The organism is uncultured Clostridium sp. (assembly GCF_934754915.1).
Classification (GTDB): Bacteria; Bacillota; Clostridia; order Clostridiales; family Clostridiaceae; genus Clostridium.
Map to the genome: position 1 here is coordinate 1 of NZ_CAKVKB010000006.1, position 57,671 is coordinate 57,671.

Consider the following 57,671-nt stretch of genomic DNA (forward strand, 5'->3'; position numbering starts at 1 on the left):
AAAAAATCTTTTTGTTTTGATAAAAATCAGAACAAAAAGACTTTTAAAATATCCAATAGAATTGGATGTTTATGTTCATTTAAGAAAGGGAATAAATGAACATTGTGGGGTTTATTAAACTTTATGACAGTGTCATAAAGTGTATGGGCTAAATAACTTCATTGTATAACTTAATTATACAATAAACAAAATAAAAAACAATAATTTTTTACAATACGACAATTAAATATATATTATACCTAATAAAGAAAAGGCATAGATGAAAATATGAAAAAATTTTGTGCTTTAAAGCAAACTATTATAAAATTTAATAACTCTTTGTTTGATAATATTCATAAAGAAATATAGTGTAATTTGGGAGTGATTATATAGAATGATAGAAATAAAGAGAGAAGAATTGTTAAAAAATACAATAGACTATGAAGAATATTCAGAAAATATATGTAATCCTACTTTTGAAGAATTAAAAGAGGCAGGACTTATTCAATGCGGAAGTAATTGCAGTTTGTGCAGTTGCAGAAAAAATGGAAACTGTTCTGGATGTAAAGGTAAAAAATGTAGCAGATAAAATTAAAAATATATAGATTTAATAATCATAATAATATATAATTAAGTTTGTTCAAAAATGAAATTATAATTTAGATGTGGAGGGGTTATCCTTGGGAAAGCCAAGTATCTTCAGCAGAGAATATGAGCGAAAGATGAAAAGAAGAAAAAGAAATTTTATATTCTTTTCATTAATAATAGTCTTGCTAGCATGTGCAGCGGTGTTAAAATTTGTATATAATCCTGTTAATTTTGGAAATATAAAAGCCAATATGCAAGCATGGATTGATAGTGATAATACATCAGAAGAAATTGCTTCAGAAGAAAGTACAGTAAAAGAAAATGAAGCAGAGGATATACAAAGTGAAGAAGAGGAAGTAAAAACACCTATTGAGGAGTATATAGATATACCTTTGAGTAGCGGGAAAACTGCTCAAGCCGTATATGTAGAAGAAAATGGAGAAAAAGTCTTTACATCGGTTAAAAATCTAGATGAAGGAGTTTATTTTGACATAAGCCCATTAAAAAAGCAGGTTTTGGTATGTGATGTGAATTCAGTTATAACAGTATATAATATAGATGGAACAAGTAAAACTGTTTCAAAAGATCAGTATGTATCATCAAAGGGAACTGTATTTACAAAAGATAATACTCTTCAGACAAATCCAGGATATTTATGGAATAGCAATCCTAAATTTGTAAGTGAACAAAGCATAGTATTTGTCACAAACAGACCCTATTTTGGAAGTGCTGCTGTAAAGCAATATTTATGGATGACTGATATTCAAACTGGCGATGATAAAATTTACTGGGATCTAGCAGCTGAAAATATTACAGTAGGTGACAGAGAAGAAAAAGGATTGAAGATAACTGTTAATAATAGAGATTATTTTATAGCACAAGATGGCAATTATCTTCAATAAAAATAAATATTTGATATAATTTAGAGGTTTATGGTATAATAACCTAGTTAAATTAGATGTACACTATTTTAGGAGGAAAGAATAAAATGAAAGCTAAAGTGGAAAAAATAGAAACAAATGTTGTTAAATTAGAAATAAGGGTTGAAGCAGATAAATTTGATGCTGCACTTGCTAAGGCATATAACAAAAATAAAAACAGATATAATATACCAGGATTCAGAAAAGGTAAAGTTCCAATGAATATGGTTAAGAAGTTCTATGGAGTAGAAGTATTCTATGATGATGCTGTTAATTTTGCAATAGACGCATCATATGGTGAAGCATTAACAGAAGAAAATATTAGACCAGTTGATTACCCACAAATTGATATTGTTGAAATAGGAGAAGGAAAAGACTTAGTTTATACTGCAACTGTTACAACATATCCAGAAGTTGAATTAGGAGAATATAAAGGTTTAGACATAAAGAAACCTTCATATGAAGTTGATGAAGCTGAAGTAGAAAAACAAATAAAAGATATGCAAGAAAAAAATGCAAGAATGGAAGTTAAAACTGAAGGAACAGTAGAAAAAGGAAATATTGCTGTTATAGATTTTAAAGGATACATAGATGGAACTGCTTTTGAAGGTGGAGAAGGTCATGATTATCCATTAGAAATTGGTTCAGGTACTTTTATAGATAATTTTGAAGATCAATTAGTAGGATTAGCAGTTGGGGATAAGAAAGATGTTAATGTAACATTCCCAGAATCTTATGGTAAAGAAGAATTAAATGGTAAAGCTGCTAAATTTGAAGTAGAAGTAAAAGAAATAAAAGTTAAAGAATTACCAGAATTAGATGATGAATTTGCTAAAGAAGTAGCAGCAGTTGATTCATTTGCTGAATTAAAAGAAAACTTAAAGAAGACTTTAGAAAAGAACAATGATGAAAAAGCTGAAAGAGAATTTGAAGAAGCTGTAATAACTGCTGTAATTGAAAATGCAAAGATGGATGTTCCGGAAGTTATGATTGATAAAGAAATCGATGCTATGATGAAAGATCTTGAAGGAAGATTAAAATATCAAGGATTAAGCTTAGATCAATATATGCAGTTTACTGGTAACACAACTGAAAAAATGAGAGAATTCATGAAAGAAAATGCTGAAAGAAAAGTTAAAGCTGATTTAGTTCTTGAAGCAGTAGCTAAAGCTGAAGATATCAAAGCTTCTGATGAAGAAATAAATGCAAGAGCTTTAGAATTAGGTAAGATTTATGGACCAAAAGATCCAGAAAAGATGGCTAAAATCTTAGCTAAAACTCAAAAAGTTATGATAGAAAAAGATATCGTAATTGAAAATACTCTTAAATTCATAAAAGAAAATTGCAAATAATTTTATTTGAGTTATAATATAAAATAAGTTATTGAATAGTAAATTGCCAGAAAAATAATTTTTTCTGGCAATTATTTCAAATAATAATTAACAAAAGTACAAAAAAAATATATAATATATAAATAGACTTATATTTTTTATAACGGTGAAAAGGGAGGATTCAGATGAGTTTAGTACCAATGGTCGTTGAACAAACAAGTAGAGGAGAACGTTCTTACGACATATTTTCAAGATTATTAAAAGAAAGAATAGTTATGCTAAGTGGAGAAGTTACTGATGAAAGTGCTCAATTAATAGTTGCTCAGCTGTTATTCTTAGACAGTGAAGATCCTGATAAAGATATTTCATTATATATAAATAGTCCAGGAGGTTCTGTTACTGCAGGTATGGCAATATATGATACAATGCAGTTAATAAATGCAGATGTATCAACAATATGTGTTGGAATGGCTGCTTCAATGGGAGCATTTTTACTTTCTTGTGGAGCAAAAGGAAAGAGATATGCACTTCCACATTCTGAAATTATGATACATCAGCCATTAGGTGGATTTAAAGGTCAGGTAACTGATATTGAAATACATGCTAACAGAATGTCTAAGATTAAAGAAATACTTAACAAGACTTTAAGCATGAATACAGGAAAACCTTTAGAAGTTATTCAAAGAGATACTGAAAGAGATAATTTCTTAGATGCTGAAGAAGCTAAAGCATATGGTTTGGTTGATGATGTAATAGTAAAAAAACCAAATAAAGAAAAATCTGAATAGAAAATAAAAAGTATTTAAAAACTTTTTAGCGAGGTGAATGTATGGCTAAATATGATGATAAGAAGCAGTTAAAGTGTTCATTTTGTGGAAAGACTCAGGAACAAGTTAAGAGACTTATTGCTGGACCAGGAGTATATATATGCGATGAGTGTATAGATTTATGCTCTGAAATAATAGCTGATGAATTTCAAGAAACTGTAGATTTTGATACAAAGAGTGTTCCAAAGCCAAATGAAATAAAAGAATATTTAGATTCTTATGTAGTAGGTCAGGAAAGAGCTAAAAAATCTTTAGCTGTTGCAGTGTATAATCACTACAAGAGAATAAATACTAATAAAGAAGATATTGATGTTGAATTAACTAAGAGTAATATATTATTGCTTGGACCAACAGGTTCTGGTAAAACATTATTAGCTCAAACATTAGCTAGATTCTTAAATGTACCATTTGCTATTGCTGATGCTACAACATTAACAGAAGCTGGTTATGTTGGTGAAGATGTTGAAAATATTTTATTAAAATTAATTCAAAACGCAGATTATGATGTTGAAAAAGCTGAAAGAGGTATAATTTATATTGATGAGATTGATAAGATTGCAAGAAAATCAGAAAATCCATCAATTACAAGAGATGTATCTGGAGAAGGTGTTCAACAGGCATTATTAAAAATATTAGAAGGTACTGTAGCATCTGTACCTCCTCAAGGTGGAAGAAAACATCCACATCAAGAATTTATTCAAATTAATACTTCAAACATATTATTTATCTGTGGTGGAGCATTTGATGGTGTAGATAAGATAATAGAAGGAAGAACAAGAAAGAGTTCTATGGGATTTGGTGCAGACATTCAATCCAAACAAGAAAAAGACGTTGGACAGCTATTAAAGGAAATCATGCCAGCAGATCTATTGAAGTTTGGATTAATTCCTGAATTTGTAGGAAGACTTCCAATACTTGTAACATTAGAATCTTTAAATAAGGAAGCTTTAATAGAAATATTAACAAAACCTAAAAATGCTCTTGTAAAACAATACAAGAAGTTGTTTGAATTAGATGATGTTAAACTAGAGTTTGAAGAAAGTGCATTAAATGCAATTGCTCAGGAAGCTATAAGCAGACAGACTGGAGCAAGAGGACTTAGAGCTATCATAGAAGATATAATGAATGAAGTAATGTATGAAATTCCTTCAGATGACAGAATAACTAAGGTTACAATTACTGAAAATACAATAAAAAATAAGGAATATCCTATAGTTGAACGTGTTGAAGAAGGTAAAAGCAGACCAGCTTTAATAAAAGGAAAAGTAAAAAAAGATATAGAATCAGCTTAGTCTTGAGTTTACTCCCTGTTTTGATAGAAATATCAGAACAGGGATTTTATTTTGCTTTTTTTGTAAAAAGTCTAATTTTATATGAAATCTAGGAATATATTTGTAAAGAGGAGTAAATAATAGTAATAGTATTTATGGAAGGAGGAAATATATTTTACTAGTGAATGAAAAATTTATTGGTAGAGTATATTTATTAATATGAATAGTATATTAATGATTTTACAAATAATTGTCTTAGTTATGATCGTTTATTTATTGTCAACCTCAGGAAATAAAAACCAGAAAAATAGAAATATAGTTATTGATAGAGAAAACACTAAAGAAATGATGAATTTAAAAAAGCTGAGAGAAATTTCATTGGCAGTCCCATTGACAGAAAAGAGCCGACCATCAACATTTGAAGAAGTTATAGGTCAAGAAAAGGGAATAAAAGCACTAAAAGCAGCTTTATGCGGTTCGAATCCACAGCATGTAATTATATATGGACCTCCAGGAGTGGGAAAAACTGCAGCAGCAAGACTTGTTTTGGAAGAAGCAAAGAAGGCAGCAGTTTCTCCATTTAAAGATAATGCTAAATTTGTAGAACTAGATGCAACAACTTTAAGATTTGATGAGAGAGGAATAGCAGATCCACTAATTGGATCAGTGCACGATCCAATTTATCAGGGTGCAGGAAATTTTGGGGTGGCAGGAATACCACAGCCGAAACCAGGAGCTGTGACTAAAGCTCATGGAGGAATATTATTTTTAGATGAAATTGGTGAACTGCATCCAATAGAGTTGAATAAACTTCTTAAAGTACTTGAAGATAGAAAAGTATTTTTTGATAGTTCCTATTATAATTCAGAAGATCCTAATATGCCTAAATATATTAAGGAGGTCTTTGATAATGGACTTCCAGCCGATTTTAGATTGATAGGAGCGACAACACGTTCACCAAGTGAGATAATTCCAGCAATAAGATCAAGATGTGTTGAGATATTTTTCAGAGCATTGTTACCTGAAGAAATAAAGATGATAGCAAAAAATTCTTCACAAAAAGTAGGATTGAAAATAGAGGAAAATGCAGTAGATGAAGTTAGTAAATATTGTACAAATGGAAGAGAAGTAATAAATCTTATACAACTTGCGTCTGGAATTGTAATAAATGAAGAAAGAAAAAATATAACTATTGATGATATAAAATGGGTATTGGAAAATGGGCAGTACACAAAAATAATAAGTAATACAATTCCTCATGAATCAAGAGTGGGTGTTGTTAATGGTTTGGCGGTTTATGGCGCGAATATAGGTATGCTTATGCCTCTTGAAGTAAGTTGTAAAAAAATATATGATAGGCGGGGAGAAATAAAAGTAACTGGAATTGTAGAAGAAGAAGAAATTACTAACAATAATAAAAAGATGAAGATGAAAAGTACTGCATATTCTTCTGTTCAAAATGTAATGACAGTTCTTGATAATCTATTTAACTTAAATACAGAAAAATATGATATTCATATCAATATACCAGGGGGGATGCCTGTAGATGGTCCGTCTGCAGGTATAACAATAGCTACTGCAATATATAGTGCAATAACAGAAAGAAAGGTCAATAGATTCGTTGCAATGACTGGAGAAATAAGCATACTTGGAATGGTTAAACCTATAGGAGGAGTAAGAGCTAAGATATCAGCAGCTGTTAAGGGGGGAGCGCAAAAAGTTATAATTCCAAAAGATAATTATGATAAATCTTTAGAGGACATTGAAGGAGTTGAAATTTTTCCGGTGTATAGTTTTAAAGAAGTGATAAAAATTGCATTGGAGGAATCTGTTGATGTATCTATAAATAGTACAGAGATATTATCTGCAAAGGGAAAATAATACAAACAAAACATAGAATAAACTTTAATTACAAAAAAATTAGTTTGTAAAAATGTAATAATTAGTTTAATATAATGTAAAGGTCGTGAATATTTAAGAAAATAGTTCTTAAAATTCACACCTTTTCTATTTAAGAGTTTTTATTAGAGTAATTGAAAAAATGTTGGATTATGTGTATACTAGATAGGTCATAATAAATAATATAATGTGATTGATGTGGGGGGGAAATAGTATCATGAAAAAGTTATATACAATTCCGCTAATTCCATTGAGAGGATTGACTGTTTTTCCTAAAGTGGTAGTACATTTTGATGTAGGCAGAAAGAAGTCTACTGCAGCTATTGAACAAGCTATGTTAGATAATCAAGAAATTTTTCTTGTTGGACAGAAGGATTTATTAATTGAAGAGCCAACCAGGGATGAAATATATTCTGTTGGTGTAATATGTAAAATAAAGCAAATTCTTAAAATGTCTGAAAATACTATAAGAGTTCTTGTTGAAGGTATAGAGAGAGCAAAGATAGTTGAATATATAGAAGATGATGAATATATAAAAGCTTCAGTTGAAAAAATTCGTTCAAAAAAGACAAAAAATGCTGAACTAGAAGCATATATCAAAATTATAGACAAAGAATTTATGAAACTTTTAAAATTTACTGATGATGGATATAGTGAAGTAGCAAAATCTATAGAACCATTAGAAAATCCTGTTGAATATCTAGATATGGTTGCTTCTTATGCAATTACAGAAGAATCTATAAAGCAAGAAGTTCTAGAATGTCTTGATATTGTTGGAAGAGCCGAAATAATTCTAGGAAGACTAAAAAGAGAAATTTCTATAGCTAAAATACAAAAGGATATTTCTGAAAAAGTTAAAGATAAGGTATCAAAAGAGCAAAAAGAATATTATTTAAGAGAGCAGCTTAAAGTAATTCAAGAAGAATTAGGAGAAGATGATGCTGAAAAGAATGAGATATCTAAATATGAAGAAAAAATTGAAAAAACAAAACTTTCAAAAGAAGTTAAAGAAAAGCTTTCTTATGAACTTGGTAGATTAAAAAACATGAGTTCAGCATCGGCAGAAGCTAATGTTATAAAAACATACTTAGACTGGGCATTAGATATTCCTTGGGGAAAATATTCCAAGGAAAGTATAGATATAATAAAAGCAAGAGAAATATTAAATAGGGAACATTATGGACTTGATGATGTTAAAGATAGAATAATTGAATATTTAGCTGTAAAACAATTAAGCAAATCTCAAAAAGGACCAATATTATGTTTAGTAGGGCCTCCAGGAGTAGGAAAAACATCTATAGCTAGATCTATTGCTCATGCTATGAATAGAAAATATTCAAGGATTTCATTAGGCGGAATGAAAGATGAATCTGAAATAAGAGGTCATAGAAGGACTTATGTAGGAGCAATTCCAGGAAGGATAACTTATGCATTGAAAGATGCAAAAACAATGAATCCTCTTATACTATTTGACGAAATAGATAAAATAAGTTCAAGTTATAAAGGTGATCCATCAGATGCTTTATTAGAAATATTAGATAGTGAACAGAACAAAGACTTTAGAGACAGTTATTTGGAATTACCATTAAATTTATCAAAAGTTATGTTTATTGCAACTGCTAATACTTTAGAAACTATTCCAAGACCATTACTTGACAGAATGGAAGTTATAGAAGTCTCAGGTTATACTTATGAAGAAAAATTTAATATTGCAAAAGAACATTTAATTCCAAAGATATTTAAAAATTTGGATATTCCTATGGATAACATAACTATAGAAGATGATTCAATAAGAAATGTTATTGAAGGTTATACCAGAGAATCAGGTGTGCGTGGACTTGAGAGAAAGCTTATGTCTCTTGTGAGAAAAGTATTGGCAGATATGATTAAAGAAAAGAAAAAGGAATATGTTGTTGATACAGATTCTGTTGAAAAACTTCTTGGAAAGAAAATATTCAGTATAGATGAGATTGATAAATTAGATAAAGTTGGAGTTGTTAATGGAATGGCATGGACTGCATATGGAGGAGACACACTTCCAATAGAAGCAACTGCAATGAGTGGAAGTGGAAAACTTCAATTGACAGGAAAGCTTGGAGAAGTTATGCAGGAATCTGCAAAGACTGCATATAGTTATGTAAGAGCTAATGCAAGCAAATTTGGAATTGATGAATCATTTTATAAAGAAAAAGATATTCATATACATGCTCCAGAAGGAGCTGTGCCTAAAGATGGACCTTCTGCCGGAGTAACAATGGTAACAGCACTTGTTTCAGCCTTATCAGGCAAAAAAGTAAGACACAATGTTGCTATGACTGGAGAAGTAACATTGACAGGAAGAGTGCTTCCAATAGGAGGATTGAAAGAAAAATCATTAGCAGCATTCAGAGCAGGGGTAGATACTATAATAATTCCAAAAGAAAATGAGAAAGATATAGATAAGATACCAGACTCAATAAGAAGCAGTCTGAACATTATTTCTGCAAAAGAAGTAAATGAAGTATTAAAGAATGCATTAATTGGAGAGGATACTAATGAGAATTAAACAATCAGAATTTATCATATCAGCAGTGAAAAGAAATCAATATCCTACAGATAACAGAGTAGAAATAGCGTTTGTAGGAAGATCTAATGTGGGTAAAAGCTCAATAATAAATTCTATAACAAATAGAAAAAAATTAGCTAAAGTAAGTTCCACTCCTGGAAAAACAAGATTAGTAAATTTTTTCTTAATAAATAATGATTTTTATCTTGTTGATTTACCAGGGTATGGATATGCAAAAGTTTCTAAGTCTGAAAAGGAAAGCTGGGGTAAGACTATTGAGATGTATCTCACTGGACGAGATGTTCTTAAAAGAATAGTACTTCTTGTTGATTCAAGACATAAGCCTACAGCAGATGATGTGATGATGTATGACTGGGCTAAGCATTTTGGATATGATGTAGTTGTTGTAGCAACTAAAAGTGATAAACTGAAAAATTCTGAATTTAAGAAAAATGAAAAGATTATAAAAGAAACTTTAAAATTAAAAGATGAAGATAAATTCTATTTCTTTTCATCTCTTAATAAAAAAGGAATTGATCAATTAATAGATAATTTATTCTTAGAATTTGCAACAAATATAGACTAGATATATTGTTGAAAACAGCAGAAAACTAAAAGGTTTTTCTGCTGTTTTTTATATGTATAAAATAAAAAAGTTTATTATATAAAATTTTAGAAATTATTGCTGTAAAAATGTATCAAAATTCTATGTGGGGAATAGTATGTAGTATGAAAAAGAAAAAAATATTTCCAAGGAGGAATAAATATGGAGATGAATGATATCCTTAACGGCTTAAGTTCATGTGAAGAAACTACTAGTAGTGATACTTCTTCTTGTGCATCAGATAACTGTTGTTGTGGAGGCCAAAATAATAATATGGCAGCAGGAATCGGAGCTAATCCATTAGGTGGTTATGGTGGATTAGGTTGTGGATTCGGAAGTTGGATCTGGATTTTGTTGATATTATTTTATTGTGGATGTGGTGGAAATGGATTCCTAGGTGGATGTGGAAATAATTCTAATAATGGATGTAATTGCGGATGTAATTGTGGATGCAATTCATGCTGTAACAATAATGGATGCAATAATAATGGTGGATTATTCGGCGGAATGTTAGGAGGAAGCTGCACTGCTTATCTATTCTTATTAGTTATCCTATTCCTCTGCAATAACAACTTTAATAATGGCTTCGGTGGATTAGGATGCGGAGGCTGTGGAGGATATGGAAATTATCTTGGCAGTTTAGCAGGGTTAGGTGGTAATTTAAATGTTAATAGCAACTGTGGTTGCTAGAGTTCTGATTTTTTAGGAAGGAGAGATAAATTATGTCTAAAAAGAAGAATAAATGTTGTTGCGAAAAGAAAAGCTGCTGTTGCTCATCACCATGCTGCTGTCAAGAGAACTCATGCTGCTGTGGATCAAACAACAATAATAATTATGGAATATTTGGAGGCACTGGATGTGCTGTAGCACCTATAATTTTCTTATTAATAGCATGTGGATCAGGATTATTGAACTGTAGTTCATCATACTTGATTATCTTACTATTTATATTATTTGGCGGTTGCTTCACAGGAGGCAATTATTCAACAGGAAATAGCTGTTGTTGCTAGAATAGTGGATGGAGGGTTTTATACCCTCCAAAAAAATAATCAAAAACATAAACAATTATTATAGATTGTACATATAGTGGTAATAAGTAATAATATTTGGAGGAAGACTTATGGCTAAGCATAGGCGGAGGGATCAGGAAAGTTCAGTTAATAATGAAAATAATAATACAAACCGCAATATGATGAATTCAAATAATAATCCATTTGGAATCGATCCGATGCAGCTTTTAGGATTATTAGGTGGAAATTTTGATATGAGAAATATGAACAATATGCTGGCTTCAATGAATACTAATGGTTTTAATTTGAATAATTTAGGACCGTTAGCACAGATGGCAGGATTGAATTTAGATAATAATTTTCCAAATTCCAATTCAAATAATAACTTGAATAAAAATAATAATTCAAATTCTGTTTCGCAGAATATGTCAACAAATAATATGATTAGAAAAAATGATCCCAATATACAAAAAAATGATATTACAGCAGATAAAAGAAATAATATAAATACATCTAATAATAAGAATATAAAAAATAATGATAAAAACAACACAGTAGATGAAAATCTAGAATTTCTTATAGCATTGAGAAGTTTTGTTCATCAAAGTAAGGTGCCATTTGTCGATAGAATAATAGACGGATATAAAAAAGGATTGATTAAATAAAAATATTTAAAATAATGTATATAAATTTTATTATTGTCAATACTATAAATGTAATGGAGAAAGCATTCTCCTACAAACTTAATAAAACTATTTTTATTAAGTAACCCCCCATCCCCCTTTTAGGCCGCATTTTTGCGGCCTTTGTTTTTGTAGAAAAAATTATAGAATTTTTAAAACTTATTTGGTGATATTAATAGATTAAGACGTATGAAGTTATTAAAATGTTATCTATTTATATAATTATTTAGATTTTTGTATATCTGAAATTTTGAATAAGGAATCTTTCTTAGTTACATTTAAAAATATGTTTAATTCTTCTTTGTCACTATCTTTTCCAGCAAGTTTACTTTTTTCAAAGGATAGCAGCCATTTTAAAGTGATAGGTTCATTATAATCATTCCACTCATAATCATAGAAAAAGCCGTTTTGAAAGGAATATGAGTAGTCATTTTTATTTAAAGTCCAGCATATTGAGAGTTCTTCTTTATTTATATCAGTGGTAAATATATCAGGAAGTTCATCAAGATCATAAGAAAGTTCGATTAAATTTATGAATTTTAATACAGTATCAAGTGATGGAATGGTGAAATTACTGCATTTAGTATTTAATTGTTCATGATTGATAATCATAAAACTGTCAAGTGATGTCCCAGCAGAAGATGAAGAAAGAGAAAAGCATTGTGGTGTTTTTGAATTTTTGCAGTTAAGAATTCCTAATATATTATTGTTTCCAGAAGCTACAAGATTAAAATTATTAGAATCCCAACTAAAAATATAGTATATACTTTTATTATTTTTACAACCTGTCATTATTATTTCAGGAATATTATCTCTTGATAAATCATGCATAAATATTCTAGGTGTCCAATGTATTGATTTTGTAAACAATATTTTATCATCTATTTCTTTAGAAAGATAAAATTCTTCCCCTGAAGACTTTATATTAAAATCCAATTTGTTTTCATTACTTAGTAATTGAAAGGAATCCTTGCTGCCATCACCTGTAAGGTCATAGTTTTGATTTTTTGAAGGGGTTACAGAATAAATCACATTTTGAGATACTGGATATTTTGATTTAAGAAAGAAGAATGTTATAACACAAATTAAAAAAATGCATCCTATAAATAAAACAGGTATTATAGTTTTTTTGTTTATTAGTAGAATTTTCATTATGTATCACCTCATTTAAGTATATGAAAAGGTAATTATAGAGATACATAATAAAATAAAAAAGACCAAAACTCTAAAGAAAATTAAAGTTTTGATCTAAAAACTTACTGGCAATCTTTGCAGTATCCATAAAAATAAACTTTATTAGATATTATTTTGTAATCTGTATTTTTTTGAGCTATAGAATTTAAATTTTCTAAATCAAGATACTTGAAATCATCAACTTTACCACATTTTATGCATTGAATGTGTGGGTGAGGATTTGAATTGGCATCATATCTGAAATTTCCCTCGCCAACATTAATTTCTTGAATAAGACCTACTTCTGCCAGTGTTTTTAAAGCTTTGTATACTGTTGCAAGACTCATAGTTGGGTATTGGACATGTATGTCATTGTAAATAACATCAGCAGAAGGATGAGAAGTTGTATTCATAAGGTAATTATATACTGCGAGTCTTTGAGGTGTTAGTTTTAATTTTTTTTCTTTAAAAATAGCAGTAATTTCATCCATAGTAATTATGCCTCGTTTCATTTTAATATATACAAATTATAACATAAGAAAATATATCTGGTCAATTTAATTTAGAATAATTATCAATAAATAATAATTATAGATTAAAGACAAGGGACTTGTATTTACTTAAATTCTATAATTTGTATCTGATAATAAAAATTACATAAAAGACAAAAAAATGTTGTATATTTAATTAAAGTCTGCTATTATATAAATAAGGGTATGTTAATTAATTAACAAAGACAAGAAGATGTTTTTTATAACTTTTTATAATTATAGCCTGTAACAAAATGCAGTATTTGATTTAACTAAGGAGGCGTATTTTATGGCTAAATACAAAGTTGGGGATGAATTAATAATTGTTAATGATCCAAGTAAGGATAATGAAAAGTTAAAGGAATTGACTCAATTGACAGTTGATGGGGATTTTGCGCAGATATCCTGGGGAATTAAGATTTTAGAAGTTGAATATGATAAACCAAATGTAACATTAACATATAAAAATTGTAATGGACATAAGAATAAAGTCTTTGCAGTATGCAATGATATAGATAATTTTGATAAGGAAAAAGTATTAGAAAAAGCATTACTTAAAGCATTCCAAAATGAAATTATAAATATCTCAACAGTAAAAAATAACGTATAAAATAATTTATATACGAAAGCAGTTCAAATTTAACTGCTTTTTTTGTTTGCAGCGAAATATATAAATTGTAATTAGTAATTTATAATGAAATAAGAAAACTTTGCAATATTTTTGTATGTGCAGATAAATTTTAATTATCATATTTATATGCTTGGTGTATTTTTATATAAAAAATGTAAAAACTTTACTTTAAATCTATTATGTAATATAATGTATCTATGAATTGTGACAGAATGATTCAAGAGAGTAGTAAAGGGTGAGAGATTATGGGTAAATGTCCGTTTTGGTCAAATAAAAAACAAAAGGTTCAATGTTATGAAGAATGTCCTATGCTAATCAATGCAAGTGGGGAAAAATCTGATGAATGTATTTTTTATGAGTGTTCATCATCAACAGATATGAGTTTCAAAGATATAATTAAGGAAGATTATGATTTTTTAAACTTATCTGTATATGACGATGATAAGCATGTAAATATAGGGTTTTAGATAATAAAAAGAGTGGATTTGAATTTTTTATCAAATCCACTCTTTTTTAAGATTCATAAGAATCTGTATATTTATGAAGTAAGGACTGCTTTAAGGACCATAGATTCTGAGATAAATCAACATAATAAGTGTGAGGATTTTCGAATCTTAAAACTTCTGTCCATAACTTATCTGTTTCATTCTTAGCAAAATCTCTTATTTCCAGTACAGAAGGTGATTCATATACACATTTACCTTTTTCAAATATAGGAACTTGAAGTTCTCTTATATAGTAGTTTGTGAATTTTTTTCTTTTCCATGTGTGTACAGGATTAAATAACACTAAAGGTTTAGATTCATCTATTTCTTCATTTCTTAAAGCAATAAGGTCAGCTAATGCTTTATGAGTTTTCTTATCAAAAAGTCTTATTATTTTTTTGAATCCAGGATTGGTTATTTTCTCATCATTTTCACTGATTTTTATTTTTGGAATTATATCATTTTCAGATTCCAATGCAACCAATTTATAAACTCCTCCAAATACTGGTTCGGATTTTGCTGTTATCAATCTTTCACCAACACCAAAAGAATTTATACATGCACCTTGATCAAGAACGTCTTTTATTATGTGTTCATCAAGTGAGTTTGAAATTACAATGCTGCAATCTTCATATCCTGCCTCATCAAGAAGCTGCCTGCATTTTTTTGTTAGATATGTAATGTCACCAGAATCAATTCTTATTCCTTTTGGTCTCTTCCCTAATGGTTTTAATACTTCATCAAATACTTTTATTGCATTAGGAATACCAGATTTAATAACATTATAGGTATCAATCAATAATACGCAATCATCAGGATATATTTCAGCCCATGCTTTAAATGCATCATATTCAGTATCATATAACTGTACCCAGCTGTGAGCCATAGTTCCTACAGCAGGAATGTTAAACATTCTATCCGATATAGTACAAGCGGTAGAACCACATCCGCCAATTATTGCAGCTCTTGCACCGTATATAGCTCCATCATATCCTTGAGCTCTTCTTGAACCAAATTCCATTACAGGACGTCCTTCAGCAGCTCTGCATATTCTGTTTGCTTTTGTAGCTATAAGAGTCTGATGGTTTACAGTTAGCAGTATCATAGTTTCAAGAAATTGAGCTTGAATTACAGGTCCTCTTACAGTTACAAGAGGTTCACCTGGAAATACTGGATTTCCTTCTGGAACTGCCCATACATCACAACAGAATTCAAAGTCTCTTAAATAATCAAGGAATTCTTCAGAGAACATATTCTTATTTTTTAAATAAGTAATATCATCGTCTGTAAATTTTAGATTTTCCATATATTCAATAAGCTGCTCAACACCAGCCATTATACAATAGCCGCCTTCATCAGGAACTCTTCTGAAAAACATGTCGAAGTAAGCAATTTTGTCTTTGAGACCTTTATTGAAATAACCATTTCCCATAGTCAATTCATAAAAGTCTACAAGCATTGTAAGGTTTCTGTCATCTCTTACATTGAATTTAGATTTATTATTCATAATAATCTCCTTTAATAATACATAAAAATAATATTTGCCAAGAAATAACTTGAAAATAAAATATATAATTTTATTGTACAACTATAAGCTTTACATTACAATATATCTGAAACTTAGTAAATAACTACTGATTAATGATATAATTGATGAGAATTTCCATTATAATATAATTTATAGATTGTGTGCAAAAAAATTTATAATTTAGTGTTTGACAAGTATTTAATTGGAGTTCTTAAATGTGAGTGTCATTATTTATTATCACATATATTTATGATTATAATACAATTTGAAAGATAAATGAATTTTGATTTTTATTATTTTGATAGTATTAATTTAGAAATCAATAAATATATGGATCTGAAAAGTTTTTAATAATAATTGAATTGGGAATATAAAAATATATTGTTTAACTTATATAAAACATAAAATGTGTCTATACTTTTAATCATACTTTATGTTTATGGACGAATATATGTGAAAAAATGAAAGGAATGTATATAGTGAAGTATAGTTTAGATAAATATCAAATGGAAGCTGTTGAAACATGTGATAAAAATGCACTGATTGTAGCAGCACCTGGATCAGGTAAAACAACTGTAATAATAAACAGGGTAAATTATCTTGTAGATGATTTAAAAGTTCAAAATAAAAACATAATTGTAATAACTTTTACTAAAGCTGCAGCTGTAAATATGAAGAAAAGATATGAAGAAACGTTTAATACAAATTTATCTCCTTTTTTTGGAACATTTCATGGGTTGTTTTATAAAATGCTTTTAAGAAGTGGAAAGCAAATAGATATAGTTGATAGTGGAGTGGTACATAAAATAGTCAGCAGCATATTGAACAAATATTTTGATGAAGTCAGTGATGATAAAGTGAAGGAAATGATAAATAATATTTCTTTATTTAAAACATCAAGACAGTCATTAGAAGAATTTAAGCCATCCATTTCAAAGGAGATATTTGAGGAGGCATATAATAGTTACGAAGAGTATAAAGAAAAAAATAACAAATGGGATTTTGACGATCTTGCAATAAAAACTCTTGAAATGCTTCAAAATGATAGAAGGCTTCTTGAAGGATATAAAAAGCTTTTTAAATATGTTCTTGTTGATGAATTTCAAGATTGTGATGAGATGCAGATAGATTTCTTAAAATTGATAAATACAGATAGTGATAATTCTTTGTTTGCTGTAGGAGATGAAGATCAATGCATTTATTCATTTAGAGGTTCAAAACCAGAATATATGGTGAGCTTTGATAAGATGTTTAAAAATGGGAAAAAACACTATTTATCAATAAATTACAGAAGCAGAAAAAATATAGTAGAGAAATCTAAAGAAGTTATACGATTTAATAAGGAGAGAAATAGTAAAGAAATTAAATGGAATAGAGGAGAAGATGGACTTATAAAGTGGTTTAATTCTTATAATGAAAAAAATCAAGGAGAAGCAGTTGCAGATATAATACAGGAAAATAAGAAATTAAATGTATCATATGAAGATAATGCTGTTCTATATCGAACTAATATGGAATCAATGAGTATAATTGATGTTTTTACAAAAAGAAAAATTCCATTTACACTTATAGATAGAGAGTATAACTTTTTTGAACATTTTATATGCAGAGACATAATTGCCTATTTGAAGCTTTCAGTAAATCAATATGACAGAGAAAGCTTTTTAAAAATAATAAATAAACCATTCAGATATGTAAGTAAAACTAATCTGGCTTATGTAAGAACTTATACAAAAGAGGAAAATCCATTTGATATATTGATAGAAAAACAGGATACACCTCCTTTTCAGAAAAGAAAACTGGATGAATTAAAAAAAGATATAAATTATTTAAATAAAATTTCATTATCTTCAGCTATATCTTATATTATTATGGATCTTGGTTATATTGAACATTTAAAGGATTATGCAAAGAGGATTAATCAGAGTTTTGAGGATTTGGAAGATATAATAGAAGAATTCAAATTGTCAGCAGAAGGGTATAAAACAATTTTTGAATTTTTAGCACATATAGAAGAAGTAAGGGAAAGCATTGAGGAAAGTAAAAAGAAAAAAGACAGAGAAGGTGTTATTTTAAGCACTGTCCATGGCGTTAAAGGTATGGAATTTAAAAATGTGTATATTATTAATGCATGTGAAGATACAATGCCTCATTCGTCCAGCAAGGAAAACAATCTTGAAGAAGAAAGGAGATTATTTTACGTTGGAATTACAAGAGCAATAGATAACTTATACTTATTTTCTCCAAGAAACAGAAAAGGTCAGTTTAAGGATGTATCGAGATTTATAAAGGAAGGTAGATTTGATAAACTTCCACCAGACACGTACGGATATAAGGTTGGAAGTGAACTTATTCATAAAACTTATGGAAAAGGTGAGATTCTTGAGTTTGATGGTGACAGGGCTAAGATAAGATTTAGTGATAATGCTGAAAGAAGCTTTTCCTTAAAAGTTCTTGTTGATAATAATCTTGTTAAAAAGAATGTGTGATTATATAGATTATGAAATTAATATAGATGCTTATATTAAAAATATTTAAATATAAGCAGTATACTTTATTATTGTATGAAGTTTGGGAATATTATATAATTTAAAGTAGATTTAATATGGAAAATAGCAATAGAAGGTTGTGTAAACATGGAATTAAAAGGATTTAATCAAAAAGATATAATTTTTTCATTAGATATAGGGACAAGGTCAATAATAGGAACAGTTGGAATAATCAAAGATAAAAAATTTCAGGTTGTATGTGAAAAATACATGGAACATGAAGAAAGAGCAATGGTTGATGGACAGATACATGACATAACATTAGTCGCATCTGTTGTACAGAAGGTTAAAACTGCTATTGAAGAAGAAACTGGAATTGTATTAAATGAAGTTTCAATCGCAGCAGCAGGAAGATTTTTAAGAACAGTAAATGCAAGCTCTGAATTGGAGATAGAATCAGAAGAAGAAATCGATAAGGATGTTGTGAGAAGTCTTGAATTAAGTGCTGTAAAAAATGCTGAAGAGGACATAAATTCTACAACTGAAGGTAGACTTTACTGTGTTGGATATTCAGTTAAAAGTTTTTATTTAAATGGATTCCTCATATCAAATCTTATAGGTCATAAGGGAGAAAAGGTAGGAGCAGAAGTTATTGCAACATTTCTTCCAAGATCAGTTGTAGATTCGTTGTATTCAGTGATGAATAAAGTCAATTTAAAAGTTGTAAACCTTACATTAGAACCTATTGCAGCAATGGAAGCAGCAATACCTAAAAACTTGAGACTTTTAAATATTGCATTAATAGATATTGGTGCTGGTACATCAGATATTGCTATAAGCTCAAATCAGAGTATTTCAGCTTATGGAATGGTACCTATGGCTGGAGATGAAGTGACAGAAGCATTAGTACAGGAATATCTTGTTGACTTTAATACAGCAGAAAAGATAAAGAGAGATTTGGAAAATAATTTAGAAATAACATATACGGATGTACTGGGACTTGAAAATACAATATCATCAGAAGAAGCATTAAAAGTTATAGAGAATATTGTAAATAAGACAGCAGAAGAAATATCTAAGAAAATACTTGAATTAAATGGAGATAAGTCTCCAAGTGCAGTATTTCTTGTAGGGGGAGGAGCACATACTCCAGGTATACTAGATGCTATAGCTGAAAAGCTTAATCTTCCATCTAAAAGAATTGCAATAAAAGACAGGAAAGCTGTGACTGAATGTGTATCAGATAATGAACTTGGATCAGCAGGTGTTACAGTTTTAGGAATAGCCTTAGTTGCATTAAGAAGTCTTGGAAATGACTTTATTGATGTTCAACTTAATGGAGAACCAATAAGTCTATTTAATTCTCATAACCACACTACAATGGATGTATTATTACAGGCGGGAATAAATCCAGCACTATTAATAAGCAGAAATGGAAAAAGTGTCAGATTTACATATAATGGATGCAAGAGAATTGTATTTGGAGAATATGGTACAAATGCAAAGATATTTATAAATTCGGAAGAAGCAACTCTTGAGACTGAGATACATAGAAACGATAAAATTGAACTTGTTTATGCACAAAATGGTAAGAATGCAGAACCTAAGTTGAGTGAAAATATAAGAAATATAAACTCAATATCATTGTTTATAGATGATGACATTGTAAATATCGAGCCAGTAATACTTGTGAATGGAGAAATTGAAGATCTTGAGTATATAATTCAGAATGGAGATGAAGTAAGGGTATTTCTGCCAGTAAAGGTAAGAGATTTAAAAAAATATGTATTAAAAGAAGATGTCAAACTTATGAGCAGAGATGTTATTCTAGATGATTCTTATGAAGTTACAGAAGGTGAAAAAATAGTAAGATATTTTGGAAATGAAATTCAGGAATTTTTAGATACAGCACAACCTGAAGATGAAAAAGAAGAGATTTCAGAATCAATACCTTCTGAAGAAGAAAGTAAAGTTTTAGAAGAACAAAATAAACTAGAAGAAAGTAATAAAATATATAAAGAAGATTTTAAAACAATAAATGTAATTGCTAATGATGATGAGATAACAATGACAGGTAAAAAAGAATATGTAGTAGTAGATGTATTTGATTATATCGATTTTGATCTTACAATACCTAAAGGTAATATTAATATTACTTTAAATGGAGAAGATGCTCAATATACAGCAAAGCTGAAAGAAGGAGATGTTATCAAGGTATTCTGGTCAAAACTCTAATACATCAAAATAGTATGGAGGTAATATATCAATGATAGATTTTAAAAAAGAAGCAGAAAATATAAAAGAACAGTTAATAAATATAAGAAGAGATTTACATGAGCATCCTGAACTTGGTTTTGAACTTCCAAGAACAACAGGAATTGTAAAGAACTTTTTAAAAGAAAATAATATACCATATATTGAAACATCAAAAATGGGTATATGTGGAATTATAAAAGGAACAAAGGAAGGCAATAATAAAACTATAGGGTTAAGAGCTGATATGGATGCTCTTCCAATTCAAGATATGAAAACATGTGAATATAAATCTAAAGAACCAGGGAAAATGCATGCCTGTGGTCATGATTCACATACAACAATATTAATGGGTGTTGGAAAACTGCTTAATGAACACAAAGATGAATTTTCAGGAACTGTAAAACTTTTATTTGAACCAGCAGAAGAAACAACAGGAGGAGCACCTCATATGATAAAAGAAGGGGTATTGGATAATCCTAATGTTGACTGTGTATTAGGGCTTCACGTAGACGAAAATACAGAATGTGGAACAATAAAAATAAAAAAAGGAGTAGTTAATGCTGCATCTAATCCTTATACAATTAAAATAACAGGTCAGGGTGGCCATGGAGCATCACCACATGCTACAGTTGATCCAGTGGTTATAGCAAGTCACATAGTTATAGCACTTCAAACAATTGTAAGCAGAGAAATAGCTCCTGTTAACCCAGCAGTAGTTACAGTTGGAACAATTCATGCTGGGACAGCACAAAATATAATACCTGGTGAAGCTGAAATAAGTGGAATGATAAGAACAATGACTAAAGAAGATAGAGCTTTTGCAATACAAAGACTTACTGAAATTGCAGAAGGAATAGCGTCTGTATCAAGAGCAAAGGCAGAAGTTGTAGTTGAAGAAAGTTATCCATGCCTTTATAATGAAGATAATTGTGTTGACTTAGTATTAGAAAGTGCAGAAAAAGTTTTAGGAAAGGAAAATGTGTTAGATCAGAAAGATCCTAAAATGGGTGTGGAAAGTTTTGCTTATTTTGCAATGGAAAGACCAGCAGCATTTTATTTCTTGGGGTCAGGAAATAAAGCTAAACATACAGATGAACCAGCTCACAGCAATTTGTTTAATATAGATGAAGACTGTATTCCAATAGGAGTTGCAATTCAGGCAACTGCTGCATATAATTATCTAGTTAAATAATTATAATTGACAATATCATAAAAAAACTAGATAATGCTAAGAGGAAAATGCACAATAAGTTATTGTGAAAGCTGCTTATTGTGCATTAAAAAATTTAGGAGTGATTATATTTGAAAATAGAAATAGGACCAAATGAAGCTGGGCAGAGACTTGATAAGTTTTTAAGAAAATTGTTAAAGGATGTTCCATTAAGTGCTATATTTAAAGCATTGAGAAAAAAGGATATAAGAGTAAATGGAAAGAAACAGAATGAAAAATATTTTTTAGAAGAAGGCGACATAGTAGAAATTAAGTACATACAAAGCAAAAAAGAAGATAAGACTCAGAAATTCATGAGAGTAGATCCAAAGCGTATGAAGATATGTTTTGAAGATGAAAACTTGGTTATAGTTGAAAAATGGCCTGGAATACTTGTACATTCAGATACAAATGAAGGTAGAGAGGCTACATTGACTGATTATGTTTTATGTTACTTAAATGATAAGGGAGATTATCTTCCAGAAAATGAAGTTACATTTACACCAGCTTCGTGTAACAGGCTTGATAGAAACACGTCTGGAATGATTATGTTTGGAAAAACTTTTGAAGGATTAAAATGTATAAATGAAGCTATAAGAGATGATGAAGTAAAAAAATATTATTATACTCTTGCAAAAGGAAAAGTAAAACCTGGCCTTTATGAAGGATACATTGTTAAAGACTCTGAAAATAATATTTCAAAAGTTTATGATAAAGATGTTAAGAACTCTAAAAAAATATCAATGGATGTAAAAGTAGTAGAGACTAATGGAGCATATTCTTTTCTTGAAATAAATCTGATAACAGGAAGAAGTCATCAGATAAGAGCGCATCTTGCTCATGTTGGAAATCCTATAATAGGAGATAATAAGTACGGAGATAAGAAACTTAATTCATTTTTTGAAAGTAAATATGGTTTGAATTATCAATATTTATATGCATATAAATTGAATTTCCGAAAGATAAAAGGTAAGCTTGAATATCTTGATAACAAGACTATAGCAGTAGCGTTGCCTCCATTATTCAAAAAAATAAAACAAGATGTATTTAAAGTTTCATTTAGATAGGAGGTAATTATGGAAGAGAAATCAGCCAATAGAGGCTTTTTAATTCTTTCAATAGCTGGAATAGCGAGTAAAATTATATCGGTATTTTATATTCCTCTTCTTCAAAGAATTCTTGGATTAAGTGGATATGGAATATATCAAAACTGTTATGAAGTGTTCTTATTTGCATATGCTATAACCAATCTTGGAACTCAGCCTGCAATTGCAAAAGTTGTAGCTGAACTTACAGCCTTGGATAAGCATGAAGATGCAATAAGAACTCTAAAGATATCAAGAACGTTGTTAGCACTTGTTGGAGGAATTATTTCTATATTATTAATGCTATTTGCATTTCCTATAGGAGATATGATAGGAAATCCAGAAGCTTCTTATGGAATACTTCTTCTTGCACCAAGTATATTCATTACATCAATTTTATCTTCATATAGAGGTTTTTTTCAAGGAAAGAGCAGTATGAATGCAATAGCAATTTCTCAGGTTGTTGAGCAGGTAATAAATATACTTGTAAGTTTAACATGTGCGTTTCTTCTTGTTAAGATAAGTATTGCTTATGGTAGTGCTGGAGGAACTATTGGTACTTCAATTGGTGCACTCGTAGCATGTCTTTATATGGTATATGTGTATGGTAAAAATAAGTTTGAAGAAGAAGCTTTTGAATTACAGGAAAAACTTCATAAAAAAAGGATACGAACTAAGTCAATTATAAGAAAACTTATAAGATATGGTCTTCCAATAACATTAACAGCTGGTCTTCAGAATTTTGGAAGTCTTGTAGATATGGTTAATGTTAATAGCAGGCTTGCTTATGCTGGATTTGATCTTCAGAAATCACAAGAGCTTTATGGTGTTTTGGGAAGATATAAAACATTATTATCTGTACCTCTTATAATTGTTACAGCTCTTGGAACTACTGTACTTCCTGCAATATCAGCTGCAATGGCATTAAAGAATAAAAAAGATGTAAGAAAGAAAACAGGATTTGCTTTCAGAGTTACCTTTATAATTACAATTCCAGCAGCTGTAGGGCTTTCATGTCTTGCAAGCGAAGTATTTGAACTGCTTTATGGAACAAGTCAGGGATTTGAACTTATGATGATAGGATCAATTGTATTAGTGGTGCAATCAGTTGTTCAGATACAGACTACAATACTTCAAAGTATGAATAAGCTTTATTTTGTTCTATTTACATTTATAATAGGTATAGTAGCAAAGGTCATAGCTAATTACATTTTAGTAGGAATTCCGAGCATAAATATTTTAGGGGTAGTAGGGGGTAATTTCTTGTGGTTCTTTATCCCTATGATTTTAAATACCTTTGCATTGAATAAAATGCTGAGAGTAAAAGTCAGATTTTTCAGGAATATGATTAAACCTATTATTTCATCTCTTGCAATGGCAGGTGTGATTTTTGCATTAAAATATCCAGCAGAAATAGTTATGTCAATATTAAATGGAGGCAAATTAGTCAGTGGAGTTATAACATTAATTCTCATATCTCTAGGCGGCTTTGTATATTTATATATAATGATTGTCCTTGGGGGATTAAATAAAGAAGATCTTGATAGTATATCAGGAAGGATATATAGGGTGCTTCCAAGATTTTTAAGAAAAAAAATGAAGTAGAATTAAATTCATATTTTTATAAAATTAATGGCGGATATATTCCTGCTTGCCAGGAATATATCCGCTTATTTTTAATCTGTTTCTCCAAACCCACCAAGATAAGCAAAAATGGAGAAAGTTATTCCGATTACAAGAAAATTATTTATAATAGGAAAATGACCAGAAAAATGTTTTGAGAGTATTGATACTATTATAAATACAAGCAGTGACAGAAGAATATATATTATGATATTGTATATATTTATATTAATATCAATATGTTTATTTACTTCATAGATATTTAGTAAAAAGCTTATACTGCAAGCAATACAGACAGTTATGCTGTATCCAAATATATTTATAGAATGTATTGACGTAAATATATATAAACATATCAGTTCAGTTAGTGCTTCAATAAGTGAATTTCTTAGTATTATTCCCTGTTTATTTAAACCGTTAAGTATTCCAAACATGGTTAAAGATGTAAATATTACAGGAGCAGATAAAGAAGAAAATCTTATGTAGTTTCCTAAGTCATCTCTTCCAAAAAACATTTGACCGAGATTTGTAGGAACTATGTTGCAGATTACTGCAGTTGCAAGTCCTAAGAGAAATGCAAGTTTTATAACTTTTTTTATTCTGAGGGAAGCCTCATATTCTTTGCCTTGATTCAGCGTCTGTGATAAATCAGGAATAAGAAGAGTATTTATGGTAGATACTACAATCATTGGAATTGTTATTATGCATATTGCCATACCATTATATTTACCTATCATACTTAATGCGTCAGAATAATCAAATCCTGCAGCTATAAGGCGTCGGGGAACAACAAGTGTAGCGAGAGTTCCTATAATATTTGTCAAAAAACCATTTACACATAGAGGTATAGAAATGCATATTACATCAAATAAAAGCTGCCAGCTGTTTTCTGCTTTTTCCTGAAAAATAGGCATTTTATTTATTGAATATCTATAATAAATATAGAGAAAAAAGAGACTTTGAAATTCACCAATGCATAGTGCTACTGTTGCCAATGTAACCATTCCCTCAAGGGTGCTTGCTTGAGTTGTGAAAATGAGAAGGCTTACGGTAAGTATTCTCATAGCTTTTTCAAATATATCTATAATAGCTGGTATTGTTATTCTTGAAGTTCCATAAAAATATCCCTTAAAAATATTTGATATTGCAATACAGACCATTGCAGGACATATTACCCGTATAGCATTTATCGTTCTTGTATCGCTTACACCATATTTACCTATGAATGGAGCTGAGAAGAATACAATTATTCCTATAAATAAAGCCCATGTTACATTGAATAAGGAGATGACACGGATTGTTTTAGTTATATTGTTATATTTACCTTCTTGTGTATAAATTGCTGAAATTTTTGAAATTGATGCAACTATGCCTGCTGACATGAGACATATAAATAAATTGTAGATAGGCATAACAAGATTATATAATCCCATGCCTTCTGGTCCTAAAATTTTAGAAAGATATATGGAAAAAATAAATCCTAATATACCTGTTGTTATATTAGAAACTGTAAGCAAAAATGAATTTTTAAAAAAATTGTCTTTATCCAAACAACTCACTCCTTTGATTAATATTATGATTTCTACTTGTGAAAAATTCTAAAATATTTATTAACATAAATCTGAATGTTTAAATGAGGTCTATTTTACATATTTAAAAATATAATTTTATTATGAGAATAGTATTTTTATTTAAGTTAATAGTGCCATATTAAGCGGGGTGAAGTTTTTGAAACACTTTTTGAAATTTATAATTGTTTCTGTAACAATTATAGTTATAGCATTTATTTTGGTTAATATAACAGGCAGGTATAAAGTGGATATACTAGGAAGTAATATTAAATGGAGCATAGACAGCAAGAATTGCAAGAAAGCAGTGGATTTTGATAAAGATGATGAGAGAAATACATATATTGCTTATAGTGATTCAATAAGTGTGATGAGAGAAGATGGAAAAGAAAATATTCTTCTGAATGATTCATCATTAAATGTGGATAGAATGTTGTTTTATGATGGCAGGATTTATTATCTTTCTGATGATAAATTATATGTATACGATATTTATAAGGGAGAGAGCAAAGTAATATTGGATGAAATACCATATAAGGGTGATAATGTTGATAGAAGAATGATAATAAAAGACTCTAAATTGCTTCTTTCTATAGGAAGTGCTACAAATTCGGGAATTGCGGATAATAATGAGGAATACAAAATAAATGAAATTCCTTATGATTTAACACCAATAAATATAACTTTGACAGGAAATAATTATGGGAAAAAGAAAACAGGACCTTTTATGCCTTATGGAAATTCAAGTTTAAAGGGGCAGAAGATTAAGTGCAGAAATATCGCTAATAGTTCTGTTGTAGAAATAGATTTGAATTCTAATAAAACATCGCTATATGCATGTGGAATAAGAAACATAACAGGATGGGATATTAACAGTAACAACGAACTTATATGTATAGTAGGGGGAATGGAAAATAAGGGAGACAGACCTGTAAAAAGAGATTTTGATTATATATATAAAATACAAAAAAACAATTGGTATGGATGGCCTGATTATAGCGGAGGAGATCCAATTGAATCACCACGTTTTAATGAAGAAAAACCTATAACGAGAATAATCGAAAATCACCCTAATAAAAATGTACCTGGTCCTTTATATCAATTTGACCATGTAAGTTCGATGAGGTGTCTTGCTATAGATAAAAATAATGGGGTTTTAGGAAAAGATACCATGGTATATTATGATACAGATAGAAATGTAATTTCGTCATTAGACAATAATTTAATAATGAACAGACTTTTAAAATTGAAAGAAGATAGTATTATTAAAGAAATAAAGATAAAAGATGATTCAATTTATATATTGGATAGTGGAGTGGGATGTATTTACAGACTAAATTCGATAGATGGAAGTTTCATGTTTAATATTCCAAGAGTAATATTAATATTTATTTTGATGTTTCTTGGAAGTCTTGTATTTGTACTTATATATAAATACAATAATGGGAAAGTTAATAAGTAATAGAAAATGTATAGGTAAAAGAGATATATTAGTATGTTGATAAGTTTAAGGTCAGACATATTTGTATATCTCCTTTTTATTTTACAGAAAGGTAAATTAGAGACAATTTAAATGCAATTTCAATTTTGTAATATATACATATTAAATTAATTTTTGAGAAATTATATTCTAATTATTTGAAAAAGTTAAATAATATGGTAAAATAATGATGAGGGTTAAAATGAGAATAAAGGTAAAATGGTATAATAAATAAGGGTGAGAAAAATGGGGAAAACAATTATAATAAATTTAGAAAAAGTAAATATTAATGGAGATGTGCTGGATGTAGGCGAAAAAAATTTTGGCATCATATATAATCTGACCAAAGATGTTCAAGAAGAACTCAGTCTTGATTATGTAGATGAAGAAACTGATGTTAAAATGAAAGAAAATGCTTATGATACTTGTACATTTTTTTTTGAACTTAATAAGATATGGACATCTGTAGAAAAAGAAAAAATAATAAAAAAAGTATATAAATATATAAAACAAAATGGGGAAATATTAATATGGGATATTAATAAGGAAAGAGCAAAGGTTTTTAATAATAAGATAAAAATAATACTTCCAAAAGGTAATATAAAAGAATTTACTTTTAAGAATTCAAATATATTGACGTCATCAAATGCAGAGGAGACAAAAAAAATCCTTGAAAAATATTTCAATATAGAAGAAACTAAAACATGGGAAGATATTTTTTTCATAAGAGGAAAAAAATTAGGGACAAATGCTAAAAAAGAGGAGAAAGACGAAAATGAAAGTTTTACTTACAGCCATTAACTCGAAATATATACACAGCAATCTTGCTGTAAGATATTTAAAGAGTTTTACAAATGATTTGGATTATGAAGGAAAGATAAGAGAATTTACTATCAATGACAGAGAAGAGAGAATTCTTGAAGAAATAATTAGAGAAAAGCCAGATATAGTTGCTTTCTCTACATATATATGGAATGTTGAAATGATTTCAAGAATTTCAAATCTTATAAAGAAAGTTGATTCAAGAATTGAAATATTATATGGAGGTCCTGAAGTTTCTTTTGATTCAAGGGCATTTCTCAAGAAAAACATAGGAGAATATGTGATTGAAGGTGAAGGGGAAAAAACATATAGGGATTTTATATTATACAAATTAGGAGAAAAACAAATTGAGCAGGTAAGGGGACTTCATTATAAGAAAGATGGTCAAGTATTTTCTAATGAAAGAAGACCACTAATGAATATGGATGAAATAGTATTTCCATATGAAAAAGATGAAGATTTAAGCAATAAAATTGTTTATTATGAGGCATCAAGAGGGTGTCCATTTAATTGCAAGTACTGTCTTTCATCAACAAGTCATGGAGTTCGTTTTTTAAATACAGATAGAGTGCGTAAAGAGCTTAAGTATTTTATAGACAAAAAGGTAAGGCTTGTAAAATTTGTGGATCGTACATTTAACTGTAATCATAGATTTGCTATGGATATATGGAAATACCTTATTGAAGCAGATACAGATACTCAGTTTCATTTTGAAATATCAGCTGATATTTTGAAAGATTCAGAAATAGAACTTCTTTCAAAAGCTCCAGAGGGAAGATTTCAATTTGAAGTGGGTGTTCAGACCACAAATGATGATGTTTTAAGAAATATAAATCGTTTTGTTAATTTTAGTGATATAAAAGAAAAAGTTGAAGAACTTATGTCTATAAAAAATATAAAGCAGCATCTTGATCTTATAGCTGGTCTTCCAGGAGAAGATTATGCATCATTTAGAAGATCTTTTAATGATGTTTATAGTATAAGACCTGAAGAGATACAGCTGGGATTTCTAAAGCTTCTTAAAGGGTCTTCTATGAGAGAAGAAGCTGAAGCATATGGAATGAAATATTCGCCATACCCTCCATATGAAATATTAAAAACAAATCTTGTGAGTTACGAAGAAATGATTAAACTGAAAAAAATAGAAGCTATGGTAGACAAATATTATAATTCAGGTAAATTTGATCATATAATAAAATATTTTGAACAAAAGTTTGATACACCATTTGACTTCTATTACGAACTGGGAATGTTTTTTGAGAATAAGGGATATTTTAATAAAAATATAGGAAATATAGAATATTATAAGGTGTTTTTAGATTTTGCAGAAGAAGTTTTAAAAGAAAATAGTAAAACAGTTAATGAAATAGTAAAATTTAATTATCTTCTATATTATAAAAATAGAGGGTTGCCAGACTTTTTAAGAAGTAATCTTACAAAAGAAGAAGAAAAGCAAATAAAAGTTGATCTTAGAGAAAGATATTCTTTTAAAGAATATCATATTGAAAAATTCAACATAGACTTAGATAAGTATGTGGAAAATGGCAGTATAGAAGAAAAAATATCATGTTATTTATTTGATAGTCATGGAACATACATAAATGTTGGTATATAAATAATATTCAAAAGAATTAAAAAAAAATCAATATTTATGGAAAAAATAGAAGGAGATTCACATATATTAAGCGAATTAATAAATATAAAAGAAGCACGTATATTCTTTTTTGGTTTAAATTGTTGAAAAATACACATGGAATGTGTATAATAAAAATGATAACAAAGTAATTAATACTATATAAAGTATTAATATATATTATTTTCTTTTTACATTGAGGCGTTAAAGGTGGTGAGATTTTGGCATTAGAAGCAATCGAAGAAATTAAACAAACTGAAGCAAAAGCTAAGGATATTGTTAAAAATGCAAATGCTGAAGCAAAAGAAATTGTTCAAAAAGCTATAGCTGAAGCAGGAAAGCAATATGATGAAGTTTTAGCCAAAGCAAAGGAAAAAGCTGATAAGCTTATAAACGAAGCTGTCGATATGGGAAATAAAGAAGCTGAACCTATATTGGCAAAAGGGAAAAAGGAAGCAGAAGATATATTAAATGTATCTCAAGACAAAAAACTTAATGCTATAAAATTAGTAGTTGAGAGGATAGTGAAGATTCATGGCAATAGTTAAAATGAATAAATTCACTTTGTTAGCCTTTGAATCAAAAAAGGAAGAGTTACTTGAAAGACTACAGAGTTTTTCAAATGCAGAATTTATCGATCTTCAAGATGAAACAATTTTAGAAGAAAGTGAAGTTCTTAAAGATTTAACTAAAGATGTAGTTGATTCTGATGTTGCAAAGTGGGAAGAGCAATTATCAAAGGTTAAATTTGCCCTACAGTTTTTACAAGACTATGTGCCTAAACAATCTGCACTTAAAGTTTTACGTACAGAAAAACTTTCATTGAGCTTAAGCGAACTTGAAAGCAAAGTAAAACTAAGCAAGTGGGAAGAAATATACAACAAGGTTAAATCAAAAGATGATGAGTTAACTAAGTTGGAAAATGAAAAAACGAAGTTACAAGGTATTGTACAAAGTTTACAGCCATATAAAGACTTCGATGCACCTTTAGGTTCATTAAAAGAACTTGAAGAAACTGTATATTTCTTAGGAAGTGTTGCAAATCAATATGAAGAAGCTTTAAATAGTGAGTTGACTGACTGCTATGTTGAAGTAGTATCTAAAGATAATCAAGATACATATTTCTTTGCATTATGCAACAAAGACTATGCTGAAAATTCATCTGAAATATTAAGAGGGTTTGGATTTACTCCTTTTAAAACAGAAGAAAAAGAAACTCCTTTGAAATTAATACATGATTATAATGAAAGAGTTTCTTTAATTGACTCAGATAAGTTCATCATAAAAGAAGAACTAGCTGGATATGATGAAGAATTGAAAAAATTACAATTAGCATATGAGTACTATAACAACCTTGTAGGAAGAAAAAATGTTACAACTAAGTTCTTAAAAACTGATAGTGTGTCTTTAATCCAAGGATGGGTACCTGCTAAGTATAATGAAAAATTTACTAAGATTGCTGACGAAGTTTTAGGTGAAGATTATTACTTAAACTTTGAAGATGTAAAAGAGGAAGAAATTGATGACGTTCCTGTAGCATTAGAAAATAACGCGTTAAATTCAGCGTTTGAGGATGTTACATCAATGTATGCATTACCAAAGTACAATGAGATTGACCCAACACCATTGGTTACACCATTCTATCTAATATTCTTTGGAATGATGGTTGCCGATATGGGATATGGACTTCTTATGTTTATATGTACATTACTTGCACTTAAATTCTTGCATTTTGATGATGGAATGAAGAAAATGATTAAATTCTTCCATTATTTAAGCTACCCAACATTTGCTTTTGGGGCAGTTTATGGAGCGTTCTTTGGAGATTTATTCAAAGATCAGTTGCCAAGACTTTTTGATACTAGTACTGATGTTATGAGCATTTTAGCATTATCAGTAGCATTTGGTGCAATACAGATATTATTTGCTTTATTTATAAAAGCTTATGTTTTAATAAAGTTAGGAAAACCTATGGATGCATTAATGGATTCAGGCTCATGGTTACTTATATTGGTTTCTCTTGGGTTACTTGCAGCAGGTATGATGTTAGATATACCAGTATGTGCTACAATTGGTAAATACGGCTCTATTTTAGGTGCTATAGCAATTGTACTTACACAAGGAAGAAGTGCTAAGAGTGCTGGTGGTAAAGTAGGTTCTGGATTATATGAATTATATGGAATAACAAGTTATGTTGGAGACTTAGTTTCTTATACAAGACTTATGGCTATAGGATTATCAGGAGGATCTATTGCTGGTGCCGTTAATATGATTGTAGAAATGATACCGGGTCCAATAGGTGTATTTTTAATAGGTCCATTAATATTCGTAATATTCCAGACAGTAAACTTATTATTATCGTTATTAAGTGGATATGTTCATACATTAAGATTAACTTATGTTGAATATTTCGGAAAGTTCTATGATGGTGGAGGAAAAGCCTTCAAACCATTTGAAACACAAAATGAATATATTAATTTAACAAGAGAGTAGGAGGATTTTAAAATGGAAATGAGTTGGATTAACTATTTCGTAGAAAATTTTGGAGGAATGGTATTTGGTGCACTAGGAGTTGCACTTGCAGTAGGTATGTCAGGTGTTGGTTCTGCTAAAGGTGTTGGTATTGTTGGTCAAAGCGCGGCAAGTTTATTAGCAGAACAACCAGAGAAATTTGGTAAAGCATTAGTTCTTGAATTATTACCAGGTACACAAGGTCTTTATGGATTCGTTATTGGATTATTAGCATTTTTCCAATTAAGTGGTGATACTACATTAGCTCAAGGTTTATACTTATTATTTGCTTGTTTACCAATTGCTATTGCTGGTTTATGGTCAGCTATTGCTCAAGGTAAAGCTGCTGCTGCTGGTATTCAAATCTTAGCTAAAAATCCAGAACATACAACAAAAGGTATGGTATTAGCTGCCATGGTTGAAACTTATGCATTATTAGGATTCGTTGTATCATTCTTATTAGTTAATGCTGCATCAACTGTTGCATAGTAAAAATAGTTTTGGTTAGTAGTATTAAGATGAGGATGTGAGTAAATGTCTAATTTAAGTAATTTAACTTCTAAAATCTTAAAGGATGCAGAAGATAAAAAGGCAGTCATCTTAAACGATGCAGAGAATGAAAAAAACAAAATTCTCAGCAAGAAACAAACAGAAGCCAGTGCAGTTGAAAAGACTATGCTGGAAAAAGCTGAAAGAGAAGCTGCATCTAGAAAAGATAGAATCATTTCAGGAGCACAATTACATGCTAGAAATGAAAAATTAGAAGCAAAACAAAAAGTTATAAGCGAAATATTTAAAACAAGTATTACTGAACTTTCTAATTGTTCTGCATCTGATTTAAAAGAATTTATTAAAGAATCAATTTTAAACAGTGCAATCGAAGGTGAACAAAACCTTATATTAAATGCAAAAGGAAAGAAAGTAGTTGATGAAACTTTTGTAGCAGAAATCAACAAAGAACTTGGTAAAAAGGCTGTTATAAAAATGAGTGAAAACACAGGCGATTTTGAAGGTGGATTCATTTTAGAAAAAGATGGCATAGAAATAAATAATACTTTTGAAGCTTTAGTAACTTCAATAAAGGATGATTTAAGTTTAGAAGTAGCAAGAGTGTTGTTTAGTTAAGGAGGTTAACTGATGGATGAAATGCAATTTAGTCAGGTTATACCTAGAATTAGAGTATACGAGACAAAACTCCTTGATAAAGCAAAAATAGACAGAATGATAGATTCACATTCTGCTGAAGAAGTATTAAAAGTTCTTCAGGAAACAGAGTATGCCAATGTTATGACAAATGTTAAGAGGGCAGAGGATTATGAAGTAATTTTAGGTGGAGAATTAAAAAGATTATTTACTGTAATGTACGACATAAGCCCTGTAAAATCTCTTGTTGATTTAATGAGTATAAAGTATGATTATCAAAATATAAAAGTAATTTTAAAAGGTATGTTTTTAAAGAAAGATTTTTCATATCTTTTGATTCCTGTTGGAACAATTGAAGGCAATTCATTAAAGAATATGATAGAAAATGGAAATCTTTCAGAACTTCCCCATTTAATGAGAGAAGGAGTAGAAGAAGTAAAGCTTTCTTTTGAAAATACTAATGACCCACAGGTTATTGATATTATATTAGATAAATATATGTTTAAATCATTAGTTGAAATCAAAAATGAGATTAATGACAGATTTGTTACTAAATATGTAGATGCTTTAATAGATTCTACAAATTTAAAGACTCTTTTGAGAGTTAAAAAGCAAAACAAAGGCAGAGAATTCTTTGCTTCTGTTATTATTGAAGGAGGATCTATAGATAAAGATAAGTTAATTAGTATGCTTAATGATGCTGCTGAAAACATATCAACAAAGCTTGCTTATACAGATTATGCTGAATTTATAAGAAGCGGTATAGAATACTATACTAAGACTGGTTCAGTAAGTTTATTAGAAAAACTTGCAGATAACTATGTTATGGATATGATGAAAGAAGCTAAAATAATACCATTTGGTGTTGAGCCATTATTAGCTTATATTTATGCTAAAGAAACAGAAATCAAGATTATTAGAATCATAATGGTTGGTAAACTCAATAATATTTCTGCGGAAGTAGTAAGAGAAAGGCTGCGTGATATTTATGTTTAAGAAAATAGGTGTAGTTGGAGATAAGGATTCTGTTTTAGCTTTCAAAGCACTTGGAATTGATGTGTTTCCAGTAGTTGAAAATAGCGAAGCAAGAAAAACTATCGATACATTAGCTAAAAATGACTACGCAGTTATCTTCGTGACTGAGCAGGTTGCACAAAATATCGAAGAAACTATTGAAAGATATAATAAAGCAGTACTTCCAGCTATTATATTAATACCAGGAAATCAAGGATCACTTAATATAGGTATGCAGAGAATCAGCGATAATGTTGAAAAAGCTGTCGGCATGAATATTTTATAGAAAGGTAGGTTAGTGCGTTGAAGACCGGAAAGATAATTAAAGTTTCAGGACCTTTAGTAGTTGCTGAAGGTATGGATGAAGCTAATATACAAGACGTATGTAAGGTTGGAGAAAAAGGACTTATCGGTGAAATTATTGAAATGAGAGGCGATAAGGCTTCAATTCAGGTTTACGAAGAAACATCAGGAATAGGACCTGGAGATCCAGTTGTAACTACAGGAGAACCACTTAGTGTTGAACTTGGACCAGGACTTATGGAAGCCATGTTTGATGGAATACAAAGACCACTAGATAAATTTATGGAGGTTGCTAATTCAGCATTCCTTACTAGAGGGGTTTCAGTTCCAGCTTTAGATAGAGATAAAAAATGGGAGTTCAATCCAACTGCTAAGGTAGGAGATGTGGTAGAACCAGGAGATATTATTGGTACAGTTCAAGAAACTCCTGTAGTTTTACAAAAAATAATGATTCCAGTAGGAATTGAAGGAAAAATCAAAGAAATTAAAGGTGGAAGTTTTACTGTTGTAGAAACAGTTGCAGTAGTTGAAACTAAAGACGGAGATAAAGAAGTTCAATTAATGCAAAAGTGGCCAGTAAGAAAAGGTAGACCATATAAGAAAAAAATCAATCCTAAAGAACCAATGTTAACTGGCCAAAGAGTTATTGATACTTTCTTCCCTGTTGCAAAGGGTGGAGCAGCTGCTATTCCAGGACCATTCGGAGCTGGAAAAACAGTTACTCAGCACCAGATTGCTAAATGGGGAGATGCTGAAATAGTTGTTTACGTTGGATGCGGTGAACGTGGTAACGAAATGACAGATGTTGTTAATGAGTTCCCAGAACTTATTGACCCTAAGACTGGTCAATCATTAATGAAGAGAACAGTTCTTATAGCTAATACTTCAAACATGCCAGTTGCTGCCAGAGAAGCTTCAATATACACAGGTATCACAATAGCTGAATATTTCAGAGATATGGGATACTCAGTATCAATAATGGCTGACTCTACTTCAAGATGGGCAGAAGCATTAAGAGAAATGTCTGGTAGACTTGAAGAAATGCCTGGTGATGAAGGTTATCCAGCTTATCTTGGATCAAGACTTGCTGATTACTATGAAAGAGCTGGTAAAGTTGAATGTTTAGGTAATGACGGAAGAGAAGGTTCAATCACTGCTATCGGTGCCGTATCACCTCCAGGAGGAGATATTTCTGAACCAGTATCACAAGGTACTTTAAGAATAGTTAAAGTATTCTGGGGACTTGATGCACAACTTGCTTATCAAAGACACTTCCCAACAATCAACTGGTTAACTTCATATTCATTATATCAAGATACAATTGATCAATGGATGGATGAAAATGTTGCAGATAACTGGGGAGCTTTAAGATTAGAAGCTATGACTATTCTTCAAGAAGAAGCTCAATTACAAGAAATAGTAAGACTTGTAGGTATAGATGCATTATCTGAAAAAGATAGATTAAAATTAGATGTTGCTAAGTCAATAAGAGAAGACTATTTACAACAAAATGGTTTCCATGAAGTTGATACTTATACATCTTTAAAGAAACAATATAAAATGTTAAGTCTTATCTTAGGATATAGACATGAAGCTGAAAGAGCATTAGAAGCTGGTGTTTACTTAAGCGATATAATGGCTATGGAAGATTTAAAAGACAGAATTGCAAGAAGTAAGTACATACACGAAGATGATCTAGATAAGATAGATCAGATTGCTGTAGATTTACATGCTGCAATTGATGACTTAATAAGCAAAGGAGGGGTAGCAAATGCTTAAAGAGTATAGAACAGTTACAGAAGTTGTTGGCCCTTTGATGGTTGTTGAGGGTGTTGAAGGCGTTAAATATGACGAATTAGTTGATATAGAACTTCATACTGGTGAAAAAAGAAGAGGTAAGGTTCTTGAAGTTAATGGATCAAAAGCTATGGTTCAGATTTTCGAAGGATCTTCTGGTATAAAATTAAAAGGTACTAAAGCTAAATTCTTAGGAAGACCACTTGAACTAGGTGTATCTGAAGATATGGTTGGTAGAGTATTTGATGGTATGGGTAGACCAAATGATAATGGTCCAGAAATCATACCAGAAAAAAGAGTTGATATAAATGGTGAAGCTATAAATCCAATGGCTAGAGATTTCCCATCAGAATTTATTCAAACAGGAGTTTCTGCTATTGATGGACTTAACACTCTAGTTAGAGGACAAAAACTTCCAGTTTTCTCAGCATCAGGACTTCCACACCAAGAACTTGCTGCACAAATTGCAAGACAAGCGAAAGTTTTAAATTCTGATTCTAAGTTCGCAATTGTATTTGCAGCTATAGGTATTACATTCGAAGAAGCTGAATTCTTCGTTGATGAATTTAAAAAGACAGGTGCGATTGACAGATCAGTTCTATTCATGAACTTAGCATCTGACCCAGCTATCGAAAGAATAGCTACTCCAAGAATGGCATTAACTTGTGCTGAATACTTAGCATATGAAAAGGGAATGCAGGTTCTTGTAATAATGACAGATATCACAAACTATGCTGAAGCATTAAGAGAAATTTCAGCAGCTAGAAAAGAAGTTCCAGGAAGAAGAGGATATCCAGGATATTTATATACTGACCTTTCTACTTTATATGAAAGAGCAGGAAGAATCAGAGGTAAAGAAGGTTCAATAACTCAGATTCCAATACTTACAATGCCTGAAGATGATAAGACACATCCAATTCCAGACTTAACTGGATATATTACAGAAGGTCAGATTATCCTTTCAAGAGAATTATATAAGAAAGGTTTAATGCCACCAATTGATGTTTTACCATCACTTTCAAGACTTAAAGATAAAGGTATTGGTAAAGGAAAGACTAGAGAAGACCATGCAGATACTATGAACCAATTATTTGCAGCATATTCACAAGGTAAACAAGCAAAAGAATTATCAGCAATCTTAGGAGAATCTGCTTTATCTGATACAGATAAGAAATTAGCTAAATTTGCTGAAGCTTTTGAAAATGAGTATGTATCACAAGGATTTAATACTAATAGAAGTATTGAAGAAACTCTTGATTTAGGATGGAAATTATTAAAGATGATTCCTAGAACTGAACTTAAGAGAATCAGAGATGAATACCTTGAAAAATATCTGCCAAGAGAGGAAGAATAGTCTATGGCTAAGTTAAACGTCAATCCTACTAGAATGGAACTCACTAAGCTTAAGAAAAGACTAGCAACATCAACAAGAAGTCATAAACTTTTAAAGGATAAACAAGATGAATTAATGAGACAATTCATTAATCTTGTTAAATATAATAACAAACTAAGAAAAGAAGTTGAAGACAATCTTCAAAGTTCTCTTAAGGATTTTGTTATGGCAAGTGCTGTAATGAGTTCTGAATTCTTAGAAGAAGCTATTGTATATCCTAAAGAGCATATAAGTGTTGAAGTTGGAGAAAAGAATGTTATGAGTGTATCTGTTCCAGTAATGAACTTCAAGAGACAGCTTGAAGGAGACGAAGGAAGCATATATCCTTATGGATTTGCAAATACATCTTCAGAGCTTGACGATACACTTTCAAAACTTTATGGAATTCTTCCACAATTACTAGAGCTTGCAGAAGTAGAAAAGTCATGTCAGTTAATGGCTGATGAAATTGAAAGCACTAGAAGAAGAGTTAATGCTCTTGAATACATGACAATACCTCAGCTTCAAGAGACTATAAAGTATATAAGAATGAGACTAGATGAAAATGAAAGATCTGCTACAACTAGATTAATGAAAGTTAAGAGCATGATTGAACAAAGAGGCTAGATTTATAGTATAAAAAGAGTACTGTTTTTCAGTACTCTTTTTATATGATTTCTTTATGGGAGAGATTTCATATAAAAAACTTTAAGTTATTTTTTAAAAATTCTTATTATTAAATTTTATATTTTAACTTATATTTCAATATTGTAAAGTTTATTAAAGAATTAGTTATTTCATAGTAAGAGAGTACTTTTATTATGAGTTTTAAACAATGAAAATAAGCAAATAGAATTTAATAAAAGAGGCTGATGATAAATAAAATTAATAATTTTGTAATTGATATACCATATTATTAATAGTATAATCAAATGGATAGAAAATTCAAAATTATTATAAGGCTATGATGATTTTAACTAAGGAGTAGATAAGATGAATTATATATTAGCAATGATGATTGCATTAACAGCAGCATTGATTATCATGCCATTTCTTATGAAACTATCTCATAAACTGGAATTTACAGATAAACCTAATAAAAGAAAGCAACATAAAACTCCAACACCGTTATGTGGAGGAATTGCAATATACATAGGATTTTTTATTTCATATTTTTTATTTGTTGAAGAAGAGAATGCAGTACAACAAAAGGCTATATTCATAGGAGCAACAATGATCTTGTTAATTGGTCTTGTTGATGATTATTATAAAACAAAGGGAAAGGAATTCCCAATCATGCCAAGATTGATAGTACAATTGATGTCAGCCATAATTGTATTTCAGTCAGGTATATTTTTTAAAGGATTCACAAATCCATTTACATCAGAATTTATAACACTTAGCACAACTATTCAGTTTATTCTTACTATAACATGGATATTTGGTGTTACTACAGTTATAAACTGGTCAGATGGTAAAGATGGACTCGCTGGAGGATTATCTTTGATTTCAGCAATGACATTTTTTATTGCAGCATTAATTCTGGGACAGCAGGATTCATCAGCAATGGTTTCGGTGATTTTATCTGGAAGCATAATAGGTTTTCTGTATTATAATAAATATCCAGCTAAAGTTTTTATGGGGGATTCAGGAGCAAATTTTTTAGGATTTATTTTAAGTGTTACTGCATTAGATGGTATGTTTAAGCAGACAACAGTAATGAGCCTGTTTATACCAATACTTGCACTTGCAGTGCCTATATTTGATAATTTATTTGTTATATTTAAGAGATTTTCAGAAGGAAAACCAGTATATCAAGCAGATAGGAGTCAGATACATTTCAGACTTGAAGAAAAAGGTTTTTCACCTAAACAGATAGTTAATTACATAATGATGATTAGTCTGTCTTTTAGTATATTTTCCATAATTTTATTATTGATAAGAAAGATAAAATTTTAACATTTTTCTTTACAAATTTAAAATAAAGATATATAATAAATGCAATAATGATACTTATCAAGAGTGGTGGAGGGACTGGCCCTATGAAGCCCGGCAACCAATATTTATATATGTGGTGCCAAATCCTGCAGTTTTTTACTGATAGATAAGGTGTTTTTAGAAAGCTTTACACCTAAGGAGTACCTTAGGTGTTTTTTGTTTCATAATATGAATATGCAATATATTTTATAAAACATTTCAACAAATTTTAAATGAAACTTTTAATCATATTTTGATAATATATATGTTCCAATTAACAAATGTACAATTTACAATGAATGATGGATATTTGCAATATTTATTTGATTATTGGAAATATATATTAAGAAGGGATAGTGATAGTGGAGAGATTATGAATGCATTAGAATTAAAAATTGACAGAGAAGAAGTACTGAGATATTTGGGACACAAGGGTCAAAAGATAGATGAAAATATGAGTGAAATGATTGATCAGTGCAGAGAAGAGATAAGAAAAATAATAATTCCACGAGCTGTCTATGAATATAGAAATATTCAGAATACAAAGGAAGGAATAGAAGTTCTTGATACAAATCTCATGCTGACAGGAAATGATATAATGAAGCATTTAAGAGCATCTAAGGAATGTGTTCTTATGGCTGTTACTCTTGGAAATGAGATTGAAAAGAAAACTCGTCTTTATGAAAAGACAAATCTTACAAAGGCACTTATTATTGATGCATGTGCAACTACTGCAGTTGAAGAAATTTGTGACAAGATAGAAGATGAAATAAGAAAGAAAGCAGAGAAAAAAGGAATGAAGATTACATTTAGATATAGTCCTGGGTATGGAGATTTGCCTCTTGAAATACAAAATAGTTTTCTGCGTGTATTGGATGCAAATAAAAAGATAGGGCTTACTGTATCGGAAAATAATCTGCTATTTCCCAGGAAATCTGTTACAGCAATAATAGGTATTGTAAATTCAAATGTTAAAATAAATACGAGAAACTGTGAAAATTGTAACAATTACAATAATTGCAGTTTCAGAAGAGAAGGAGAAACTTGTGGGGCTTAAAGAGTTAATAAAGGAAAAAATATTAATATTTGATGGAGCAATGGGGACAATGCTTCAGAAAAAAGGGTTAAAGGTTGGAGAAAATCCAGAGTTACTTAATATAAAATCACCAGAAATAATTGAGGAAATACATAAAGAATATATAGAAAGCGGTGCAAATGTAATAACAACAAATACATTTGGAGCAAATGAAAGAAAGTTAAAGCTTTGTAATCTTCAGGTCGAAGAAGCTGTAGATGCAGCTATTAAAATTGCTAAAAAAGCAAGAGGAAACAAGGAAGTATATATTGCTCTTGACATAGGGCCAATAGGTGAACTTCTTGAACCAATGGGAACATTGAGTTTTGATGAAGCTTATGAAATATTTAAACGTCAAATTATTCAAGGTGTGAAATCAGGAGCAGATGTTATTCTTTTTGAAACAATGACTGATTTATATGAACTTAAGGCAGCAGTTCTTGCTGCGAAGGAACACAGTGATCTTCCAATATTATGCACAATGACCTTTGAGGAAAATGGAAGAACATTTACTGGATGTCTTCCAGAAGCAATGGTTTTAGTTCTTGAAGGACTTGGAGTTGATGCATTAGGAGTAAACTGTTCATTAGGACCAAAACAGCTTAAACCTGTTGTGGAAGAAATATGTAGACTATCTAATATTCCTGTAATGGTTCAACCTAATGCGGGTCTTCCTACATTATCAATAAATAATGAAACAAAATATGATGTTACAAAGGAAGAATTTGCGGAAACATTATGCAGTTTCATTGAAAGCGGTGTAAGTATAATTGGAGGATGTTGTGGTACTACTCCGGATTATATAAGAGAGCTTGCAGAAAGGACTAAAGACAAAAAAGTTACAAAGAGAGAAAAAAATTATTATGAAGCTGTATGTACTCCATCAAAAGTTGTAAGAATTGATGGAGTAAGAATTGTCGGAGAAAGAATAAATCCAACAGGAAAAAAATTATTTAAACAGGCACTTATAAATGAGGATATGGATTATATTCTTAGTACAGCAGTTGCTCAGGCTGAGGCAGGTGCACATATTCTTGATGTAAATGTAGGTCTTCCTAAAATTGATGAGCCTAATATGATGCGTAGAGTAGTAAGAGAAATTCAGGGAATACTTGATATACCTCTTCAGATAGATTCGTCAGATAAAATTGCTATTGAAAAAGGGTTGAGATATTATAACGGAAAACCTAATCTTAATTCTGTAAATGGTGAAGATAAAGTACTGGATACTGTACTTCCTCTTGTAAAAAAATATGGTGCAAATGTTATAGGGCTTACTTTAGATGAAAAGGGAATACCTAAAAAAGCAGAAGATAGATTTAAAATTGCCCAGAAAGTAGTAAATAAGGCTGCTGAATATGGAATAAGAAAAGAAAATGTATTTATAGATTGTCTTGTACTTACTGTTTCAGCTCAGCAGGAAGAGGTTCAGGAAACATTAAAAGCTGTAAGGATGGTCAAAGAGAAATTAGGAGTAAAAACTCTTTTAGGAGTTTCAAATATATCTTTTGGACTTCCAAACAGAAAACTTATCAATGAAACATTTTTAGCACTGGCACTTGCAAATGGGCTTGATCTTCCAATAATGAACCCAAATGAAAATGGCATGATAAGAGTTATAGATTCATATAATGTACTTTATAACTATGATAAAGGTTCTGAACACTATATTAAAAATTATGCTAATGTTACAATTGAAAGTAGTGTAAAAGGCAATGGATCATCAGAAGGAAATGGAGGACAGGCAGCAGATAATAAGGAACATGATTTAAAGTATGTTGTAATAAAGGGGCTTAAAGAAGAAGCAAAAACTGCAACAATTGAATTATTAAAAGAACATGAACCATTAGAAATAGTAAATGAATATCTAATACCTGCATTGGATGAAGTTGGAGAGCAGTATGAAAAAGGAATTTTATTTCTGCCACAATTAATACAAGCAGCGGAAACTGTAAAGAATTCATTTACAGTATTAAAATCTGAAATATCTAAAAATAATACTGAAACAATATCAAAAGGAAAGATAATAATTGCAACAGTTAAAGGAGATATCCATGATATAGGAAAAAATATCGTTAAAGTCATACTTGAAAATTATGGATATGAAATGATAGATTTAGGAAAGGATGTTCCTATTGAAACTGTTGTAAGTGAAGCTAAAAAGCATGATGTTAAACTTATTGGGCTAAGTGCTTTAATGACAACGACAATAAGAAGTATGGAAGATACTATAACTGCATTAAAAGAAAGCGGATATAAAGGAAAAGTTTTTGTTGGAGGAGCTGTTCTCACTCCAGAGTATGCTGATCAGATAGGAGCAGATTTTTATGCAAAGGATGCAAAAGAATCAGTAGAGATTGCTAAAAAGATATTTGCTTAATTAGGAATAGAGAAACTGTTTTAGGACTGTATTTATCAGTCTTAGGACAGTTTCTTTATTTTAGAAAAAGATAAATTGAGAAAAATTATTTTGCTGTACTTTTAGAAAATGATTATAAAATTATCTTTTCTTGATAATTATTGAATTATTTACATAATTATTATATTTTATACAAAATAGTATATATTTGAGATAATAGTGATATAATTGACTTATGAATAATATAATAAATTTAATAATGAAAAGAGGGATTTTATAATGTATATGCCAGATATGCCAGGTAAGAAAATAGAAAATGAAAGCTTAAATGCAGCGTATAAATTTATACCTTATTTAAATGATAAAAATTAAATAGAAATATTTGTTCATGGTTGGAGGGAAACATATGGGATTAAAAATATTAGGCATAACTACAGGCAGAAAAAATTCTAATTCAGAGATTCTATTAAAAGAAGCACTTTTAGCATGTCAAGAAAAAGGTGCAGAAGTTACTATGATAAATCTAAAGGATTATAATATTATGGATTGTACAGGGTGTACAGCATGTACTCAAGGAATGGTAGAAGGAAAAAAAGTACCTTGTATACTAGAAAAGAAAGATGATAAGAAGGCTATTATGGATGTTATGCTAGAAACGGATGGATTAATAGTTTCTGTTCCGACATATTATCTTATGCCTAATTCAGAATTTTTGAGGTTCATGCATAGAAATTTGTGTTATGAAACACCATTTTTAGAGGCGTTAGGTGAAATTGTACATAAAGATAAAGTCGCAGCAATAATGTCTGTAGGAGGTTCCACACGTGCATGGCAGTCAATGTCATTAGAAGCCCTTCAAATAACATGTAGTTTAAATGATTATCAGGTAATTGATATGTATATGGCTTCAAGAGTCCCTGCACCGAGACAGTGTTTATTACATGATGAAATGATACAAAGAGCTCATAGGATGGGAGAAAATGTAATGAAGTCATTAAATACTCCAGTAGAAAACAGAAAATGGCTTGGTGATGAAGATATGGGATGGTGTCCAAATTGTCATGGAAATGCTTTGATTTTAGGAGCTCCTCAGTGGGACGGTGTAAGCTTTGAAGTAGAATGCCAGGTATGTGGAGCTGGAGGAAAATTGCAAAAAACAGAAGATGGAAAGTGGAAATTTGTTATTGAAAAAAATGGACTAGTTCATGACCGTACAACAAGAGAAGGAAGAAATAACCATGTTAAAGAGATCATAGCTACTCAAGGTGGCTTTTATACTGAGGAAAATTTGAAAATTGTAAATGAAAAATTCAAGAAATATAAAAATATTAAATTTCCTACAATTGAAGTGAAGAAGAATTAATAAAAAGTCATCTAACTATCAATAGTTTTGTTGAATAAAAATCATTACATGATGATTAGTATTTATAAAATTTAGAACTGGGCATTATGTAATGATTATTTATATAACAATTTTATTTTATATGAATTTTCTAGAAAAGATAAGAAAGTTCATATTTTTATGAGTAATTTTAAACCAAAGGAATAATATCCAAATCATCTGGAACAAATATTTTACCATTAAATACTTGTTTTCCTTCTTTTGTATAAGAATCTTTTCTTTTATCAAGATTTTTATCTTCAGTATGATATAAAATTATATTTTTTACATTGAGTTTTGCTGCATTCATACAGGCATCCTTTGCTGTTGCATGATGCTTTTCATATGGCTTGAAAATATCTTTTTGAGAATATAGACAGAAAGCTTCATGCATAAGATAATCAGAATTTTCACAATATTCTTTTACAGTCTCTCTATAAGGTTCATCACCTAAAAAAGTAAGTTTTTTACCATTTTCAAGAATTGTGGTAAATCCATGCTGAAGTTCTTTAGTACTATTGATATCAAAAAAGATAGTTCTTCTTCCTAAAATATCAATTGAAGAATTGTTGCTTATTTCATGAAATAAGATTTTGATATCAAAGAGATTTAGAAATTTTTTCTGAAGAACAAATGAACTTATGGTTTTTATAGCATCTATTGATTTTTGATGACAGTATATATTAAAAACTCCATTATATTTAGAATTGAGCATAGAATTTGCTACAGCTCTGATGACCCATATGGCACCTAATATATGATCATTATGGTTATGTGAAATAAACATATTATGTATCTGGTTTATTGATATGTTTGCTTTTTCAAGGTTGGATAGTATTGTATTTCCACCACCAGCATCAACTAAAAAATGTTCATTATCTGCGTTTGAAATAGTAAAACATGTATTATAACATTTTGTTACCATAGCAGATCCTGTGCCAAGCATAGTTATGTTTTCCATTATTTGAAATCCTCCTTGTTTATAAATGAAAGTTACATTAATGATAACATATATATTATAGAAATAGTAGAAAAGTAAGACAACTATAGAATTTAAAAGATTTGATTGTTGCAAAATTATAAGCTTAAATTTGAATAAATTTAAAAAAATATCAAATGTAAATGTTTCAAATTATTTTAGGATTAAAAATATCAAGAAAGCTTTACACAAGAAGAATCAGAATATATACTAATGTATATACAGGTGTTAATAGCAATTGTACATTGTTAATTTGAACGTATGATTATAATTATTGCAACTATAATTATTGTTGTGAAATTTTATTAAATAGTATGATTGTTATTGTAAGTCAAGGGGGATTTATATAAATGAATAATAAGATTAAACAAATGGTATATGCAGGATTGTTGACTGCATTGGCAATAATTATTCCAATTCAATTTTCATTTTTGAAAATATTTGTGCCACCAGCATTTACAGCTACTTTAGCAGCTCATGTTCCAATGATGCTTTCAATGCTTATTTCACCTTTTGTAGCAGTTATTGTTGGAGTAGGTTCTACAATAGGATTTGCAATGACTGGGCTTCCTGCTGTAGTAGTAGCAAGAGCAGCAACTCATATAGTTGTAGGATTTATTGGAGCAAAAATTATATTAAGAAATAGAAGTTATGCACAAGCTGTTATTATAACTGCACCAATTCATGGATTTTTAGAAATGATTGTTGCTATACCTTTTATAGGCTTGACTGTTAACTGGGCTCTTATTGTTACTTTAGTAGGAAGTATGGTCCATCATATGGTTGATGGTATTATAGCATATGCTGTTGTAAAAGCAGTAGCAAAATCAAGAAATAGAGATATATATGAAGCATTTGGAGAATTTACTCCTCAACAGATGTATTAAAATTTGATAAATCATAAATAAGAAGTAAGAAACATTAATCCTAAAGAAAAATTGGATTAATGTTTTTTATTTTGGAATTTCTAAAATAATAGATGGAAATAATAAAAAAGATATAGACAAAACAAATAAATATCATATAATAAATTTAGAATATAAAAAATAAAAAAGTAAAAATACTAATAATATATTGTTATTGTTTTTCTATTTTGCATATGAATTAAAAATGGAAAGATATATATTTTTATATAAAACATTATAGCAACAATTAACAATGTTCTATATATTAAGAGGTGATCATGATGGAAGAAAAAGAAATAATGTCATTTAAAGATGAAGATGGAAACAAGGTGGATTTTGAAGCAGTAGCAAAAATTTATTTAGATAAACAAGGATATCTTTTATTGTCTCCATTAGATGAAAATAATGATGATATGTTTGCATTTAGAATTGATAAAAATGAGGAAGGTAAAGAAGAACTTAATCTTGTGGAAGATGACAAAGAATTTGAAGAAATAAAAAAAGAATATAAGAAGTTACTATACTAAAAGATGAGGTGATTTAAATTGGATATTTCAGAAATAAGAAATTTTTTAGAAGATAATGATTTATCTGATGTTGAAGAAATAAAACAGGAAGAGGAATATGTTTTAATAAAATTCTATTATGATTTTGATAAGGAAGAGTTAAGTGCAGCTAAAAGCTATTCTAATGAAGAGAGTGATTTTGAATCAGAAAGTGATGAATGGTATAATGAATATTATATTCCTTATCTAAAAGAAATAGCAGAAGATAATGTTGAGAGCATAATAGAAGATGCATCTGAGGAATTTGAAGTAGAAGGAAAGTATAAGGCACTTGGATCGGATAGTGGAGATGTAGGATATCTTAAATTCATAGCAGTATTTTCAACTGAAATGGATGAAACTGAAATGGAAGATATTTTAAACGATTACGAATAGTAAAAATTAGCATTGAGTAAAGTTTTAAAATACTATTGAAAATATGAAAACTTATGCTATAATAAAATCATAGATTTCCTGAGATGTGCGCAAAGCTTATGATATTCAACCTACATTACATTTTCGGGATTTGCAAAATACTTAAATATGCCGGGCTTCATTTTTTACGATATGTAGCAGAAGAAGGCAGACGTAAGTTGCGCTTAACCCACCTGCGAGGAGCAGGTTTTGAATATTTAAGTGAACGGCATGTTGGGAGCTATGTTTTTGAAATTAACACCTCAGAAATGGGGTGTTTTTTATTGTACAATAATAAATTATAAAATTTTTTAAAATTCAAATTTAATAATGTCAATAAAATTAATAGATGTAAACTTAATAGAATGTTATTTACAAAGAGACATAGTGAAGCCATTTTTCTACATATAAATAAAAAAGTAAGAAAACAAATCTGCTTAAACATAATATAATTTAATATGCTTAAGCAGGGTATTAATCTATTTTACATATATATATAAATACATTTTAATATTGCAATAAATTAATAATGCGATATTAATTTGTGAATTATTTGAAAATATTGAGTTTGTAATAAATTTCAAGTATTTATGCTGCAAACTTTTTTAGTTTATTACTGTTGCTGTTATTATGTATGTATATTGAAAATAACTTTTTCTGATATAATACAATATACTTGTCCAAATCTTGTGATAGAGCAACCATTATGTCAGTAGTAGGATATAGAAAGATAAGTAATATATTTATAAGTTGTTTTCGTATAAAAATACTAAATTTAAGTTTGTTTAATATTAAAAAATTCATATTTTTCACCACCTTTTACTTAATTTGGATAATTCCTGTAAATATATTATAAATATTAAGGAATAAATTGTAAAATATTTTCGTAGTACAATTAGTGACATTATATACCAAAAAATGGTTTGAAATGAGTTAAAAGGGGAAAAAATATAAAAACTTAATACAAATTAATGCATAAATGGATAAAAATGTAAAATAATTCGTTCGACAATTATTTTTATAAGTTTTATAATATGTCGAATCATTTAATATTGATTATATACTTTAAAATAGGTAAAATTATTGTTATAGGATAGAAAGGATGATTGTCTATGGATATTCAAAAGATGAAAATTGAAGAAGTTGTAAAAAAAATAAATTTACTATATAAAACTAGTCAGGAAAGAGAACTTAGTGAAGAAGAAAAAACTTTACAGCAGGCTCTTAGAAGAAGATATTTGGATAATGTTAAAAGAAATTTTAGGGCCCAGCTTGAAAGTATTGAAATTAAAAAATAAAAAAGGATGATATAATTGGGAGTTAATGTAAAAAAATTAATTGATGATTTTAATTTAGAAGTTCTTGTAGAAGGAAGAGAGGATATTGAAATATCAGTAAACGATATAAATAGGCCAGGGCTACAGTTAGCAGGATTCTACAATTACTTTGCACCAGAGAGAATTCAGGTTATTGGGAAAGCTGAATGGAGTTTCCTTGATGATATGCAGATTGAATTGAGGAAAAAAAGAGTAAAAAAATATTTTACTTTTGATATAAATTGTTTAGTTATTACAAGAGGTCTTGAACCTCATGCAGAATTTATAAAGGAAGCAAAAAAGCATAATGTATGGGTTTTAAGAACTAATCTTGTTACGACTCAGTTTATAAGTAAAACGACAATTTATCTTGCAGATAAACTTGCACCAGAAACAAGACTTCATGGAGTTTTAGTTGATGTATCAGGAATTGGTATATTAATTACTGGGGAAAGTGGAATTGGTAAAAGTGAAACTGCATTAGAACTTATAAAAAGAGGACATAGACTTGTTACAGATGATGCGGTGGACATAAAGGAAATTGATGGCCAGCTTATAGGAACATCTCCAAAGATAACAGTTGGTATGCTTGAAGTAAGAGGAATAGGAATAATTGATGTTACAACTTTATATGGTCTAAGTTCAGTTGTTCAACAGAAAGAAATAAAGCTTGTGATGCATTTTGAACATTGGAAAGATGATAATGATTATGATAGGCTTGGAATAGATGATGAATATATGAACATATTAGGCATAGACGTTAAGAAATTGACTGTTCCAGTTAGACCAGGAAGGAATATTGCAGTAATTATTGAAGCTGCAGCAGTAAATTACAGATATGCATTAATGTCTGATGTTACACCGGTTGAAATAATCGAAAGCAGAATGAATAATTTGGCGGATATGTAGTAAAATTATATATAGGTTCTGAAATAAAGATAGAATGTTATATTTTTTATAAATTCAAACATTTAATGCTTAAAAAATATGTTCGAAGACTCAATATTATAGCATATATATTGCAGAAATACGAGTAAGAGTTTAGATTTAAAATTATTTTGGACATTTAATTATTGTAATATATTCTAAAAAGGAGTTTTTATATGAGTAAACAGAATTTAAATAAAAATGCATGGACTAAATACACATCAAAACAGGTAGAAGAAATATTTGATTTTTGTGATGGATATAAGAATTTTATGTCTAAGTGTAAAACTGAAAGAGAATGTGTAAAAGAGATAATAAATTTATCAGAAAAACATGGGTATAGAAACCTAGAAGATATAATAAAAAATAGCCAATCATTAAAAGCAGGAGACAAAGTTTATTTTAATAATAAAGGTAAAAGTATAGCTCTTTTTGTAATTGGAAATGAATCAATGGATGCAGGATTAAAAATATTAGGTGCACATATTGATTCTCCTAGACTTGATCTTAAACAAAATCCACTTTATGAGGATACAGAACTATCTTTGCTTGATACTCATTATTATGGTGGAATAAAAAAATATCAATGGGTTACACTTCCTTTAGCATTACATGGTGTTGTTGTAAAAAAAGATGGGACTGTAATTGATATATGTATAGGTGAAGATGAAAATGATCCAGTTGTAGGAGTTTCTGATTTACTTGTTCATTTATCTGGAGATCAGCTTGCTAAAAAAGGTGCAAAAGTAGTTGAAGGTGAAGATTTAAATGTACTTGTTGGAAGCATGCCTTTAAAAGGAGCTGAAAAGGAAGCTGTTAAAGCTAACATATTAGAAATACTAAAAGATAAATATGACATAGAAGAAGAAGATTTTCTATCAGCCGAAATAGAAGTAGTACCAGCTGGAAAAGCAAGAGATTATGGATTAGATAAGAGTATGATAATGGCTTATGGGCAAGATGATAAAGTTTGTTCATATACTTCTCTTATGGCTATGTTTGATATAAAAGAAACAGATAAAACTTGCTGCTGTCTTTTAGTTGATAAAGAAGAAATTGGAAGTGTAGGAGCAACAGGAATGCATTCAAGATTTTTTGAAAATTCTGTTGCAGAAATAATAGATAGATGTGAAGGATATTCTGATTTGAAATTAAGAAGATGCCTATCAAATTCAAAAATGCTTTCTTCAGATGTAAGTGCTGCATTTGATCCTAATTATCCAAGTGTAATGGAAAAGAAAAACTCTGCTTTCTTTGGAAGAGGAATGGTATTTAACAAATATACTGGAGCAAGAGGAAAATCTGGATGTAATGATGCTAATGCAGAATATATGGCTGAACTCAGAAATATAATGGAAAAACATGAAGTTTCATTCCAAACAGCTGAACTTGGAAAAGTTGATGTTGGAGGCGGTGGAACAATAGCTTATATTTTAGCACAATATAATATGGAGGTTATTGACTGTGGAGTTGCGCTTCATAATATGCATGCTCCATGGGAAGTCGCAAGTAAAGTGGATATCTATGAAACAATGAAAGGATATAGAGCATTTTTAATAGAAGCTTAGGATTAAAAAATAAAAGATATTGAGATTTAACATTTCTCAATATCTTTTATTTATATGTTATATGAAATATCTAGAGCTGTAAGTAGATTTTTTAAGTATTTATCAGAAAAACTCATACATCCTACATCTCCATGTCTTTTATCATTTATTATATCTCCGTGAAAATCTGAACCACATGAAATGAGCATGTTATTTTCTTCTGCTACATTAACATAATATTTTGTTTCACTATCTGTATTTTGAAAATAGAAAGCTTCAATACCATCGAAATTCATATTTAAAAAGTCATTTACCGATGAATTTTTTATTAATTTTGGGTGAGCAAGAAATGCCAGTGCGTTATGTTTTTTTAAAAGTTTTACACCTTCTTCAGTAGAAAGTTTTAATGTTGGAACATAAGCCTTACAGCCTTTGCCTATAAAATTATTAAAGATATAATCATGAGAATAATTATATCCAGCATCCATTATAGCTCTGGCGATATGAGGTCTTGCAACAGTATCTCTCGATTTTTTTAAAATATCTTCAAAGTTCAGTGATATATTAAATTCATCTTTTAGTTTTTTTACCATTTTTTCTGCGCGTATTATTCTATGATTCTTTATTTTGTTCAATTCACCTGTAAGTTCAGGATTTCTAAAAGAATCACCTTTGAAAAATCCAAGAACATGTACACTTTCATCATTATATTGAGTCGATAATTCAATTCCTGGTATTATGCATATATTTTCCTTTAATCCTTCAGAAATTGCTTCATCTATACCAGTTAACGTGTCATGATCTGTTATGGCAAGAAATTTAACTTCATTTATTTTTCCGCGTTTTACAACATCTGTAGGTGATAATATTCCGTCAGAAGCAGATGTATGAACATGAAAATCTACTTTTATCATGGAATGTAGCCTCCTATATATTTTGTTTTTATTAATTATTTGCTAAATTTATTCGAATAATATTAATTTTAATAATATGATAACATAATTTTAATAATAAAAGTATAGAAAGTTATAAGGAATATAAAAATAATGCAGATTAAATTTGTTGAAATCTGCATTATAATATGTTATTTTCTTGAAGCTGGTTTATTCTGTATGTGTGTGCAGAAGTCTAGAAGATTATATCTTAATGGAATATCATTCATAGAAACGATATCTTCTTCATAAATTCCATCCCATGGAGAGACTGCAATTACAGAAGAATCATAAATACGAATTAAATATTTGCTGCTGTCTTCAAAAGAAATTGTTATTCTAAAGATTTCTTTATTTTCAGGTTTGGAATCATAAGATAGATAATTTGAATCATTGAGTGTGTTAAAAAAATCATCAATAATTAGATTTTCATCTTTATCAACAGTTATATCTTTATATAAATTTGTGTCAAAAACACAAAGAGAAAAATCTTTACTGCTTATTATTTTATTTTTTAATTCATCAGTATAATAATGATTACTAGGCTTTGAAGAGAAATTTATATATTTAGAGTTTTGTGAAATACATCCATTTAAATTAAAAGATATAATTATGAAAAATAACAGTAGAAGTTTTTTTAACATAAATCCTCCTGAAATTAATAGAACTTAACAATATTAATCTATTCATAATATATATTTTTAGAACTATATGTAAATAAGATTTTTAAGAAAATGACTTATATAAACTAATAGTGATAATTATATTGATAAATTAATATTAATAGACAGTAATGATATTTTGGAGGATAACATGTATATTATAGGTACGGTTGGACCAACAGTTAAGGACCGAACGGCATTAAAGGGCATAGTAGATAATGGGGTCAATGCATTACGATTTAATTTTGCACATGGCAGTGATAATGAGTTTTTTGGTTTTCTTCAAATGGCAAGAGAGATAAAAGACGATGTCAATATAATATTAGATATTTCAGGAACAAAGATACGGATATCTAACAAATTTCAATATATATATAAAGTATATAATAATGAAGAAGTTATTTTTTGTGGAGAAGACCAATATGAGAAAATAAGAGCAGATTTAAAAGATATAAGGATAAAGATATTTCCTCTTAATATAAAAAGCAATATTTTATGCAGAAATGATTTTGATAAGATAAGTATAAAGGACAATACCATGATTTTTCAGATTACGAGTAAAGAAAAAAATTTGATAAGAGCAAGAGCAGTCAAGGGAGGGATAATAAGAAAGGGTAAAGGCTGCAATATAAAAGATTTTGATAGGAGCATGCTTTCCATAAGCAAGAAAGATAGGAAAGCAATTATATGGGGAATTAAAAATAATGTAGATATAATATGTCAGTCATTTGTTGAAAGCAGAGAAGATGTTATGGCTATAAAACAGTTCATATCTGCTCATAAAAATGAGAACACACATATTAAAATATGGGCAAAGATAGAAACGCTGAAAGGAGTAGATAATGTTGATGAGATTATTGATGAGGCTGATGGAGTAGTAATAGGGAGAGGGGATCTTATTCCAGAAACTTCAATTGAAGATACACCTGTGTATGAAGAAAGAATAATAGAAAAGGTTTCAAAGATTGAAAATAAAGATATTATAATTGCAACACATCTATTTAACAGTATGAAATTAGGAAAAATGCCTTATCTGTCAGAAGTTGAAAGCGTATATAATTTTATTAGAAAGGGTGTTACAGGTTTCTTGCTGGCAGGAGAAACATCAGTAGGAAAAGCACCTATAAAAACTGTTCAATTTCTGAGAAAACTTGTATCTAAATATGAAATGAATATTGAGTAAGAGACTTAAAAGAGAAAAACTGTTGCATTAAAAATTATACAACAGTTTTTCTTTCTATACTTAATCAAAATATGTATTTGATTATTTTATATGGCTATTAATTCTATTTAAAAAATATGATATTACTATAGTCAGTGCATAATCATAAATGAGAAAGGCAAATTGACATATTAATATAATTATCCATATAGGAAGTTTTATATTAAAGTCTGTAATAAATAATTTAAACAAAAAATATGCTGCAAATAAGATACAGTTAAAAGTGATGAGCTTTAATAGTATCTCATAAGAAAGATTGTTGATTTTTTCTATAAAAAACTTTATTATTCCATAAACTCCGAAAAACATAGAATACATTAGTGCTATATTTAAAGGAATAAATAAAAAACTTAGTATGCTGCTGCATAAATAAACTAATACACCATATTTTATTGATGTTCTGATTATTGCAATTGGGACGAGACAAGATGCAATAGCCAGAATGGATAAAGTGTTTATGGGAATCAGTGAAGCAGCAAATAAAATGGCAAGAGTAAGTGCTATCAATATTCCACTTTGAGCAATATCTTTAGATTTCATAATATACCCCCTGTTAACAGCAAGATATTAAATCGCCACCCATACATTCACATAATGAATCTAAACACCATAAGTTTATACAACAGTCGCAGGCATCATTATTATTAAATCCAGTAGTTCTATAATAATGGTTTGAAAAATTATTCCCTCGTTGTCTCAATGAGTTTAAGGTTTGTCTGTATTCAAAATTATTAGGATCCATGCTTACAGCTGTGTTGATGTGGTTAAGAGCTGAATCATACCAGCCTTTATTAAACATTACAACACCATATAAATAATTCCATTCAGCATTTCTGTTATTTATACTGTTAAGTCTCTGTTCAGCATATGAAAAATTACGTGATTGAATCATTCTTCTTATTTCCTGAAATTCATTAAAGTTGCTGTTTGAATAATTGCTGTTTGTGTTTGAATAAGAATTTGAATTATAATTTGCAGATGAGCTGCTGTAAGAACTTGATCCACCATTTTTAGTGAGCATATCATAAGCTTTATTTACTTCTATAAGTTTTTCTTGGGCAAGTTCTTTTAATGGATTATCACCATATTGATCAGGATGGTATTTCTTTATTAGCTTTCTGTAGGCACTTTTTATTTCGTCTTGGCTTGCGCCAGGTTTTATGCCTAATACTTCATATGGATTCATTTTATAAGTCACTCCTTTTTGTTTCATTAGTATTATTAGGATGATTGATAACCTTTATGTATTTATCCATCAATCCAAGTTCAACAATATTAAATAAGATATCTTTATTTCTTTTTAGATTCAGCTTCATTAGATTTTCTTTTATGATAGAACCACAGCTTAAAATTGTAAATTCAATGCGTGGTTTTATTGAATCTGTCAATTGATCATAAGTCATATTGGATTTATTATATAAAAAATCAATAGGATTAAATTTTTTATGCTCCATATCTTTTTTTAAGTCGTCAAGTGCATCTATAATATATATCCACTTGCCAATAGAATAACCTAATGTATAAAGAATATCTCTAAGTTCAATAGAATCATCTAATAATTCGTAAGGATAATTTTTAAATACAGTTCCCACAAGCCTGCTGAAAGGATCACATATTTCATCTAAGGAATTAAAAGATTTACTATTTTCTAAATCAGAAAGCTGATTTAGGCAATTTTTTATTTCATTATCAGTATTAAGAACAGACTCAGGAAATTTTTTTCTATAAGGACTTAATACAGCTGCATATATTCTGCTTTTTAATGATTTGTCATCTTGTACATCATCAATTAGTTTGTAATAAAAAAGAGAAATATTTATATATGCAGCGTAAGATATAGCTTTGTTATTGTTTATAACTATCTTTTTTTCTCCAGGATGAAGAAAACACACATGATGTGAAACTTCAACTTTATCAGGATTGATTCCATCAAGAAGAAGGCCTAGGAAAGTCATATCATAATTTAATGATAATCTTGGTATATTTCCAAACTGTTTTTTTATATGGCAGCATAGACCACAGTAATAACATTTAAATCTATTGAAATCTTTTACTTTTAGTTCTCCTTTTAGGGGAGTAACATATCCAAACAATAAAAACACTCCTCATGCAATTAAATAAATATATTAATAATTGGAATATATATATTAATTATAAACTATATCTTAAATAATGTTTATAGAAGTAATTAAAATTTCAGATAATATTAACATTTTTATTTAAGAAAAAATATATTCAGCTTATAAAAATTTATAAAGTTATAGAAAAAATTACACGATAAATAGATAAAGATGTCAATATTAAAAAATATATGAAATTCGATGTAAAAATTAAAATAAAAATAAAAAAACTATTTACAACGGATAATAATTATTATATAATAAAAATTGTCAGAGAGATGGACAAATGATAAATAAAATATAGTAAAAAATTTAAATATAAGTGTGTGTAGGAGGAAAAAGAATTATGAAAAAATTCGTTTGTACAGTATGTGGATATGTTTATGAAGGAGAAACTGCACCAGAAAAATGTCCTGTATGTGGAGTAGGACCTGAAAAGTTTATAGAACAAAGTGGAGAAATGACATGGGCAGCAGAACATGTAGTAGGAGTAGCACAAGGTGTGTCAGAAGATATATTAGCAGATTTAAGAGCTAATTTTGAAGGAGAATGTACAGAAGTAGGAATGTACTTAGCAATGGCTAGAGTGGCACATAGAGAAGGATATCCTGAAATAGGAATGTACTATGAAAAAGCTGCTTATGAAGAAGCAGAACATGCTGCTAAATTTGCTGAATTATTAGGAGAAGTTGTTACTAATTCAACTAAGAAAAACTTAGAATTAAGAGTAGAAGCAGAAAATGGAGCAACTGCTGGTAAAACAGATTTAGCTAAGAGAGCTAAGGCTGCTAATTTAGATGCTATTCATGACACTGTTCATGAAATGGCTAAAGATGAAGCAAGACATGGAAAAGCATTTAAAGGATTATTAGACAGATACTTTGGATAATTAAAACTAATAAAATCAATAATTGGGATCAGGAATAAGGGTGTATGAGAGAAATCTTATATACCCTTATTTTGATTAGAGTATGGAATGTATTTATTTTAAGCAAAATGT

Annotated in this window: 54 protein-coding genes, 1 other RNA gene and 1 riboswitch (1 of these 56 running past the window's edge); of the genes, 43 read left to right on the top strand and 12 right to left on the bottom strand. The window is 29.3% G+C overall.

Annotation, left to right across the window (positions count from 1 at the left end):
• Positions 1-373: 373 nt before the first annotated feature.
• From Q0F58_RS02030 to Q0F58_RS02080, 11 genes are all read left to right on the top strand, one after another.
• Entirely contained in the window at positions 374-568 is a 195-nt protein-coding gene (locus Q0F58_RS02030) for a hypothetical protein (protein ID WP_294371849.1), read from the top strand.
• A gap of 91 nt (positions 569-659) precedes the next feature.
• Entirely contained in the window at positions 660-1,469 is an 810-nt protein-coding gene (locus Q0F58_RS02035; protein WP_294371851.1) for a hypothetical protein, read from the top strand.
• An 86-nt stretch (positions 1,470-1,555) separates the two neighbouring features.
• Positions 1,556-2,839: a trigger factor gene (gene tig / locus Q0F58_RS02040; RefSeq protein ID WP_294371855.1), complete on the top strand. Its 1,284-nt coding sequence runs from the start codon at positions 1,556-1,558 to the stop codon at positions 2,837-2,839.
• 164 nt (positions 2,840-3,003) lie between these two features.
• A complete protein-coding gene (gene clpP / locus Q0F58_RS02045) occupies positions 3,004-3,606 on the top strand; it encodes an ATP-dependent Clp endopeptidase proteolytic subunit ClpP (protein WP_294371858.1) in 603 nt (200 codons plus the stop codon).
• Between the two features lie 41 nt (positions 3,607-3,647).
• Positions 3,648-4,937, top strand: coding sequence for an ATP-dependent Clp protease ATP-binding subunit ClpX (gene clpX, locus Q0F58_RS02050; protein WP_294371861.1), 1,290 nt, complete (start codon positions 3,648-3,650; stop codon positions 4,935-4,937).
• Between the two features lie 198 nt (positions 4,938-5,135).
• Positions 5,136-6,797, top strand: a complete 1,662-nt coding sequence (gene lonB, locus Q0F58_RS02055) for an ATP-dependent protease LonB (RefSeq protein ID WP_294371864.1) — start codon at positions 5,136-5,138, stop codon at positions 6,795-6,797.
• Positions 6,798-7,032: 235 nt separating this feature from the next.
• Positions 7,033-9,360: an endopeptidase La gene (lon, locus tag Q0F58_RS02060; protein ID WP_294371867.1), complete on the top strand. Its 2,328-nt coding sequence runs from the start codon at positions 7,033-7,035 to the stop codon at positions 9,358-9,360.
• Positions 9,350-9,946: a ribosome biogenesis GTP-binding protein YihA/YsxC gene (gene yihA / locus Q0F58_RS02065; RefSeq protein ID WP_294371870.1), complete on the top strand. Its 597-nt coding sequence runs from the start codon at positions 9,350-9,352 to the stop codon at positions 9,944-9,946. The genes lon and yihA overlap by 11 nt, the downstream gene beginning before the upstream one ends.
• Before the next feature lie 180 nt (positions 9,947-10,126).
• Positions 10,127-10,654: a hypothetical protein gene (locus Q0F58_RS02070; protein ID WP_294371875.1), complete on the top strand. Its 528-nt coding sequence runs from the start codon at positions 10,127-10,129 to the stop codon at positions 10,652-10,654.
• A 32-nt stretch (positions 10,655-10,686) separates the two neighbouring features.
• A complete protein-coding gene (locus Q0F58_RS02075; RefSeq protein ID WP_294371878.1) occupies positions 10,687-10,974 on the top strand; it encodes a hypothetical protein in 288 nt (95 codons plus the stop codon).
• Positions 10,975-11,084: 110 nt separating this feature from the next.
• Positions 11,085-11,639 carry a hypothetical protein gene (locus Q0F58_RS02080; protein WP_294371880.1) on the top strand — a complete coding sequence of 185 codons (555 nt, stop codon included), beginning with the start codon at positions 11,085-11,087 and terminating at the stop codon, positions 11,637-11,639.
• Between the two features lie 240 nt (positions 11,640-11,879).
• On the opposite strand, the gene Q0F58_RS02085 is transcribed toward Q0F58_RS02080, so the two are convergent.
• Both Q0F58_RS02085 and Q0F58_RS02090 read right to left on the bottom strand, forming a co-directional pair.
• Complete coding sequence (locus Q0F58_RS02085; protein ID WP_294371883.1) at positions 11,880-12,809, bottom strand: hypothetical protein; 930 nt, start codon at positions 12,807-12,809, stop codon at positions 11,880-11,882.
• Positions 12,810-12,913: 104 nt separating this feature from the next.
• Positions 12,914-13,321 (bottom strand): Fur family transcriptional regulator, encoded by a 408-nt coding sequence (locus Q0F58_RS02090; protein WP_294371886.1) that lies wholly within the window; start codon positions 13,319-13,321, stop codon positions 12,914-12,916.
• A gap of 328 nt (positions 13,322-13,649) precedes the next feature.
• Between Q0F58_RS02090 and Q0F58_RS02095 the strand changes: the two genes are divergently transcribed.
• Together Q0F58_RS02095 and Q0F58_RS02100 are read left to right on the top strand one after the other, a co-directional pair.
• On the top strand, positions 13,650-13,970 hold the full coding sequence (locus tag Q0F58_RS02095) for a hypothetical protein (protein WP_294371890.1): 321 nt from the start codon (positions 13,650-13,652) through the stop codon (positions 13,968-13,970).
• A 266-nt stretch (positions 13,971-14,236) separates the two neighbouring features.
• Positions 14,237-14,458, top strand: coding sequence for a hypothetical protein (locus Q0F58_RS02100; RefSeq protein ID WP_294371893.1), 222 nt, complete (start codon positions 14,237-14,239; stop codon positions 14,456-14,458).
• Positions 14,459-14,504: 46 nt separating this feature from the next.
• Here Q0F58_RS02100 and Q0F58_RS02105 read toward each other — a convergent pair whose 3' ends face one another.
• Positions 14,505-15,983, bottom strand: coding sequence for a nicotinate phosphoribosyltransferase (locus tag Q0F58_RS02105; protein ID WP_294371896.1), 1,479 nt, complete (start codon positions 15,981-15,983; stop codon positions 14,505-14,507).
• A gap of 500 nt (positions 15,984-16,483) precedes the next feature.
• Here Q0F58_RS02105 and Q0F58_RS02110 point away from each other — a divergent pair, with 500 nt between their 5' ends.
• From Q0F58_RS02110 to Q0F58_RS02130, 5 genes are all read left to right on the top strand, one after another.
• The gene (locus Q0F58_RS02110; RefSeq protein WP_294371899.1) at positions 16,484-18,493 is read left to right on the top strand and encodes an ATP-dependent helicase; all 2,010 of its coding nucleotides are present in this window, start codon (positions 16,484-16,486) and stop codon (positions 18,491-18,493) included.
• A 147-nt stretch (positions 18,494-18,640) separates the two neighbouring features.
• Positions 18,641-20,728, top strand: a complete 2,088-nt coding sequence (locus Q0F58_RS02115) for a cell division protein FtsA (protein ID WP_294371902.1) — start codon at positions 18,641-18,643, stop codon at positions 20,726-20,728.
• A gap of 31 nt (positions 20,729-20,759) precedes the next feature.
• On the top strand, positions 20,760-21,941 hold the full coding sequence (locus Q0F58_RS02120) for a M20 family metallopeptidase (RefSeq protein ID WP_294371905.1): 1,182 nt from the start codon (positions 20,760-20,762) through the stop codon (positions 21,939-21,941).
• A gap of 110 nt (positions 21,942-22,051) precedes the next feature.
• Entirely contained in the window at positions 22,052-23,026 is a 975-nt protein-coding gene (locus Q0F58_RS02125; protein WP_294371908.1) for an RluA family pseudouridine synthase, read from the top strand.
• A gap of 9 nt (positions 23,027-23,035) precedes the next feature.
• On the top strand, positions 23,036-24,649 hold the full coding sequence (locus Q0F58_RS02130; RefSeq protein WP_294371910.1) for a polysaccharide biosynthesis protein: 1,614 nt from the start codon (positions 23,036-23,038) through the stop codon (positions 24,647-24,649).
• 71 nt (positions 24,650-24,720) lie between these two features.
• On the opposite strand, the gene spoVB is transcribed toward Q0F58_RS02130, so the two are convergent.
• Positions 24,721-26,217 carry a stage V sporulation protein B gene (spoVB, locus tag Q0F58_RS02135; RefSeq protein WP_294371912.1) on the bottom strand — a complete coding sequence of 499 codons (1,497 nt, stop codon included), beginning with the start codon at positions 26,215-26,217 and terminating at the stop codon, positions 24,721-24,723.
• A gap of 178 nt (positions 26,218-26,395) precedes the next feature.
• Here spoVB and Q0F58_RS02140 point away from each other — a divergent pair, with 178 nt between their 5' ends.
• The 16 genes from Q0F58_RS02140 to Q0F58_RS02215 all read left to right on the top strand — a co-directional run bounded on the left by Q0F58_RS02140 (position 26,396) and on the right by Q0F58_RS02215 (position 45,084).
• Positions 26,396-27,697: a hypothetical protein gene (locus Q0F58_RS02140; RefSeq protein WP_294371920.1), complete on the top strand. Its 1,302-nt coding sequence runs from the start codon at positions 26,396-26,398 to the stop codon at positions 27,695-27,697.
• A gap of 264 nt (positions 27,698-27,961) precedes the next feature.
• Positions 27,962-28,516 carry a hypothetical protein gene (locus Q0F58_RS02145; protein WP_294371923.1) on the top strand — a complete coding sequence of 185 codons (555 nt, stop codon included), beginning with the start codon at positions 27,962-27,964 and terminating at the stop codon, positions 28,514-28,516.
• A complete protein-coding gene (locus tag Q0F58_RS02150; protein WP_294371927.1) occupies positions 28,491-30,152 on the top strand; it encodes a B12-binding domain-containing radical SAM protein in 1,662 nt (553 codons plus the stop codon). The genes Q0F58_RS02145 and Q0F58_RS02150 overlap by 26 nt, the downstream gene beginning before the upstream one ends.
• 239 nt (positions 30,153-30,391) lie before the next feature.
• Positions 30,392-30,718: an ATPase gene (locus Q0F58_RS02155; RefSeq protein ID WP_294371932.1), complete on the top strand. Its 327-nt coding sequence runs from the start codon at positions 30,392-30,394 to the stop codon at positions 30,716-30,718.
• The gene (locus Q0F58_RS02160) at positions 30,705-32,663 is read left to right on the top strand and encodes a V-type ATP synthase subunit I (RefSeq protein ID WP_294371934.1); all 1,959 of its coding nucleotides are present in this window, start codon (positions 30,705-30,707) and stop codon (positions 32,661-32,663) included. Before Q0F58_RS02155 ends, Q0F58_RS02160 begins: the two co-directional genes overlap by 14 nt.
• A 12-nt stretch (positions 32,664-32,675) precedes the next feature.
• Positions 32,676-33,170, top strand: a complete 495-nt coding sequence (locus Q0F58_RS02165) for a V-type ATP synthase subunit K (RefSeq protein ID WP_294371936.1) — start codon at positions 32,676-32,678, stop codon at positions 33,168-33,170.
• A 45-nt stretch (positions 33,171-33,215) separates the two neighbouring features.
• Positions 33,216-33,806, top strand: coding sequence for a V-type ATP synthase subunit E (locus Q0F58_RS02170; protein WP_294371940.1), 591 nt, complete (start codon positions 33,216-33,218; stop codon positions 33,804-33,806).
• Positions 33,807-33,818: 12 nt separating this feature from the next.
• Positions 33,819-34,820 carry a V-type ATP synthase subunit C gene (locus Q0F58_RS02175; RefSeq protein WP_294371942.1) on the top strand — a complete coding sequence of 334 codons (1,002 nt, stop codon included), beginning with the start codon at positions 33,819-33,821 and terminating at the stop codon, positions 34,818-34,820.
• The gene (locus Q0F58_RS02180) at positions 34,813-35,124 is read left to right on the top strand and encodes a V-type ATP synthase subunit F (protein WP_294371945.1); all 312 of its coding nucleotides are present in this window, start codon (positions 34,813-34,815) and stop codon (positions 35,122-35,124) included. The genes Q0F58_RS02175 and Q0F58_RS02180 overlap by 8 nt, the downstream gene beginning before the upstream one ends.
• Positions 35,125-35,141: 17 nt before the next feature.
• Entirely contained in the window at positions 35,142-36,920 is a 1,779-nt protein-coding gene (locus Q0F58_RS02185) for a V-type ATP synthase subunit A (protein WP_294371948.1), read from the top strand.
• Positions 36,913-38,292 (top strand): V-type ATP synthase subunit B, encoded by a 1,380-nt coding sequence (locus tag Q0F58_RS02190; RefSeq protein ID WP_294371951.1) that lies wholly within the window; start codon positions 36,913-36,915, stop codon positions 38,290-38,292. Before Q0F58_RS02185 ends, Q0F58_RS02190 begins: the two co-directional genes overlap by 8 nt.
• A 3-nt stretch (positions 38,293-38,295) precedes the next feature.
• Complete coding sequence (locus Q0F58_RS02195; RefSeq protein ID WP_294371954.1) at positions 38,296-38,937, top strand: V-type ATP synthase subunit D; 642 nt, start codon at positions 38,296-38,298, stop codon at positions 38,935-38,937.
• 366 nt (positions 38,938-39,303) lie between these two features.
• Positions 39,304-40,269 carry an MraY family glycosyltransferase gene (locus tag Q0F58_RS02200; protein WP_294371957.1) on the top strand — a complete coding sequence of 322 codons (966 nt, stop codon included), beginning with the start codon at positions 39,304-39,306 and terminating at the stop codon, positions 40,267-40,269.
• Positions 40,270-40,320: 51 nt separating this feature from the next.
• Positions 40,321-40,421, top strand: a riboswitch (SAM riboswitch).
• Positions 40,422-40,660: 239 nt separating this feature from the next.
• The gene (locus Q0F58_RS02205; RefSeq protein WP_294371960.1) at positions 40,661-41,344 is read left to right on the top strand and encodes a vitamin B12 dependent-methionine synthase activation domain-containing protein; all 684 of its coding nucleotides are present in this window, start codon (positions 40,661-40,663) and stop codon (positions 41,342-41,344) included.
• Positions 41,334-43,742 (top strand): homocysteine S-methyltransferase family protein, encoded by a 2,409-nt coding sequence (locus Q0F58_RS02210; RefSeq protein WP_294372060.1) that lies wholly within the window; start codon positions 41,334-41,336, stop codon positions 43,740-43,742. The genes Q0F58_RS02205 and Q0F58_RS02210 overlap by 11 nt, the downstream gene beginning before the upstream one ends.
• A gap of 385 nt (positions 43,743-44,127) precedes the next feature.
• Positions 44,128-45,084: a flavodoxin family protein gene (locus Q0F58_RS02215; RefSeq protein ID WP_294371963.1), complete on the top strand. Its 957-nt coding sequence runs from the start codon at positions 44,128-44,130 to the stop codon at positions 45,082-45,084.
• Positions 45,085-45,253: 169 nt separating this feature from the next.
• On the opposite strand, the gene Q0F58_RS02220 is transcribed toward Q0F58_RS02215, so the two are convergent.
• Positions 45,254-46,063, bottom strand: coding sequence for an MBL fold metallo-hydrolase (locus Q0F58_RS02220; protein ID WP_294371966.1), 810 nt, complete (start codon positions 46,061-46,063; stop codon positions 45,254-45,256).
• Positions 46,064-46,431: 368 nt separating this feature from the next.
• On the opposite strand from Q0F58_RS02220, the gene Q0F58_RS02225 reads away from it, so the two are divergent.
• The 4 genes from Q0F58_RS02225 (at position 46,432) to ssrS (ending at position 48,190) form a co-directional block, all read left to right on the top strand.
• Positions 46,432-46,968: an ECF transporter S component gene (locus Q0F58_RS02225; protein WP_294371968.1), complete on the top strand. Its 537-nt coding sequence runs from the start codon at positions 46,432-46,434 to the stop codon at positions 46,966-46,968.
• A 299-nt stretch (positions 46,969-47,267) separates the two neighbouring features.
• Positions 47,268-47,513 (top strand): DUF1292 domain-containing protein, encoded by a 246-nt coding sequence (locus Q0F58_RS02230; protein WP_294371971.1) that lies wholly within the window; start codon positions 47,268-47,270, stop codon positions 47,511-47,513.
• 18 nt (positions 47,514-47,531) lie between these two features.
• Positions 47,532-47,927, top strand: a complete 396-nt coding sequence (locus Q0F58_RS02235; protein WP_294371973.1) for a hypothetical protein — start codon at positions 47,532-47,534, stop codon at positions 47,925-47,927.
• Between the two features lie 72 nt (positions 47,928-47,999).
• Positions 48,000-48,190, top strand: a non-coding RNA gene (gene ssrS, locus Q0F58_RS02240) — 6S RNA.
• Between the two features lie 343 nt (positions 48,191-48,533).
• On the opposite strand, the gene Q0F58_RS02245 is transcribed toward ssrS, so the two are convergent.
• Positions 48,534-48,749 carry a Spo0E family sporulation regulatory protein-aspartic acid phosphatase gene (locus tag Q0F58_RS02245; RefSeq protein ID WP_294371978.1) on the bottom strand — a complete coding sequence of 72 codons (216 nt, stop codon included), beginning with the start codon at positions 48,747-48,749 and terminating at the stop codon, positions 48,534-48,536.
• Positions 48,750-49,057: 308 nt separating this feature from the next.
• On the opposite strand from Q0F58_RS02245, the gene Q0F58_RS02250 reads away from it, so the two are divergent.
• The 3 genes from Q0F58_RS02250 (at position 49,058) to Q0F58_RS02260 (ending at position 51,756) form a co-directional block, all read left to right on the top strand.
• Complete coding sequence (locus Q0F58_RS02250) at positions 49,058-49,243, top strand: DUF896 domain-containing protein (protein ID WP_294371980.1); 186 nt, start codon at positions 49,058-49,060, stop codon at positions 49,241-49,243.
• Between the two features lie 15 nt (positions 49,244-49,258).
• Complete coding sequence (gene hprK, locus Q0F58_RS02255; RefSeq protein WP_294371982.1) at positions 49,259-50,170, top strand: HPr(Ser) kinase/phosphatase; 912 nt, start codon at positions 49,259-49,261, stop codon at positions 50,168-50,170.
• Positions 50,171-50,364: 194 nt separating this feature from the next.
• The gene (locus Q0F58_RS02260; RefSeq protein ID WP_294371987.1) at positions 50,365-51,756 is read left to right on the top strand and encodes an aminopeptidase; all 1,392 of its coding nucleotides are present in this window, start codon (positions 50,365-50,367) and stop codon (positions 51,754-51,756) included.
• 50 nt (positions 51,757-51,806) lie between these two features.
• Here Q0F58_RS02260 and Q0F58_RS02265 read toward each other — a convergent pair whose 3' ends face one another.
• A complete protein-coding gene (locus tag Q0F58_RS02265) occupies positions 51,807-52,649 on the bottom strand; it encodes a PHP domain-containing protein (RefSeq protein ID WP_294371990.1) in 843 nt (280 codons plus the stop codon).
• Positions 52,650-52,819: 170 nt separating this feature from the next.
• Positions 52,820-53,311: a DUF4883 family protein gene (locus Q0F58_RS02270; RefSeq protein WP_294371993.1), complete on the bottom strand. Its 492-nt coding sequence runs from the start codon at positions 53,309-53,311 to the stop codon at positions 52,820-52,822.
• Positions 53,312-53,480: 169 nt separating this feature from the next.
• Here Q0F58_RS02270 and Q0F58_RS02275 point away from each other — a divergent pair, with 169 nt between their 5' ends.
• Positions 53,481-54,512: a pyruvate kinase gene (locus Q0F58_RS02275; protein WP_294371995.1), complete on the top strand. Its 1,032-nt coding sequence runs from the start codon at positions 53,481-53,483 to the stop codon at positions 54,510-54,512.
• Positions 54,513-54,593: 81 nt separating this feature from the next.
• Here Q0F58_RS02275 and Q0F58_RS02280 read toward each other — a convergent pair whose 3' ends face one another.
• Genes Q0F58_RS02280 through Q0F58_RS02290 form a run of 3 tightly spaced genes read right to left on the bottom strand, consistent with a single transcriptional unit; the run spans position 54,594 to position 56,644 of the window.
• The gene (locus Q0F58_RS02280; RefSeq protein ID WP_294371997.1) at positions 54,594-55,091 is read right to left on the bottom strand and encodes a hypothetical protein; all 498 of its coding nucleotides are present in this window, start codon (positions 55,089-55,091) and stop codon (positions 54,594-54,596) included.
• A 13-nt stretch (positions 55,092-55,104) separates the two neighbouring features.
• Positions 55,105-55,737: a DnaJ domain-containing protein gene (locus tag Q0F58_RS02285; RefSeq protein ID WP_294372002.1), complete on the bottom strand. Its 633-nt coding sequence runs from the start codon at positions 55,735-55,737 to the stop codon at positions 55,105-55,107.
• Position 55,738: 1 nt separating this feature from the next.
• The gene (locus tag Q0F58_RS02290) at positions 55,739-56,644 is read right to left on the bottom strand and encodes a DUF5685 family protein (protein WP_294372005.1); all 906 of its coding nucleotides are present in this window, start codon (positions 56,642-56,644) and stop codon (positions 55,739-55,741) included.
• A gap of 373 nt (positions 56,645-57,017) precedes the next feature.
• On the opposite strand from Q0F58_RS02290, the gene Q0F58_RS02295 reads away from it, so the two are divergent.
• Entirely contained in the window at positions 57,018-57,560 is a 543-nt protein-coding gene (locus Q0F58_RS02295; protein ID WP_294372009.1) for an NADH peroxidase, read from the top strand.
• A 98-nt stretch (positions 57,561-57,658) separates the two neighbouring features.
• On the opposite strand, the gene Q0F58_RS02300 is transcribed toward Q0F58_RS02295, so the two are convergent.
• Positions 57,659-57,671, bottom strand: partial view of a macro domain-containing protein gene (locus Q0F58_RS02300; protein ID WP_294372013.1) — the final stretch only. It continues 644 nt past the right edge of the window; the window shows 13 of its 657 coding nt (coding positions 645-657); its start codon lies off the right edge, out of view; it ends in the stop codon at positions 57,659-57,661.

What these genes read in the sequence shown, in the direction of transcription:
- Q0F58_RS02030 (WP_294371849.1), top strand. Translation starts at nt 374, where the DNA reads ATGATAGAAATAAAGAGAGAAGAATTGTTAAAAAATACAATAGACTAT.
- tig (WP_294371855.1), top strand. Translation starts at nt 1,556, where the DNA reads ATGAAAGCTAAAGTGGAAAAAATAGAAACAAATGTTGTTAAATTAGAA.
- clpP (WP_294371858.1), top strand. Translation starts at nt 3,004, where the DNA reads ATGAGTTTAGTACCAATGGTCGTTGAACAAACAAGTAGAGGAGAACGT.
- clpX (WP_294371861.1), top strand. Translation starts at nt 3,648, where the DNA reads ATGGCTAAATATGATGATAAGAAGCAGTTAAAGTGTTCATTTTGTGGA.
- lonB (WP_294371864.1), top strand. Translation starts at nt 5,136, where the DNA reads ATGAATAGTATATTAATGATTTTACAAATAATTGTCTTAGTTATGATC.
- lon (WP_294371867.1), top strand. Translation starts at nt 7,033, where the DNA reads ATGAAAAAGTTATATACAATTCCGCTAATTCCATTGAGAGGATTGACT.
- yihA (WP_294371870.1), top strand. Translation starts at nt 9,350, where the DNA reads ATGAGAATTAAACAATCAGAATTTATCATATCAGCAGTGAAAAGAAAT.
- Q0F58_RS02070 (WP_294371875.1), top strand. Translation starts at nt 10,127, where the DNA reads ATGGAGATGAATGATATCCTTAACGGCTTAAGTTCATGTGAAGAAACT.
- Q0F58_RS02075 (WP_294371878.1), top strand. Translation starts at nt 10,687, where the DNA reads ATGTCTAAAAAGAAGAATAAATGTTGTTGCGAAAAGAAAAGCTGCTGT.
- Q0F58_RS02080 (WP_294371880.1), top strand. Translation starts at nt 11,085, where the DNA reads ATGGCTAAGCATAGGCGGAGGGATCAGGAAAGTTCAGTTAATAATGAA.
- Q0F58_RS02085 (WP_294371883.1), bottom strand. Translation starts at nt 12,809, where the DNA reads ATGAAAATTCTACTAATAAACAAAAAAACTATAATACCTGTTTTATTT.
- Q0F58_RS02090 (WP_294371886.1), bottom strand. Translation starts at nt 13,321, where the DNA reads ATGGATGAAATTACTGCTATTTTTAAAGAAAAAAAATTAAAACTAACA.
- Q0F58_RS02095 (WP_294371890.1), top strand. Translation starts at nt 13,650, where the DNA reads ATGGCTAAATACAAAGTTGGGGATGAATTAATAATTGTTAATGATCCA.
- Q0F58_RS02100 (WP_294371893.1), top strand. Translation starts at nt 14,237, where the DNA reads ATGGGTAAATGTCCGTTTTGGTCAAATAAAAAACAAAAGGTTCAATGT.
- Q0F58_RS02105 (WP_294371896.1), bottom strand. Translation starts at nt 15,983, where the DNA reads ATGAATAATAAATCTAAATTCAATGTAAGAGATGACAGAAACCTTACA.
- Q0F58_RS02115 (WP_294371902.1), top strand. Translation starts at nt 18,641, where the DNA reads ATGGAATTAAAAGGATTTAATCAAAAAGATATAATTTTTTCATTAGAT.
- Q0F58_RS02120 (WP_294371905.1), top strand. Translation starts at nt 20,760, where the DNA reads ATGATAGATTTTAAAAAAGAAGCAGAAAATATAAAAGAACAGTTAATA.
- Q0F58_RS02130 (WP_294371910.1), top strand. Translation starts at nt 23,036, where the DNA reads ATGGAAGAGAAATCAGCCAATAGAGGCTTTTTAATTCTTTCAATAGCT.
- Q0F58_RS02145 (WP_294371923.1), top strand. Translation starts at nt 27,962, where the DNA reads ATGGGGAAAACAATTATAATAAATTTAGAAAAAGTAAATATTAATGGA.
- Q0F58_RS02150 (WP_294371927.1), top strand. Translation starts at nt 28,491, where the DNA reads ATGAAAGTTTTACTTACAGCCATTAACTCGAAATATATACACAGCAAT.
- Q0F58_RS02160 (WP_294371934.1), top strand. Translation starts at nt 30,705, where the DNA reads ATGGCAATAGTTAAAATGAATAAATTCACTTTGTTAGCCTTTGAATCA.
- Q0F58_RS02165 (WP_294371936.1), top strand. Translation starts at nt 32,676, where the DNA reads ATGGAAATGAGTTGGATTAACTATTTCGTAGAAAATTTTGGAGGAATG.
- Q0F58_RS02170 (WP_294371940.1), top strand. Translation starts at nt 33,216, where the DNA reads ATGTCTAATTTAAGTAATTTAACTTCTAAAATCTTAAAGGATGCAGAA.
- Q0F58_RS02175 (WP_294371942.1), top strand. Translation starts at nt 33,819, where the DNA reads ATGGATGAAATGCAATTTAGTCAGGTTATACCTAGAATTAGAGTATAC.
- Q0F58_RS02180 (WP_294371945.1), top strand. Translation starts at nt 34,813, where the DNA reads ATGTTTAAGAAAATAGGTGTAGTTGGAGATAAGGATTCTGTTTTAGCT.
- Q0F58_RS02190 (WP_294371951.1), top strand. Translation starts at nt 36,913, where the DNA reads ATGCTTAAAGAGTATAGAACAGTTACAGAAGTTGTTGGCCCTTTGATG.
- Q0F58_RS02195 (WP_294371954.1), top strand. Translation starts at nt 38,296, where the DNA reads ATGGCTAAGTTAAACGTCAATCCTACTAGAATGGAACTCACTAAGCTT.
- Q0F58_RS02200 (WP_294371957.1), top strand. Translation starts at nt 39,304, where the DNA reads ATGAATTATATATTAGCAATGATGATTGCATTAACAGCAGCATTGATT.
- Q0F58_RS02205 (WP_294371960.1), top strand. Translation starts at nt 40,661, where the DNA reads ATGAATGCATTAGAATTAAAAATTGACAGAGAAGAAGTACTGAGATAT.
- Q0F58_RS02215 (WP_294371963.1), top strand. Translation starts at nt 44,128, where the DNA reads ATGGGATTAAAAATATTAGGCATAACTACAGGCAGAAAAAATTCTAAT.
- Q0F58_RS02220 (WP_294371966.1), bottom strand. Translation starts at nt 46,063, where the DNA reads ATGGAAAACATAACTATGCTTGGCACAGGATCTGCTATGGTAACAAAA.
- Q0F58_RS02225 (WP_294371968.1), top strand. Translation starts at nt 46,432, where the DNA reads ATGAATAATAAGATTAAACAAATGGTATATGCAGGATTGTTGACTGCA.
- Q0F58_RS02230 (WP_294371971.1), top strand. Translation starts at nt 47,268, where the DNA reads ATGGAAGAAAAAGAAATAATGTCATTTAAAGATGAAGATGGAAACAAG.
- Q0F58_RS02245 (WP_294371978.1), bottom strand. Translation starts at nt 48,749, where the DNA reads ATGAATTTTTTAATATTAAACAAACTTAAATTTAGTATTTTTATACGA.
- Q0F58_RS02250 (WP_294371980.1), top strand. Translation starts at nt 49,058, where the DNA reads ATGGATATTCAAAAGATGAAAATTGAAGAAGTTGTAAAAAAAATAAAT.
- Q0F58_RS02260 (WP_294371987.1), top strand. Translation starts at nt 50,365, where the DNA reads ATGAGTAAACAGAATTTAAATAAAAATGCATGGACTAAATACACATCA.
- Q0F58_RS02265 (WP_294371990.1), bottom strand. Translation starts at nt 52,649, where the DNA reads ATGATAAAAGTAGATTTTCATGTTCATACATCTGCTTCTGACGGAATA.
- Q0F58_RS02270 (WP_294371993.1), bottom strand. Translation starts at nt 53,311, where the DNA reads ATGTTAAAAAAACTTCTACTGTTATTTTTCATAATTATATCTTTTAAT.
- Q0F58_RS02275 (WP_294371995.1), top strand. Translation starts at nt 53,481, where the DNA reads ATGTATATTATAGGTACGGTTGGACCAACAGTTAAGGACCGAACGGCA.
- Q0F58_RS02280 (WP_294371997.1), bottom strand. Translation starts at nt 55,091, where the DNA reads ATGAAATCTAAAGATATTGCTCAAAGTGGAATATTGATAGCACTTACT.
- Q0F58_RS02285 (WP_294372002.1), bottom strand. Translation starts at nt 55,737, where the DNA reads ATGAATCCATATGAAGTATTAGGCATAAAACCTGGCGCAAGCCAAGAC.
- Q0F58_RS02295 (WP_294372009.1), top strand. Translation starts at nt 57,018, where the DNA reads ATGAAAAAATTCGTTTGTACAGTATGTGGATATGTTTATGAAGGAGAA.